This is a genomic window from Methylobacter sp. BlB1, from assembly GCF_015476545.1.
Classification (GTDB): Bacteria; Pseudomonadota; Gammaproteobacteria; order Methylococcales; family Methylomonadaceae; genus Methylobacter.
Genome location: NZ_JADMKV010000034.1, coordinates 1 through 46009 on the forward strand (window position 1 = coordinate 1; position 46009 = coordinate 46009).

At 52.8% G+C, this 46009-nt stretch carries 42 protein-coding genes; 22 read left to right on the plus strand and 20 right to left on the minus strand.

Annotation, left to right across the window (positions count from 1 at the left end):
• Positions 1–1338: 1338 nt before the first annotated feature.
• From IT781_RS13425 to gdhA, 3 genes are all read right to left on the minus strand, one after another.
• Positions 1339–2079 (minus strand): glycerophosphodiester phosphodiesterase family protein, encoded by a 741-nt coding sequence (locus IT781_RS13425; protein ID WP_194970676.1) that lies wholly within the window; start codon positions 2077–2079, stop codon positions 1339–1341.
• 151 nt (positions 2080–2230) lie between these two features.
• Positions 2231–3805: a hypothetical protein gene (locus tag IT781_RS13430; protein WP_194970677.1), complete on the minus strand. Its 1575-nt coding sequence runs from the start codon at positions 3803–3805 to the stop codon at positions 2231–2233.
• Between the two features lie 290 nt (positions 3806–4095).
• Positions 4096–5439 (minus strand): NADP-specific glutamate dehydrogenase, encoded by a 1344-nt coding sequence (gene gdhA / locus IT781_RS13435; protein ID WP_194970678.1) that lies wholly within the window; start codon positions 5437–5439, stop codon positions 4096–4098.
• 270 nt (positions 5440–5709) lie between these two features.
• Here gdhA and IT781_RS13440 point away from each other — a divergent pair, with 270 nt between their 5' ends.
• Positions 5710–5964 carry a DUF504 domain-containing protein gene (locus tag IT781_RS13440; protein ID WP_194970679.1) on the plus strand — a complete coding sequence of 85 codons (255 nt, stop codon included), beginning with the start codon at positions 5710–5712 and terminating at the stop codon, positions 5962–5964.
• Between the two features lie 534 nt (positions 5965–6498).
• Here the strand turns inward: IT781_RS13440 and IT781_RS13445 are convergent.
• Positions 6499–6945, minus strand: coding sequence for a PA2169 family four-helix-bundle protein (locus tag IT781_RS13445; protein WP_194970680.1), 447 nt, complete (start codon positions 6943–6945; stop codon positions 6499–6501).
• A 474-nt stretch (positions 6946–7419) separates the two neighbouring features.
• A complete protein-coding gene (locus tag IT781_RS13450; RefSeq protein ID WP_194970681.1) occupies positions 7420–7740 on the minus strand; it encodes a hypothetical protein in 321 nt (106 codons plus the stop codon).
• 435 nt (positions 7741–8175) lie between these two features.
• Between IT781_RS13450 and IT781_RS13455 the strand changes: the two genes are divergently transcribed.
• Positions 8176–8640, plus strand: a complete 465-nt coding sequence (locus tag IT781_RS13455) for a CreA family protein (RefSeq protein WP_194970682.1) — start codon at positions 8176–8178, stop codon at positions 8638–8640.
• Positions 8641–8648: 8 nt separating this feature from the next.
• Here the strand turns inward: IT781_RS13455 and IT781_RS13460 are convergent, their stop codons facing one another.
• Positions 8649–9023, minus strand: a complete 375-nt coding sequence (locus tag IT781_RS13460) for a hypothetical protein (RefSeq protein WP_194970715.1) — start codon at positions 9021–9023, stop codon at positions 8649–8651.
• A gap of 98 nt (positions 9024–9121) precedes the next feature.
• Here IT781_RS13460 and IT781_RS13465 point away from each other — a divergent pair, with 98 nt between their 5' ends.
• The 6 genes from IT781_RS13465 (at position 9122) to IT781_RS13490 (ending at position 15815) form a co-directional block, all read left to right on the plus strand.
• The gene (locus IT781_RS13465; RefSeq protein WP_194970683.1) at positions 9122–9334 is read left to right on the plus strand and encodes a hypothetical protein; all 213 of its coding nucleotides are present in this window, start codon (positions 9122–9124) and stop codon (positions 9332–9334) included.
• Between the two features lie 43 nt (positions 9335–9377).
• Positions 9378–9695 (plus strand): DUF1840 domain-containing protein, encoded by a 318-nt coding sequence (locus IT781_RS13470; RefSeq protein WP_194970684.1) that lies wholly within the window; start codon positions 9378–9380, stop codon positions 9693–9695.
• A 93-nt stretch (positions 9696–9788) separates the two neighbouring features.
• Complete coding sequence (locus IT781_RS13475; protein WP_194970685.1) at positions 9789–10418, plus strand: LemA family protein; 630 nt, start codon at positions 9789–9791, stop codon at positions 10416–10418.
• 9 nt (positions 10419–10427) lie between these two features.
• A complete protein-coding gene (locus tag IT781_RS13480; protein ID WP_194970686.1) occupies positions 10428–11315 on the plus strand; it encodes a YgcG family protein in 888 nt (295 codons plus the stop codon).
• Positions 11316–11322: 7 nt separating this feature from the next.
• Positions 11323–11820 (plus strand): TPM domain-containing protein, encoded by a 498-nt coding sequence (locus IT781_RS13485; RefSeq protein ID WP_194970687.1) that lies wholly within the window; start codon positions 11323–11325, stop codon positions 11818–11820.
• A 671-nt stretch (positions 11821–12491) separates the two neighbouring features.
• A complete protein-coding gene (locus tag IT781_RS13490) occupies positions 12492–15815 on the plus strand; it encodes an ATP-binding protein (RefSeq protein WP_194970688.1) in 3324 nt (1107 codons plus the stop codon).
• Between the two features lie 85 nt (positions 15816–15900).
• On the opposite strand, the gene IT781_RS13495 is transcribed toward IT781_RS13490, so the two are convergent.
• Entirely contained in the window at positions 15901–16107 is a 207-nt protein-coding gene (locus IT781_RS13495) for a cold-shock protein (protein WP_194970716.1), read from the minus strand.
• Positions 16108–16455: 348 nt separating this feature from the next.
• Between IT781_RS13495 and rpiA the strand changes: the two genes are divergently transcribed.
• From rpiA to IT781_RS13515, 4 genes are all read left to right on the plus strand, one after another.
• On the plus strand, positions 16456–17142 hold the full coding sequence (gene rpiA, locus IT781_RS13500; protein ID WP_194970689.1) for a ribose-5-phosphate isomerase RpiA: 687 nt from the start codon (positions 16456–16458) through the stop codon (positions 17140–17142).
• Between the two features lie 64 nt (positions 17143–17206).
• Positions 17207–17701 carry a peroxiredoxin gene (locus tag IT781_RS13505; RefSeq protein ID WP_194970690.1) on the plus strand — a complete coding sequence of 165 codons (495 nt, stop codon included), beginning with the start codon at positions 17207–17209 and terminating at the stop codon, positions 17699–17701.
• 119 nt (positions 17702–17820) lie between these two features.
• Positions 17821–19104 (plus strand): serine hydroxymethyltransferase, encoded by a 1284-nt coding sequence (gene glyA / locus IT781_RS13510; protein ID WP_194970691.1) that lies wholly within the window; start codon positions 17821–17823, stop codon positions 19102–19104.
• 27 nt (positions 19105–19131) lie between these two features.
• A complete protein-coding gene (locus IT781_RS13515) occupies positions 19132–19758 on the plus strand; it encodes an SGNH/GDSL hydrolase family protein (protein ID WP_194970692.1) in 627 nt (208 codons plus the stop codon).
• Positions 19759–19794: 36 nt separating this feature from the next.
• Here the strand turns inward: IT781_RS13515 and IT781_RS13520 are convergent, their stop codons facing one another.
• Positions 19795–20418: a hypothetical protein gene (locus tag IT781_RS13520; RefSeq protein WP_194970693.1), complete on the minus strand. Its 624-nt coding sequence runs from the start codon at positions 20416–20418 to the stop codon at positions 19795–19797.
• 178 nt (positions 20419–20596) lie between these two features.
• Between IT781_RS13520 and ppnN the strand changes: the two genes are divergently transcribed.
• The 4 genes from ppnN (at position 20597) to IT781_RS13540 (ending at position 25394) form a co-directional block, all read left to right on the plus strand.
• Positions 20597–21967 (plus strand): nucleotide 5'-monophosphate nucleosidase PpnN, encoded by a 1371-nt coding sequence (gene ppnN / locus IT781_RS13525; RefSeq protein ID WP_194970694.1) that lies wholly within the window; start codon positions 20597–20599, stop codon positions 21965–21967.
• 44 nt (positions 21968–22011) lie between these two features.
• The gene (locus IT781_RS13530) at positions 22012–24333 is read left to right on the plus strand and encodes a DNA topoisomerase 3 (protein ID WP_194970695.1); all 2322 of its coding nucleotides are present in this window, start codon (positions 22012–22014) and stop codon (positions 24331–24333) included.
• A gap of 50 nt (positions 24334–24383) precedes the next feature.
• Entirely contained in the window at positions 24384–24845 is a 462-nt protein-coding gene (locus tag IT781_RS13535) for a single-stranded DNA-binding protein (RefSeq protein WP_194970696.1), read from the plus strand.
• A gap of 93 nt (positions 24846–24938) precedes the next feature.
• A complete protein-coding gene (locus tag IT781_RS13540; RefSeq protein ID WP_194970697.1) occupies positions 24939–25394 on the plus strand; it encodes a hypothetical protein in 456 nt (151 codons plus the stop codon).
• 40 nt (positions 25395–25434) lie between these two features.
• Here the strand turns inward: IT781_RS13540 and IT781_RS13545 are convergent, their stop codons facing one another.
• The 10 genes from IT781_RS13545 to IT781_RS13590 form a co-directional block, all read right to left on the minus strand.
• Positions 25435–26145 (minus strand): type II secretion system protein, encoded by a 711-nt coding sequence (locus tag IT781_RS13545; RefSeq protein WP_194970698.1) that lies wholly within the window; start codon positions 26143–26145, stop codon positions 25435–25437.
• Between the two features lie 69 nt (positions 26146–26214).
• A complete protein-coding gene (locus IT781_RS13550; protein WP_194970699.1) occupies positions 26215–27705 on the minus strand; it encodes a prepilin-type N-terminal cleavage/methylation domain-containing protein in 1491 nt (496 codons plus the stop codon).
• A 38-nt stretch (positions 27706–27743) separates the two neighbouring features.
• Positions 27744–28913 (minus strand): outer membrane beta-barrel protein, encoded by a 1170-nt coding sequence (locus IT781_RS13555; protein ID WP_194970700.1) that lies wholly within the window; start codon positions 28911–28913, stop codon positions 27744–27746.
• An 18-nt stretch (positions 28914–28931) separates the two neighbouring features.
• A complete protein-coding gene (locus IT781_RS13560; RefSeq protein ID WP_194970701.1) occupies positions 28932–31316 on the minus strand; it encodes a DUF3438 family protein in 2385 nt (794 codons plus the stop codon).
• Positions 31317–31386: 70 nt separating this feature from the next.
• Positions 31387–31941 (minus strand): hypothetical protein, encoded by a 555-nt coding sequence (locus IT781_RS13565; RefSeq protein ID WP_194970702.1) that lies wholly within the window; start codon positions 31939–31941, stop codon positions 31387–31389.
• Complete coding sequence (locus tag IT781_RS13570) at positions 31938–33158, minus strand: type II secretion system F family protein (RefSeq protein ID WP_194970703.1); 1221 nt, start codon at positions 33156–33158, stop codon at positions 31938–31940. The genes IT781_RS13565 and IT781_RS13570 overlap by 4 nt, the downstream gene beginning before the upstream one ends.
• A 49-nt stretch (positions 33159–33207) precedes the next feature.
• The gene (locus IT781_RS13575; RefSeq protein WP_228779144.1) at positions 33208–35052 is read right to left on the minus strand and encodes a GspE/PulE family protein; all 1845 of its coding nucleotides are present in this window, start codon (positions 35050–35052) and stop codon (positions 33208–33210) included.
• Between the two features lie 133 nt (positions 35053–35185).
• Positions 35186–35884 carry a hypothetical protein gene (locus IT781_RS13580; protein ID WP_194970704.1) on the minus strand — a complete coding sequence of 233 codons (699 nt, stop codon included), beginning with the start codon at positions 35882–35884 and terminating at the stop codon, positions 35186–35188.
• 15 nt (positions 35885–35899) lie between these two features.
• Positions 35900–37288, minus strand: a complete 1389-nt coding sequence (locus IT781_RS13585; protein WP_194970705.1) for a hypothetical protein — start codon at positions 37286–37288, stop codon at positions 35900–35902.
• Positions 37289–37738: 450 nt separating this feature from the next.
• A complete protein-coding gene (locus tag IT781_RS13590) occupies positions 37739–38659 on the minus strand; it encodes a type II secretion system protein (RefSeq protein ID WP_194970706.1) in 921 nt (306 codons plus the stop codon).
• A gap of 780 nt (positions 38660–39439) precedes the next feature.
• Between IT781_RS13590 and IT781_RS13595 the strand changes: the two genes are divergently transcribed.
• The 3 genes from IT781_RS13595 to IT781_RS13605 all read left to right on the plus strand — a co-directional run bounded on the left by IT781_RS13595 (position 39440) and on the right by IT781_RS13605 (position 40844).
• Positions 39440–39835 (plus strand): hypothetical protein, encoded by a 396-nt coding sequence (locus IT781_RS13595; protein ID WP_194970707.1) that lies wholly within the window; start codon positions 39440–39442, stop codon positions 39833–39835.
• A gap of 70 nt (positions 39836–39905) precedes the next feature.
• On the plus strand, positions 39906–40397 hold the full coding sequence (locus IT781_RS13600; protein ID WP_194970708.1) for a macro domain-containing protein: 492 nt from the start codon (positions 39906–39908) through the stop codon (positions 40395–40397).
• Between the two features lie 57 nt (positions 40398–40454).
• A complete protein-coding gene (locus IT781_RS13605) occupies positions 40455–40844 on the plus strand; it encodes a VOC family protein (RefSeq protein WP_194970709.1) in 390 nt (129 codons plus the stop codon).
• Positions 40845–41065: 221 nt separating this feature from the next.
• On the opposite strand, the gene IT781_RS13610 is transcribed toward IT781_RS13605, so the two are convergent.
• Together IT781_RS13610 and IT781_RS13615 are read right to left on the minus strand one after the other, a co-directional pair.
• Complete coding sequence (locus IT781_RS13610; RefSeq protein WP_194970710.1) at positions 41066–41941, minus strand: ribose-phosphate diphosphokinase; 876 nt, start codon at positions 41939–41941, stop codon at positions 41066–41068.
• Between the two features lie 13 nt (positions 41942–41954).
• A complete protein-coding gene (locus tag IT781_RS13615; RefSeq protein WP_194970711.1) occupies positions 41955–43490 on the minus strand; it encodes a thymidine phosphorylase family protein in 1536 nt (511 codons plus the stop codon).
• Between the two features lie 148 nt (positions 43491–43638).
• Between IT781_RS13615 and IT781_RS13620 the strand changes: the two genes are divergently transcribed.
• Genes IT781_RS13620 through IT781_RS13630 form a run of 3 tightly spaced genes read left to right on the plus strand, consistent with a single transcriptional unit; the run spans position 43639 to position 45558 of the window.
• Positions 43639–44196 (plus strand): DNA-3-methyladenine glycosylase I, encoded by a 558-nt coding sequence (locus IT781_RS13620; RefSeq protein ID WP_194970712.1) that lies wholly within the window; start codon positions 43639–43641, stop codon positions 44194–44196.
• A 15-nt stretch (positions 44197–44211) separates the two neighbouring features.
• On the plus strand, positions 44212–45069 hold the full coding sequence (locus IT781_RS13625; RefSeq protein ID WP_228779145.1) for an ion transporter: 858 nt from the start codon (positions 44212–44214) through the stop codon (positions 45067–45069).
• Between the two features lie 48 nt (positions 45070–45117).
• Entirely contained in the window at positions 45118–45558 is a 441-nt protein-coding gene (locus tag IT781_RS13630; protein WP_194970714.1) for a VOC family protein, read from the plus strand.
• Positions 45559–46009 lie beyond the last annotated feature (451 nt).

Here is a 46009-nt window from a genome sequence, read left to right on the forward strand (position 1 = left end):
TCGAGTAGTTGTGCCGCTTCCTTAGTGCTAAGCCATGAATGTTCTATCATTTTTTTAGTTTTTAGAAGTTTTTAAGATTCCAAACAATGGTAAAAATTTTAGGGAAATGATGCTAAATTGCATATACGTTATATTACTTATTTCATTTATTTAATATTAAGAGTGAATTATTGTGCGGAATAGTAATAAAATTTATTGTGGAAATGTGATTGAGTTCACAGAATGAAAATTTAATGATTTAATTTTTGCTAATAAAAGCTTTTTTATTAATATTATCAAAGTATTGGCTAATTTGCGTGAAAAAATTGATTATTTAGCATGGTTTGTGCAAAGTTTAAATTGATCCATTTCCTACCTGATAAGTACAGGCGACTTTGTTTTCAAAATGTAGTTCAGAAAGTTGTAAAAGTAGAAAGAACTATAAATTTATAACAAGTTTAGGACAGTCTGATTAAAATACAATTAATGACGTATAACCATGTAATTATTGACTGACAAGGATCAATAAATTTGGCGTGGCTTAAAGCTTGAAAATATATACCTGAAAGCGTGTGAAAAGCTGCGCAAACTGAAATACAGATTAATCTCTATTTCCATTTTTACAATGAAAAACGACAATATCAGGAATTAACTAAAAAACATTGCAAGAAATCTATAAGTTTTTTTGTGAAAATCAGGATTATGATGAAGAAATATAGGAAGTTATGGATGAAATAGAGGCTAACCATTTGTGCTGCAAAGTCTTAATCCTAAAGACGCATATAAAAAGCAAATTACTCTGCTTTTTCCATTTATGAGAATAATCAGGAGAAATAGCCAAATAATTGCGGTCGCTTGCTGTTTGATAATGAGTGGAACGGCCACTTTGGACCACTAGTAATGAAAAACGACAATATAGTCAGATAGGATGAAGTGGTTTGTATCTTCGCTAGCTTAAAGATTAACATGTCATCAATCATGCCGGTCAAACGGGATGGCCGAACGCTGCTTTGGCAGAGGATTCATTTATTTTTTGGTTTCGATCAGTCTGTTTTGTATTTGCGGCTTATTCTGAATGTTAGTTTTCTGCGTCACTCCCTCTAACTATTCATTGTTCTGTTTGGACTTTCAGTCTGGCATGCCGGCATTATTGCCGTCTTGCAATTTATATGTGAAAAAGCACTGAATATTTACCAGCGAGTCGCGTCAAAATTGACTATAAACAATTAATTGATATGTCATTCTCCTCATCAATTATTTGCTTTTAATCCGGTAAAAATTGGCAGCCGAAAGTGAAAAATGTCGGACGCTGGTTCAAGCATTTATGGTCGGCAGTTTTTTGTAAATATCCGGCTTGACTCAATACGAAATCCAGTCCGGCCAATTAACTGTAGCGCCATCGCAACCCGCATCGATGGTCTTTTGTATCAGTGCCAGGACTTTCTTACGCCTCCCGTTTAGGCCCCAGGTTCTGATCTCGGGCACAACTGAATGGGCAAGATGGACAGCTGTTTCCTTAAGCAGGTCCGCGCGAGGACAGATTTGAAATAATTCAAGTGCTCTGGCTTTTGAAAGCGCCTCATCATCTATTTGCTGAACCAACCAGCCTAACCGTAAACAGGGAGCAATAGCTCTGATTTGTTTCAGGTGTTCGTATGAAAAACTTATAATGATGACGCGGTTGCTTAAATTAAATTCCTCGATAATACGGTAAACCTGATCGGGCAGTTTGCCGGATTTTCCTTTTAACTCTATATGATAGGTAATTTCGGAACTGTATTTCTTAAACAGGTCCTGGAGCCGTAATAGTTTTTCGCCATGAAACAAATAGGGCGAGAACCATGATCCCATATCCAGCTGCGACAGCTCCGGCCAGCTCATGGCTTCGACATGGCCTGAGTGGCCATAGCGCTCCAACGACAAGTCATGGCATATCACCACTTCACCATCTGATGACAGTTGAACGTCAAGCTCGACGTCTTTAACGCCCATCTCCATGGCCAATTTAAAAGCGGGCCATGTGTTTTCGGGCGTATAGGCAGATGCGCCACGGTGAGCAATGATTCTGAACGGGCGTTTAACGATGATAGGCAACTGCATGGGCTTTCCCCTTTTTTAATGTACGATGGGATAGAGGCTCATTAGTCCGTTGCACGGCTAGCGTGCGTTGTCAAAATGGCTTCCTGTCCATTTTGACAACGTTATAAGCTAGAGACAAATCTGCATGAAGCAGATTTGGGCGGCTTAAAATTTAGGCGCGGGGCTGGAATTTACTAAAAAGGCTTTTTAATTGCGTTGGGATTTTCTTGTTTTCCCCGCCAGTGCCGTTAGCCTGATTGTTCTGCTGCCTTGCGGCCAACTCGGCCAGCGTTTCCGGTTCAGCTTGTTTTGTCTGAGCAGGCTGTGGCGCCTCTGTGGCGGATTTCAGAGTTCCGAACAGGTTTTTGACTTTTCCGCTTACACTGTCGGCTCTTGCTTTAACGGCATCGGATGACTGATGTTCCCTGCTTGGAGATTCAGATTGAATATCGCTTCTGACATCTTCCATCAGGACAGGCTGGGGCTCCTCGGCGGATTTATTGGCCGGAGCTGTCTCGCCGGTCAATTTTTCATCCAGTTTGGCTATCTGCTGCATAGCGTTTCCAAACATATGCTTGAATTTGCCGGTCAGTTTGGGCGCCGTTTTATCTTCCAGAGGCTGTGGTGTCTGTCGGGCAGGCTCGGCCTGAACGGTTTCTGTCTGGACAGCTTCTATATTGCTTTCAACGAAAACTGGCTGGAGCTCTTCAGTTGCTTTATCGATTGCAGCAGGCTCGCTGTCGGTTCTCTCGTCCAGTTTTGCTGTTGTTTGCTTGGCGCCGCCAAATATGTGTTTGATTTTGCCGTTTACATCATTGATGTGATTTTCAGAGGGCGCCAAGGACAGTTGTTCGATCTCGACGGGTTCGGCAGGCGCTTCGGCCAAAGACTCTTTAAATTCAACCGGAGCAGATTGCTGTTCTTCAACAACAGGCGGTTCAATTGATTTGTCTTTTTGCAGTTGTGCAATCAGGACGTTTTGCGCAAATATTTTTTCTTCCAGCTGTAATTGCTGTGTTTTCGCATGTGCCCATTCGACTGCCAGTCGCTCTAACTCAGCAAGGCGCGCAAGATTGGCCTGCTGGTTCTGTGCGCTGTCTGAGATTTGCTGTTGCAGCGAGGCATTTTGTTCTCTCAGTCCGGCGAGCTGTTGGGTTTGTGCATCCACTTGGGCTTGCAACGTTTCCAGCAGCGTTTCTTTTTCGGTCAGTTTGGCTGTTTCTGTCTGATAAGCCTGTTGCAGCTCGGTTTTGGTTTGTTGCTCGGCACGCAAACGTTCGGTTAATTGCGCAATGACGGCGCTGTATTGTTGCAATAAGCCTTCCATCTCAAGCTCACCTTCGGTAGCTGAGGCTGGCCTGTCCAGATTAAAACTGATCGTTAAGGTCCGAAGGCCATCGGCTAACTTCACATTGTGTTCGGTAATGCGTTTTTCGAGATCCAATGCCCGTTGAGTTGCCTTATTGGCAACGGTCTCCGATTCTTCCATGCGTGCGGTGTTGGCGTTTAGTTCCTCTTGCAGTTTTTGCGCCTGCTGCTGGGCGGCATCAATGCTATTTTGGGCTTCCTTTGCTTTGGCACGATTTCTTCTGTTTATAAAGGCAATGCGGATGCTATAAAACAGGGCCGTCAGCAACCAGACAGATGCCGCCAAAGCCGCGGCGTATGCTGCATTGCCAAGGGTGAATTGGTACCATTGGAAAAGCAGGTCCTGAATAATGGGTAAATAGGCTTGCATAGCTTGCATAGGAATGATCCTTGATCAAGATAATTAAAATAAGCAGATGATAACCGTAAAAGATACCTTGTACGGAAAACAAATGCCAGCTTGATCTTAATGAATATTAAAAGAAAAAATGCGGCAAAGTCGTCGCTGTGATTTTGAGCAGAGCATTTTTAATTTCAGTACGGTTGAGTGCAAGCATCCGCCAACTTGCCTGACGTTAAACATAGCTTGTCGGATGCTTGCTTCAATGGCTTGGCCGCAACGGCAGATTGCCGTCACGGCCATGGCGCAAAGCTTGGCTCGCTTGAACCTTACAGGACGCCTTGTGCCAACATGGCATCGGCCACTTTCACAAAGCCGGCTACGTTGGCACCATCTACATAGCTGAAGCTGCCATCTTCGCGCTCGCCGTATTGAACGCAGGCCTGATGGATGCCCTGCATGATTTCCAGCAGGCGATGGTCGACTTCTTCGCGGGTCCACGACAGACGCATGGCGTTCTGGCTCATCTCCAGACCGGAAGTGGCTACACCGCCGGCGTTGCTTGCCTTGCCTGGAGCGTAGAGCACGTTGTTGGCTTCAAACATTTTAATCGCTTCGATGGTAGTGGGCATATTCGCGCCTTCCGCCACGCATTTAACGCCGTTTTTGACCAGTGTAGCAGCGTCCAGTGCATCCAGTTCGTTTTGAGTCGCGCAGGGCAGCGCCACATCAACGGGCACACTCCAAGGCTTGATGCCCTCGTGGAATTCGCTGCCCGTGCGTCTGGCGTAATCGCTGACACGGCCATAGAGATGATTTTTAACTTCCATCAGCTCGGCCAGCTTTTCAGGGGTGAAACCATCGTTGTCCACAATAGTGCCGCTGGAGTCAGACACAGTGACGACCTTGGCTCCCAGTTCCATCGCTTTTTCCACAGCGTATTGGGCTACGTTGCCGGAACCCGATACGCTGACGCGCAGTCCTTCAAAAGAGAGTCCTTTCCGCTTGAGCATCTCCTGAGCAAAATACACAGTGCCGTAGCCGGTTGCTTCAGGACGGATCAAGGAGCCGCCAAAGCTCAGCCCCTTGCCGGTGAGTACGCAGTCAGCCCGGTTGGTCAGTTTTTTCACCATGCCAGCCATAAATCCGACTTCGCGTCCGCCTACGCCGATGTCGCCTGCAGGCACATCGGTATCAGCGCCGACGTGGCGGAACAGTTCAGTTACGAACGCCTGGCAGAACCTCATGACTTCACCGGGGCTTTTGCCTTTAGGATCGAAGTCGGAACCGCCTTTGCCGCCGCCCATAGGCAGCGTGGTCAGCGCGTTTTTGAAAGTTTGCTCGAAAGCCAGGAATTTCAAAATCGACAGGTTGACCGAAGGGTGGAAACGCAACCCCCCTTTGTAGGGCCCAATAGCCATGCTGTGCTGAATGCGATAGCCGCGATTGACTTGTACGGCCCCATGGTCATCAACCCAGGCGACACGGAACATGACGATGCGCTCGGGTTCGACCAGGCGGTCCAGCAATCCATGCTCGGCGTATTTGGGGAAGCGTGAAATGTAGGGCCACAGGCTCTCCATTACTTCCGTTACGGCTTGCAGGAATTCAGGCTGGCCTGGGTTCTGGAGGGCCACATGGGCCAGAAATTCTTCACAGCTTTTGTATTTCATTGATTTCATTGCCTCGGTTTAATGGGCTTAAAAAAATGCCTCTTTATTATGTATAAAAAATATCGATTCTATACTATATCGATTCTACACTATTCGTTTTCAGAGACTAAAGTGTTAAGAGAAAACAGTAGAAATTTAAGGAGGCCGGCATGGCTAATTCATGGTGAATTTCGCTGTTGACCGGCAGTGCAGATTTCTTGTCGAGGCCGGGCACAAAACGGCCGGATGCCAGTCAAAGACTGACATAAAGAAAGCATTAATTTTTCAATCATGATGCCTATTCAAGATCTGCTCAACCGCATACGCTGGGACGAAGAGTTCGGCCGTGCGGACTTTCTGATCGGCTATTACGACCGCATAGAGTGTAACCTTATGTTGAAGGCGCTTGCCGACATCAAGTTTCCCAAAGACAGCCACAATGTTTTTGAATGGAATGACGGCGAAGGCATGGCCCATACCGTCCCGCTGCATCGTATCAAGGCAGTGTACCGAAACGGCGAACTGATTTGGCAGAGGACTCATTGATGCCATGTATGATTAGAAGTGTTTCATTTTGATAAGCCCAGGCACGAAGCCAACTAGAAAAGTTCATGATATCTTTCAAGCTGGTCACTGGACCTTTTGAGAGCAGTGGACTGGGAACATTGCGCTCGTATTGTTCGTCGGCATTTGCAGGATTGCGGCCTTTGCACGCGCCGTTGTTTACAGTTACGGCCCTCATCATGGCGAAGAAGACGTGTTGCGCGGCTGAACGGCTCAGGAACGGTTTTTTTTAGCGGCTGCAATCTGCGTGCGAGTTCTGCCAGAACTGGGATATCAGCCAGAAAGGAGCGGGTTGCGAAGTGATTGCCGAGGAGCTGGCGGCCATGCTACCGGGCTGGCGAGATTCCGGAACTATTCCTCCCCGTCAGCATGGCGGAGCATCAGGAAGCGCTTGCTATCGCCCAGCATCTCGGCCTGGACCGATTATGAGGGTGGCGGCAATGGCGACCGCTGAAAGCAGGCGTTTCAGGCGAAACGCCTGGCTATTAGAGACATGAAAAAGCTATTGATCAAGGCTCATCGCATCTGGCCTTGCAACATACTATGCACACGTTCCCTATTGGCTACGACCGCATGATGCTGCATTTCAACTATCTGGCGAACATCAGCAGGCAGATCTTCCTGCAAGGCTTTTTCGTACGCTTCCACGGCATATTGTTCACCGCGTTCGCATTCTTTCAGTATCGAGGCTTTATCGGCACCGGTTATTGCCGTTTTCAGGTTTACCCACATTCGATGAGCGGCACCCGAAAAACTGCCTTCGGTTTCCGGTTCGCCTCCTAGGCGGCGTACTTGGTCCTGTAGCATCTCGGCGCCTTTGGCGCACTGTTGCGACTTTTCAGTGAAAAAATTCAAGAGCTCAGGATCAGTGACGTCCTCAGCGCAATCCTGGAATTCCCGTTCGCCGTCCTTGGATACTTCGATCAGATCGTTGAGGACGGAAATTGTTTCTTCGTTAGTCATGGCGATACTCCTCAGAAATATTTCTCGATAGGGAGCGTTACCGTGTTTCAGGTTGAGAATATCCATCGATAACAGATAATTAGACTTAGTAGTCGTTTGGAAAGTTCATGCAAGCTAAGCTGACAGCGAAGAGCGCAACACCGGAGCCCCCATGTTATCTGAGGCAAGGCAATGAAATTTTGTGATCGATCATTCCAAACGTAAAGAACGGTTGAGCGGCGCAGTTTCCACTGGCTAGTAAAAAGTTGGGTTATTTCCAATTCTTTCAAGGCATTATGGAAATTTCATTCTCAATGCGAATTCTATAATTGTTTGCTGACGGGAGTGGGGGAGTTCCTGATACCTCATCCTATCGTACAGCACGCAAATAATGTTAGGAAAATATCTTTCAACCGAACAAAATAAAAACGCCCCATGCCTTTCTTTAAGCACGGGGCGTTCCGTCACATCTTAGTCTAAACGGAATGGTCTACATTATAAAGAGAGCGATACAGCTGTGCCGACAGTGGCAGACGCGCCTAATCGCAGATCTACATTCGGCAACAAGGCATCAACCGTTCCGACTACTGATCCAAGGACGCCGTCTACCACGGTAAGAGTGCTGCCCACTAGCGAATCCAAATCTAAACATAAGACACCGCCAGCTGAAACATTGTCCATCTGAGCATCGGTCAAAGCTACAGGCTCGGCAGATGCCAAACCGGATACAGTTAAAAGGACACCCGCTGCCAGTACTTTCATTAATTCGTTTTTCATAACAATAATTTCTACTTTAGTATTATTAATATAATCCATCCTCAACCTATCAGGATGGTGCTTATTTGCTATAGTGCTTTCTAACTATGTCCAAAAACACTTGGCAAATTCTTGAAGGGATCGCCGTAACTGAGGCTCCAGTGGATGCCGAAAGCGCCGTCGATCATTGATATATCTATGTTTGGATCTGATCATGTCCATTTTAGCTATGGCGCATCCAACTTCGCCATACTCTTAAGATTTGCTTAATTCCTGTTCTTTAACGTACTCTAGCATGTGCTTATTAAAATTTATGTTACAGACCTAACATTTTTGAGACGAAAAATGATCGGCGAGCCGCATCCGGATAGGTGGGTTAGTCTCCATGAAATTTTATTTCCGCAGTTCAGTTTTTTCCGGCTGCTTTTAATGCTACCCGCAATGAAATCCCGCTGTTACAATCGGAATATCGATAAGCCAACCGAAGGAGTTAACATGAAACAGAAATTTGCGTACTGTGCCTTGCTTTTCAGTTTTTGGATGCCCGCCGCATACTCTGAGGAAGTTGGTTGTGTAATGACGGCCTGGAAACTGATCGGCGCCAACCATAAAGTGTGCGTGCAAGCTTTTGATGATCCCAAAGTGCAGGGCGTCACTTGCCATATCAGTCAGGCCAAGACCGGCGGCCTCAAAGGCACGTTTGGCGTTGCCGAGGATCCGTCGCAGTTTTCGATTTCCTGTCAGCAGGTTGGGCCGATAGTGATCAATGGCAAGCTGCCGGAAGAGGAAACCGCCTTCAGCGAAAACACCTCGCTGCTTTTCAAAGAAACGCGTGTCTCTCGTCTGTTTGACGCTAAGCGCAATACGCTGATCTATCTCGCCATTAGCCGCAAGCTGATTGAAGGTGCCCCCGCCAGCAGCATCTCCACCGTGCCCATTAAGCCTTGGGGCAGCCAGTGACGGCACGGCTACAGCGTTCTTTCATCAATGGGCTTATTGTCATGTAATGCATACCAGCCCACGGCAATGCGATAGCCCAGCCACAGTAAAGCTACAATCAGTATAAGGCTGCCGCCCATAAACATCATGAGCCTGCTGATTGCAAACAGTGCTAAAGCGATCCAGAAGGTTTTTATTTGCCAGTTGAAATGGGACTCCAGCCATGTTCCCTGGGCGTCTTTCCGTTTCGCCAGATTAATAAAGGCGCCTACTATGAAAGGCAAGCCTGCCAATGCAAATGCCAATACCTGACACAAGTAAACAACAGCGGTTATCGTTTTTAACGTTTTCAGTTTTTCATCATTTTTCGATTTATTTTCTATATGTGAAGCACTGTCGGCCATGATCAACCTCCAAATCAAGTTAACTCAGTTGGTAACGGGTTTTCTAATGAAATTCCAACGCAGAACTAATAACAAATAACATAAAAGAGATGATTTTTATGTTGGCTAGCGTACTGAATATGTTAAAAGAAGAAGAATATATTGATCAGGGCTTGCGCAAGCCTGTGGGGGCGACTTCAGTCGCCTTGCATCTGAATGGGCGACTGCCAGCAGTAGGCGCTCTAGGCGAAGTCGTCTCCCCACAGATTTTAAAGCCGCTTGTTTCAACGGTTGAACAGGCAAACTGCGTAAGTCCTGCTGATAAAAATTGATACAAACTCAACGGGCTATGTCTCGCTCAAGCAGGAGCTGTCTATGCTGGTAAAATTTATGACTAAATCGCATGCGGATATCGTTCTGTTTGGCGATATAGCCCAGCGGTTGCTGAAAATGATGGGGCACAGCGGTACAGTGCCTAGTGCCATTCCGGCTGAGGAGGTTCCAGCGGCACTTGAGCGTTTGAAAAACGCCGTTGAAGCGTTTACGCCGGTGCCCGCCGAATTGCCTGAAACTATCCGGGAAGATGAATCGAAGGAGCCGATTGTCAGCCTTAAGCATAGGGCTTTGCCTTTAATTGAACTGTTCGCCGCTGCGGCACGGAATAACAATTATGTGATGTGGGAAAAAATGTAGCAGCCAGAAGCAGATGAGCTTTCATGTTACAATGAACTGAAAGACAAGTCGTACTGTAGCACAAGCAGAAAAACTTAAATTAAGGAGAATGCCATGCGCAAAAGTGTATTTTTGGTAGGGCTCATGCTGATGAGTCTGTCTTTAACCGGCTGCGGCTACAATACGCTTCAGGCCACGGACGAGCAAATCAAGGCAAGCTGGGGTGAAGTGCTGAACCAGTACAAGCGCAGAGCTGACTTGGTGCCGAATCTCGTTAATGTGGTAAAAGGCTATGCCGGCCATGAAAAAGAGGTGCTGACCCGCGTCACGGAATCCAGAGCCCGGGTCGGCTCAATCCAGGCGACTCCCGATTTGCTCAACGACGAGCAGGCCTTCGCCAGGTTTCAGGATGCTCAGGGCGAACTGTCTTCCGCATTGACCCGCCTGCTGGCGGTGGCCGAAAACTATCCGCAATTGAAAGCCGACAGCCTGTTCCGGGATTTGCAGGCGCAACTGGAAGGCACGGAGAACCGCATTGCCGTCGCGCGCAATCGCTATATTAAAGCGGTACAGGAATACAATGTAACCGTGCGTTCTTTTCCGACCAATCTGACGGCGATGATGTTCGGATACAAAACCAAGCCTTCGTTCGCGGTGGAAGATGAGCAAACGATAACCACGCCGCCCAAGGTCGACTTCAACGCGCCGCCTCCTGGAATGCCCTCTCCAGAAACCGGCCGCTGAACATAGGGCATGAAAGCGCTGACTCTGGCGGTGCGTTCAATTGCCGTAGCGCTCATTCTGCTGGCAGTAGGATTGGCTGTAGCCGATGTGCCCGTTCCTGCTCTGCAGGCTCGGGTCACGGATCTGACCGGCACATTATCTCCGGCCCAACAAAGCAAGCTTGAACAGGTGCTGACAGAGTTCGAGGCACGCAAGGGTAGCCAGATTGCCGTACTGATCATGCCGACAACACAGCCAGAGACCATTGAGCAATACGCCATGCGTGTGGCGGAAACGTGGAAGCTGGGCAGGGAAGGCGTCGATGACGGCGTGCTGTTGCTGGTCGCGAAGGAAGACCGGACGTTGCGTATTGAAGTCGGCTATGGACTGGAGGGCGTCATTCCCGATGCCGTGGCCAAGCGCGTGATGAGCGAGATCATCATCCCTTATTTTAAGCAGAATGATTACTTCGGCGGCATCGAAGCCGGCGTGAACCGCTTGATCCGCCTGATCGACGGCGAACCTTTGCCGCCGCCGGTCAGAAAAGACGTGTCCTGGTCCGGTTTCGAAGATTTTCTGCCGATCGTGTTTCTGGTGGTTTTAATCGGTGCCGGCCTGTTTCGTATGATTTTCGGCCGATTGCTGGGATCTTCTATCGTCGGCGGTCTGGTAGGGATTTTGTTCTGGCTCATCGCAGGTTCTTTTATGGTCGCATTGATCGCGGGGTTGTTCGCCTTTCTGTTTTCGCTGGGCGGCATGCGCAGCGGCGGTATTTGGCCAGGCGGCGGAGGTTATGGGGGAGGCTTCGGCGGCCGCGGCGGCGGATTCAGTGGCGGCGGTGGCGGCTTCGGCGGTGGCGGCGCATCAGGCCATTGGCGAATTGCTTTGGCCGTACCGACTATGACGGAAAGGAACTAAAAAGTTTATGAATCTTAAGCGCATCATCAGGCATCTGTGGACAGACCGCCGGACGGTTCGGCGTGCTTTTCCGTCCCGTTCCATGCAGGCTATCGAAACCGCGATCCGTCAAACGGAGGCCGGTCATCAAGGGCAGGTTCGTTTCGCTGTAGAGGCTTCGCTTGAGTGGGGAGCATTATTAAGAGACCAGACTGCGCGTGATCGGGCCATTGATGTCTTTTCTCAATTGCGGGTCTGGGATACGGCCCGGAACAACGGCGTGCTGATTTATCTGTTATTTGCAGACCATGATGTTGAAATTGTTGCGGATCGGGATATAGACAGTCGTGTAGGCAAGCAGGGATGGGAAACAATCTGCCAAGATATGGAGACGGCATTCAGGCAGCGGCAGTTTGAGGCAGGCGTCATCAGCGGTATCAGGGCTGTCAGCGAACATCTGGCCAGGCATTATCCGGAGCAGGGTGTTCAGATCAATGAGCTGCCCGATCAACCGGTTCAGATGTAAAAAACTGAAGATATATAATCAGGCTGGCAGTAATGCCAGGACTCACGCCGTTTCATTTGCCGCGGACGCTTTATACCAGATCCTCGGCTTACTGCCTGAAGCACTGGTGTGAAGATTAAAAGCCTTGCTCATACTAAGCAAAACAGTATAGAGTTTAATCCTGATAACTGATGTTACGAATTAGTTGAAGTTAGATCGATCTAATAAAGTGCCGCTAACGCGACGGTTGTGTTAATCGGGTTTCACGAAAAACCTCCCTGTTTTCTGCCTTGACAGGCGGCTAGGTCGTGCAAATCGGCCGACCTGCCGATTTGTCGCACCCGAGGGCGAGCTCTTTTCTTTGCGAGGCCTCGGCAACTGCTCCTGCGTCGCCTAAAGCGCCTACTGTTCCCTGGTTCCCACGGTCCTCCGTGGGAACCGATACCGAGCTTTGAGAGTAGTACGTCGTATCCAAGCTCGGTATGCGTCCCCACGCTCCTGCGTGGGAACGAGGAAAACTGCGGCGCTCGGCGCGGCAAACGGGATGAAACTGCCTTTGTGTAACATCAGCTGATAAATAAAAAGATTTCTTTCAAATTCTGAGCCATTAAGCGATGGGCCGAAACAGGTCCTTGGATAATACGGTGCCTGAGTCAATTTATTTAAAGCACGAAAGGTCTTTGTGGAACCGAATGGCATGGTTGCCGATTCCCCTCTTGCTTGTTGCGATATCTCTATTATGGGCGGTGGATTCGGGAATAGCGTATGAATTGCCTTATCTCCAGATTGGTCTGTCTTTCTGTCTTTCGACGCTGGTATCACTGCTCATTGTTTACCTGATTGGCCGCAGTTTCATGACCAATGGCATGCCGGGGCTGTTGCTGTTGGGTTGTGGTGCTTTATTCTGGGGGGCTGCCGGGTTTCTGGCTGGCATAGCCACACTGATAAGAGATGGCTACGAGCATATCGATCAGAACGCCCTGGTAACCATTCATAATATCTGTGCCTGGATATCGGCCTTATGCCATTTGGCGGGCGCGGCCTTTTCATTGAGATGGAGATTTGCCCTGGGCACATCGTACTTCTGGCTCGCGATGAGTTTTGCGATAGCCTTTGTCACTGTGGCGTTGGTTGTCTGGATGGTGCTCTCCAGCTGGACTCCGGTTTTTTTCATACAGGGCCAGGGCGGAACGCCGGTGCGGCAATTGGTATTGGGTTCGGCCATTGCCATGTTTGTTTTTACGGCTATCCTGCTGCGCGCGATGAACCATTCGCGCGCGTCCTGTTTTATAAATTGGTATTCCCTGGCGTTGCTGCTGCTTGCAGTCGGGCTATTCGGCGTTATGATCCAGTCCGTCCATGGCAGCCTGTTAGGCTGGGCAGGACGCGGCGCGCAATTTCTCGGCGGCGTCTATATGCTGGCTGCGGCTTTCATGTTGATACGCGAGTCGGGTAAGCATGAGATCCGGCTGGAGCGTCCGGCAAACAATAGTCTTTATCATTATGGCATTACCGTCGCGATAGCCGTTGCCGCCGCCATCGTGCGCCTGGTGTTCCTGCAAGAGCTGGAGATGCGCGTCGCCTTTGTGACGTTCTATCCGGCTGTGATAGCCGCTGCATCCTATGGCGGCATGCGGGCCGGTTTATTGGCTGTCGTGCTGTCGGCTCTTCTGGCGGATTATTTCTGGATTGGGCAGGAATGGCAATTTTCCATTGAAGAGCCAGGCGATTGGTTAGGCATTGCGGTCTTTGCCGTCACTGGCGTCATGCTCTCATGGATTACCGAGAGCATGCATCACACGCTGGCGCGAGTTGCCGTGGCCGAGACCGAAGCCCGATTTGTCGCTGAACGCAAGAGTAAAGAAGCCGAGCTTCAAAAGCTTAACCGCACACTCAGCGTGATTACACGCAGCAGTCAAGTGATGATGCGCGCCACCGATGAAATGGCGTACTTGAATGAGATATGCCGCATTATTGCCGAAGACTGCGAACACACAATGGTGTGGATAGGCTATGCGGAACACGATGAAAACAAGACTGTCCGGCCTGTCGCCCATGCCGGTTTCGAGAAAGATTATCTGGAAAGCCTGAATATCACCTGGATGGATAATGAGCGAGGGCGAGGTCCCACGGGCACGTGCATACGCACTGGAGAGCCCAGTATCTTTCGCAATCTGCAGGCCGATCCCAGCTTCAAACTATGGCGTGAAGAGGCGATAAAAATGGGATACGCTTCGTCGCTTACCTTTCCCTTGTTTGCCGATGCCGGCTATCAACTCGATTTTTTTCTTACGAAGGGATATGCCTCAGCGCTCGCCTTTCCGTTGTTTGCTCATAATGCGGTCGTCGGCGCCATTACCATCTATTCCATGGAGCCGGAACTCTTTTCGGAAGATGAAATTAAATTGCTGGCCGAGCTGGCGGATGATCTCAGCTTTGGCATCACGGCGCTCAGATTGCGTAAGGAGCATAAACAGGCCGAAAAGGCGCTGCAACGCAGTGAGAAGCAGTACCGCACGCTTTTCGAGACAATGACCGAAGGGCTCATGTTCGATGAAATTATTTACGATGAATCGGGTAATCCTTGCGATCTGCGTGTCCTGGAAGTCAATCCGGCGTTCGAGCATCAGACAGGCTTGAACGCCGGCGATATCGTTGGCCGTACGGTTCGAGAGCTGTTCCCGGACACAAGGCCGACATGGCATCAGGTTTTTGATAAAGTGGCTTTGACCGGTGAGCATACCCACTTTGAAATGTGGGCTAATTCCTTGGGAAGCTGCTTTGAAATCAGTGCTTTCCGGACCGAGCCGGGCCGAATCGGAGTCATCTTTTTCGACGTAACCGATCGCAAGCGTGCCGCCGAAGCATTGCAGGAAAATCATCGCCGCAAGGATGAGTTTCTTGCCATGCTCGCTCACGAGCTGCGCAATCCGCTGGCGCCTATCCGCAACGCCGTGCAGGTGCTGAGGAAAATCGATCATGCTAACCCTACAGCCGATTGGGGATATGATGTCATTGACCGGCAGGTGCAACACATGGCCAGGCTTCTGGATGATTTGCTCGATACGGCCCGCATCATGCAGGGTAAAATCATCCTGAAAAACCAGCGCATCAATCTGAGCGATGTCGTTGCCTGCGCTATTGAAAGCTGCCGGCCGCTCATTGAGTCCAAAGGGCACCGCCTCGCTCTCTCCCTGCCGGCGGAACCGCAATGGCTGGAAGGCGATGCCATGCGGTTAGAGCAGATCCTGATGAATCTGCTGAATAATGCGGCTAAATACATGCAGGAGGGCGGCGATATCAAGCTGAGTGTCGTGGCAGAGGCTAATTGGGCGCTGATCCGGGTTCAGGATACCGGCATCGGTATTGCATCGGAACTGTTGCCGCATGTGTTCGATATTTTCACGCAGGCAGATCGCTCACTTGCGCACTCCCAAGGCGGTTTGGGGCTGGGATTGAACCTGGTGCAGCGCCTGGCCGAACTGCATGGCGGTTCTGTCACGGCGGCCAGCGCAGGGCTTGATTTGGGCAGTGAATTTACAGTGCGGCTTCCGCTCCTGCCGGCCGGGCATGTGGCCGATGCTTTGACTGGCGATTCGACTCCTGCCGGTTCTCCCGAAGAAATCCCGCAACTTCGGATTCTGGTTGTCGATGATAATATCGATAGCGCTGAAAGCCTTGCCGTCCTGCTTCGCTTGTCAGGGCATGAGGTGGCGACCGTAGCATGCGGCACTGATGCGTTGACATACGCTGTCGACTTCCAACCTAAAGTCGTCATCCTCGATATTGGCCTGCCCGACATAGATGGTTATGAGGTTGCCCGGCGGTTGCGCGAAATGCCAGAGATGAGGCATGCGAAGTTGGTTGCCGTGACCGGTTATGGACAGGATGAGGATCGGAAGCATTCACGAATGGCCGGTTTTGACTACCACTTTCTTAAACCGGTGGATTTCGATGCTATCAGCGAAGTTTTGACGACAGTCTCCAGCAGTTCTGTACCGGAGCTACAGCCCTAATATGCGGACTAACGGATGGGTTGGGTTGTCAACTAAATGCGGACGGCGACACAATTGCTTGTGTCGCCGTCCGTTGAAGTGTGCTTTAGCCGATTACAGTTACGTCTTCAGCTTGCGGGCCTTTTTGACCTTGTGAGACGCTAAACTGTACTTTTTGTCCTTCGTCAAGCGATCTGAAACCGCCTGCGCTCAGGATATTTCTGAAATGTACGAAAACATCAGGGCCGGATTTCTGTTCGATAAAGCCGAAACCTTTCTCTGAGTTAAACCATTTAACGATGCCGGTAGTCATTGTAGACATAATAAGTCCTATAGATATATTGAATTAAAGCCTTAAATCAGGCCAGAAACAGCTGGTAAATTTGGAAATTACAAATGAAGTACAGGACGAGAAACTAAAGAAGAAACATCGAAATGGAAAACAAAGGGTAAATCATATTTTCTAGCTGACGCCCATTCTAGGCGTTATTTCAGCGGTGTCAAACTTTAATTTTGAAAGTGGCAGGTTTTTATCTCGAGCGTCGGAATGTCAATCGAGGGTTTTTCAGAATTGTAATTTTTTGAAAATACCAGTGGTCATCTCCCGGCCGGCGGATGTACTATTTATTTCAGACGGCTTGAGTCAGCCCAGGAGCACAGCATGAACGATAAAGAATTAGTCGCGCGGCATGCGGCCCAGCAGGTTAAGGATGGCATGATCGTCGGTCTTGGCACAGGCTCGACTGCCAATTATTTTATTGATGAGCTTGCGCGCCGCCGCGCTGAGGAAGGCTTGCAGGTGACTGCGGCGGCCAGTTCCGTCGTCAGTACGATCAGGGCTCAGGAACTCGGGCTGCCATTGGTGGCGCTGGAGCACCTGACCCGGCTCGATCTTTACGTCGATGGCGCCGATGAGGTGACCCCGGATATGACTCTGCTGAAAGGCCGCGGATACGACTTGGTCCGGGAAAAGCTGCTGGCCAGGGCCAGCGATATGTTTATCGTGCTGGTCGACCGAAGCAAGCAGGTGGGCCGCATCGGCGAACATTTCCCTATACCGGTCGAGGTCATGCCGTTCGCTTGGCAATTGGTCAAGAAGCGGCTCGAGTCATTGGGCGGACACGGCAATCTGCGCCAGAATGCGGCCAAAGACGGACTGGCCATAACTTCCTACGGCAGTCTGGTGCTCGATATGGTTTTCGATTCGAATTTTGATGCTCAGGAACTCGACATCGCCTTGAACGATACGCCGGGCGTCGTCGAGCACGGTATCTTTCGCGGGCTGGCCAGTGCCGTTTTTATTGCCGCGGAGGGAGAAATACAGGAATATTGGCCTACGCGGTGTTAGCGGTAAAGTGGGCTTTGGAATGCGATTTTTCAATGTAGATTTTTATAGAGATTAAGGAGGACTAATGATAGAGAGAGACCAAGAGGCGCCTTTTTTCAGAGCGATTAACCAGAATAATAAATTAGTGTATTTATCGGATTACTACGGCAAGAATGTCGTGCTGTATTTTTACCCGAAAGACGATACGCCCGGCTGCACGATAGAAGCCAATGACTTTACCTCGTTGGCCCAGGATTTTGCCGATCTGAATACCGTCGTGATAGGCGTCAGCAAAGACACCTGCGAGTGCCATAGAGCTTTTATAGACAAATATAACCTGAATGTGCCGTTGCTGGCCGATACCTCGGGCGAATTGTGCAACAAGTACGGCGTCTGGCAGGAAGTCGAAAAGGAAGGCGAAAAGAAAATGAAAATCGTGCGCTCGACTTTCATCATCAATCAGGACGGCAAGGTGGAAGAGGCCCTGTACAACGTCAATTCCGAAGGTCATGCGCAGGAAGTATTGGAGAAGGTGAAGCAGTTAGTTCCTAAAACCGAAAGCGGAGAAACTGCCGGCTGATACCCTTTATCAACCACTGAGGGCACAGAGATAAAAGTCGAAAAACATCTGTGCCCTTCGTGGTTATCTTTCCTTATCTCAAATACTTCCACATTTTTAATCGCTATTCCGTTCCAGCAATGACCAAACCCAAACAGGACTTTTTTTCAGCAGGACTACGCGAATCCGATCCCGAAATATGGCAGGCCATTGCCGGCGAACTAAACCGACAGCACGACCAGATCGAATTGATCGCCTCGGAGAATTTCGTCAGCCGCGCCGTATTGCAGGCGCAGGGCTCCATCCTGACCAACAAGACCGTCGAAGGCTATCCCGGCGGGCGCTACTACGGCGGCGCCGAATTCGCCGACCGCGTAGAACAGCTGGCGATCGACCGGGCCTGCCGCCTGTTCAACTGCCGCTACGCCAACGTGCAGCCCCATTCGGGCAGCAACGCCAATCAGGCGACTTTCCTGGCTCTGCTCGGCTACAGCGATACGATTTTGTCCATGGATGTGGCGGCGGGCGGCCATATCAGCCACGGTCATCCGGCGACCCAGACAGGGCGGCGTTACCGCATCGTCAGTTACGGCGTGAGCCGCGAGGATGAATGCATCGATTATGCGGAAGTGCGACGGCTCGCACAGGCGTACAGACCCAAACTGATCATTGCCGGCGGTTCGGCTTACAGCCGGATTATCGATTTTCCCCGGTTAAGGGCAATTGCCGATGAGGTCGGGGCTTATCTGCTGGTCGATATGGCGCATTTCGCCGGTCTGGTCGCGACCGGTTATTATCCTGATCCGTTTCCGTATGCCCACGTCGTGACGACGACCACCTACAAGAGCTTGCGCGGCGCGCGCGGCGGCATCATCCTGACCAATGACGAGACTATCGCCAAAAAAATAGCGGCTTCGGTCTTTCCCGGCGTACAGGGCTCGTTGCTGCTGCATGCGATTGCCGGCAAGGCCGTATGCCTGGGCGAAGCGCTGCAGCCTGAATTCAAGGCCTATAATGCTCAGGTGCTGGCCAATGCCAAAGCCTTGGCGGAAAGTCTGGCGAAGGCCGGATATCGCATCGTGTCCGGGCAGACCGATACCGGGCTCATGCTGGTCGATTTGACTGCCAAAGGACTTGACGGTGCCTGTGCCGTGGTTGCGCTGGAAAGAGCAGGGCTGACCTGCAACAAAAACCTGATTCCATTCGATCCGCTGCCGGCCGAGATTGCCTCGGGCATCCGCCTGTCGGCCAACGCCGGCACGACACGCGGTTTCGGCACCGCCGAGTTTGCACAAATCGCCGGCTGGATCGCCGAGGTATTGGATGGGCTGGCCAACAATGCTGGTAATGCGGCTGTGGAAGCCCATGTCCGCGAGCAGGTTTCTGCCTTGTGCCGGGCATTCCCGATCTATTCTGAAATTTAACTATTGCTGCTAAAAGGCTTTAAACGCATGAAGACGATACTCTGTTATGGCGACTCCAATACCTGGGGTTATATTCCGGGCACAGGCCAACGCTATGCCCCTGAAATACGCTGGCCCGGCATTCTCAGCCGCGAACTCGGCAACGATTACCGTGTTGTCGAGGAAGGCCTCAGCGGACGCTATACGGTCTGGGACGAACCGTTCCGGCCCGGCCGCAACGGCGCGGCGCTGCTGCTGCCGCTGCTGCAGTCGCACGCGCCGCTGGACCTCGTGATTCTGATGCTGGGCACAAATGACGTGCTGCATTTCAGGGACAACACGGCTTTCGATGCGGCGCGCGGCGCAGGCATACTGATCGACATCGTGCAAAAAAGCAGTTGCGGGCCGGATGATCTGCCGCCTGATGTGCTGTTGGTCAGCCCGCCCAGAATCACCCAGCTTTCCGCCGAGCTTGGCCTGAAGTGCCATGGTTTGCCTGAGCGGTCAGCAGAGTTCGAGCAACATTACGCTGCCGTCGCCAGCGCGGCCGGATGCTATTTCATTGATGCCGCCGATTATTGCGAGCCCAGCCCCGTCGACGGCGTGCATCTGGATGAAGCAGGGCATCTGGCGCTGGGCATGGCGATGGCTGCCAAGGTGCAGGCCTGCATTTAGCCAGGCCTGTTTGAAATAAAAGCTGAGTTAAGCCCGCTATTCGTAGCGGCCGTGCTGATGTGAGCGGCCATCCCCGCGATTCCCGTGTTGCTGGCGGTTGCCGTTCCAGCGCCCTTGCTGTTCGGCATGGCCCGGTCCTCTGGGTTCGCCTTGACGAGGTCCGCGATTTTCATGCTGCCAGCTATGGTTATCTCTTGCCCCTCCAAATTGCCCTGGATTAAAGCGGCCGCCTGCAGGCGCTGTGCGCTCAATACTGGGCCAGTGCCTCTGGTGATTATCATCCCGGAACCTTGGCTGCGCAGTATGCTCTGGTATTCTGCGATCTTCCCTATGGGCTCTATGGTCTTCATGCTGCCAATGAGGTTGTTCCCAGCGATGTGAGTCGGCGTGGGGTCTCTGATCGGGGTAATAATGCTCATGCGGCGCTCTGCCATATTCGGCTTGCCGGCGCGGCTGATAGACATCATGAAAATGATCACTGCCCGAACTGTAGTGTCTATGTCCATAATCCGGCATACTTCGGTAATAATCCCTTTCTATGACCGTATAGCCGCCGCCATAAGATACGCTATCGGGATAATAGGCGCCGGAATAATGGGCGCAGGCGCTCAGCAGCAGTATTGAACCGACAGCAAATATCTTTTTAATTAATGCGTTCATGTGTTATATCCTTGGATAGGCGGGTTTTGGCTGGAGCATAGGGCAAGAATGCTGAATGATAAATGAACTGCCGGGAAAACAGTGGCGCATAGAGCCGTTTTCTCCGATGAGTCGTACCGAACCTGAGAGTGCAGGCGGTAGGCAATTTAGACAATACAAATAGTTAAAGGAATATACAATGAAACATAAAGTAGTCGATGCATTAATTTCCCCCGAAGGTCGTCTCGATGTGCTGTCCAAGATTGAAGTCAGCAAACTGCTGGATACCAGCCAGGGCGGACTGTACCAGGTATTCCGCAACTGTTCGCTGGCGGTGCTGAACTGCGGCAGCGCCATGGATGACGGCAAGGAACTCCTGGAACGCTACTCGTCGTTCGATATTCACGTGATTCAGGAAGAGCGCGGCATCAAGCTGGAAGTGACAGGCGCGCCCGCGCATGCTTTTGTCGACGGCAAGATGATCAAAGGCATCAATGAACACCTGTTCGCCGTGCTGCGCGATATTATTTACGTCAGCGATGAGATCAACGACAATCCGAAATTCAATCTGCAGACCTCGGACGGCATTACCAACGCCGTTTTTCATATCATGCGCAACGCCAATATCCTGCGCCCGATGACCAATCCGAACCTGGTCGTGTGCTGGGGCGGGCACTCGATCAGCCGTATTGAATACGATTATTCCAAGCAGGTCGGGCATGAATTGGGCCTGCGCGGGCTGGATATCTGTACCGGCTGCGGGCCGGGTGCGATGAAAGGGCCGATGAAGGGCGCCGCCGTCGCTCACTCCAAGCAGCGCATCAAGAACGGCCAGTATCTGGGCATTTCGGAGCCGGGCATTATCGCGGCCGAATCCCCAAATCCGATCGTGAACGATCTTGTCATCATGCCGGATATTGAAAAACGGCTGGAAGCCTTCGTGCGTACCGGCCACGGCATTATCGTATTTCCCGGCGGTGCCGGCACGGCCGAGGAAATCCTGTACATCCTGGGCGTTCTGCTGCATCCCGATAATAAAGACATGCCGTTTCCGCTGATCTTCACCGGCCCCGACACCGCCATCGACTATTTCAATGAAATCGACCGTTTTATCGGCGGCACGCTAGGGCCTAAAGCGCAGCAGCGTTATCAGATTATTGTCGACAATCCCGTCCAGGTCGCGCGCGAAATGCATGAAGGCATCAAGCAGGTGCGCAGTTTCCGCAAGGAAAAAGGCGATGCCTACTATTTCAACTGGTCGTTGAAGGTCGATCCGGTATTCCAGCATCCGTTTATTCCCACGCATGAAAACATGCGAAACCTGGCCCTGCACAAGAATCAGGAAACGCATGTGCTGGCCGCCAACCTGCGCCGGACCTTCTCGGGCATCGTCGCCGGCAACGTAAAAGCCGACGGCATACGCACCATCGAGCAATACGGCCATTTCGAAATTCGCGGCGATGCCGGCATCATGAAGCTGATGGATTCCTTGTTGGCCTCATTTGTCGCGCAGCAACGCATGAAGCTGCCCGGCAAGGCCTATTCGCCTTGTTATCGCGTCATCAAATAAGGGGATTTGCTATAATGGGCAAGTATTAGCGTGCTCATTGTTCTATGAAAGTCATCTTAACGGAGAAGCCGTCAGTCGCCCGCGACATAGCCCGCTGCTTGAACATCCGCAACAAGCGCGACGGCTATTTCGAGGGCAACGGCTACCGGATCACCTGGGCCTTCGGGCATCTGGTCGAGTTGAAAGAACCGGACGACTATCACAAGGAATGGAAGCGCTGGTCTTTGGAAGCGCTGCCCATCATTCCCGAAAAATTCGGCCTGAAAGCGCGCGGCGATGCCTCGGCCAAAAAGCAGCTCAACACCATCAAGCATTTATTCAAAGAAGCCGATGAAATCATCTGCGCGACTGACGCGGGACGGGAAGGCGAGCTGATCTTCCGCTACATCCTGTCCTGGAGCCAATGCCTGAGCAAGCCGTTCAAGCGCCTGTGGATCAGCTCATTAACGGATGAAGCCATACGCAAAGGCTTTGCCCAATTACAGGACGGCAGGCTTTATGACAATCTCTATCGCGCCGCCAAATGCCGCAGCGAGTCGGACTGGATCGTCGGCCTGAACGCCACGCGGCTTTATACGCTGAAATTCGGCCAGAACTGCACGCTGTGGACCATAGGCCGCGTTCAGACGCCCGTGCTGGCGCTGATCGTACAGCGCGATGCGGAGATTGCCAACTTTATTCCCAAGGATTTCTGGGAATTGCAGACGCTGTACCGTAACACGGTTTTCCAGTACGCCGGCGGGCGCTTTGACCAGCAGGTCGATGCCGAGGCGCTGCTGCATCGCGTTGATGGGCACCCGTTTCAGATTACGGCCGTCAAGGGCAAGCAGGAGACGGTCAACCCGCCCTTGCTGTACGATCTGACCGATCTGCAGAAAGACATGAGCATGCGCTACGGCTTCACGGCCGATCGCACCCTGACCTGCGCCCAGCAATTGTACGAGAAGAAGCACATCACCTATCCGCGTACGGACAGCCGTTATTTGAGCACCGACATGAAAGCCGGCATGAAGCCGCTGCTGGAGAAACTGCGCGGGCCGTTCGGGCCGCAGATAGCGCCGCTCGACCTGGACAAACTGACGCTGAACGCGCGTTATTTCAATAATGCCAAGGTCACCGATCACCACGCCATCATCCCGACCACGACGCTGCCCGGCAACCTGTCCTACGATGAGGAAAAGCTTTACCAGGCCATCGCCATACGCTTTATCGCGGCTTTTTATCCGCCCTGCATCAAGCAGGTCACGACGGTTCAGGGCGAAACCAACCAGGTGCAATTCAAAACCACCGGCACGGTGATCGTGTCGCCGGGCTGGCAGGCGCTGTACAAAAACGACGAGAAAAAGGACAAAGAGCAAAAGATCCTGCCTGAATTCATGCAGGGCGAGACGGGCCCGCATCAGCCTTCGGTCAGCCAGGGCAAGACCACGCCGCCCAAGCCGTACACGGAAGCGGCCTTGTTGAGCATGATGGAATCGGCGGGCAAGACCTGTGACGATGAAACGCTTAAGGAAGCGCTCAAGGAAAAGGGGCTGGGAACGCCGGCAACAAGAGCCGCCATTATAGAAACGCTGATCAAGCGCGGCTACATCGAGCGCCAGAAGAAAAACCTGCTCAGCACCGAGTCGGGCCGCCATCTGATCGCCATTATTGCCGACGACAGGCTGAAGTCGGCGGCCATGACCGGTGAATGGGAATCCAAGCTCAAGAAAATAGAACAGCACGCCTATGACCCCGACCAATTCATGGCCGAAATCATCCAGTTCACCCAAAAGATCAAGGATGAATCGACTAGGCCGCTTTATGACGCCGGCAAACTGGGCGCGTGCCCGCTGTGCCATAAGCCGGTCATTGAAGGGCGTAAAGGCTATGGTTGCAGCGGCTGGAAGGAAGGCTGCCAATTCGTGCTTTGGAAGGAAGTCTATGGCGTGCCGGTTACGCACGAACTGGCCAGTCAGCTGCTGCAGAATGGCCGGACCCTGCAAGCCTATAAAGTCCATGTCGGCGATGAGGTCTTCAACGCCCAGCTGACTCTGAACGCGCAAGGCGAGGCAGGCTATATCAAAGCCGCCGACAAATCGGCACCCGTTGCCAAAGAAGCGATTGCCGCCTGTCCGTTATGCAGCGGCCAGATCATCGAAACGCCCAAAGCCTACAGTTGCAGTGAATGGCGCAACGGCTGCAAGGCCGTGATCTGGAAAACCATCGCGCACAAGAAAATCACGGCCGCGATGGCGAAAAAAATGATCGCTACCGGCCAGACGGGCGTGCTGAAAGGCTTTAAATCGGCTAAAGGCAGCGCCTTCGACGCCAATTTGAAGTTCGTCGACGGCAAGGTTCAAATGGACTTCAGCAAGCCCGCTTGAGGTCTCGATATAAGGTATAATAGCCGTTTGATCAATCACGAGAGATAAAGATGAGCAACGTACTCAGTTTTACAGGCACTGTCGGTCGTGACGCGGAAGTCAGGTATCTGCCATCAGGCCAGGCCGTGTTGAATGTCAGTGTCGCCAACAATATCGGCTTCGGCGACAAGCAGCAGACGCTATGGTTCACAGTGGTCTTGTGGGGCAAGCGCGCCGAAGGCCAATTGCAGAATTACCTGAAAAAAGGCCAGCAGGTGTTCGTTTCCGGCGAACTGACTCAGAGGGAATATCAGGCCAAAGACGGTTCCACCAGAACCAGCCTGGAAGTGAACGCCAATATTCTGGATCTGGTAGGCCCGCGTAACGCCGAGGGCGCTCGAAGCGAGCCGCAATCCCAGCAAAGAGGCAGACAAAACTATCAGTCATCGGGCGCGCGCGAGCCATCATATGCTCAGCAGGATAGCGGCCACGATAATTTCGATGCGCCTTATGATGACGATATTCCGTTCTAGGAGTTACCTGAGACTGGTTTTGTAAATAATTTAAATAAGCCCCTGATCAAAGGGGCTTTTTTGTATGAGATAAAATCTATCGGCAGGTACAGGATGGATAAAAAACAGAACGACTTCGAATCCAGCCGACCCGCAGTGGCGGCTAATGAATTGGGCTTGGTTTTGCAGCCGGGCGGCAGCAAAAAACTGGCCGAAATACGCCGCAAGGTCAAAACGAACTTGCCGCCCGTTGAGCCGGCTAATGTTGATCATGAAATACCGGCAGACTTAAAGCCCGAGATTGCCGCAGAGCTGAAGAAAGCCCGCAAGCTCGTCGATGAAAGAATCGCGGCGATTATGAGCCGTTTTCCTGCAGGCAAGCAGAATAAGATGTTCGGCTTCAGGTATGGTTCTGTTGATGTTATCAAGCGCATGGCTATGAATGCTGCGTTTAAACGGTTAGGCATGCCGGACAATCAGGTCAGGATGAGGCTGATTGCTGGGCTGGATTATTATGGCAAGGTTTCAGGGGCGGAGGAAACCAAGCCAAACTCTCCGACTGCTGAGTAAATTTATACGCTACAGAATGTAAGCTCTTCTTGGGCAGTTATTACTCATCGCAAGATTTGTTGTTGCCAGGATCGGGGATTTTCAGGAATAAAACGCGGTCATCGCTTCGGTTGGATGCGTCAGAGGATTGAATGGTTGTATCGATTGCAGCATCGCCAAATCCGAGACCGCTGCCAGGGCCTGCGGAAACCAGACGGGCATAATCGGGTTGCAGGGCGCCGCCAAAATAGGGAATCTGTAAAATGACAGGCCGGTGCCAGCCGTCAAAAACCTGCGAGCCGGTATCGGTCGTTATATTGACATGCACATAAGCAGTGGTTGCGGGGGCGGTTGGATCAAATACCGTTCCAAAGCTGTCATGGAGAGTACCATTAATGACACTGCCGGTTAATAAATACGGTCCGCGCCAGCCTGTGTCAGTTTTGGGATTGTATTCCGGCCAATCTGCGGCTGGATCAGCGCCGTTGCCGTCGCCGGCAACAAATAAATATTTCAAATTATAGTCGGTATCTCCTCGATCCGACGGATAGGATCCCAAGGTATCAGCATAATATCCAGGCCCCGCCGCACCGCCCATGATTGCCTGCTTGACGGCTTGTAGGGTTGCATCGGTTGCCTTACACATGGCCGCGCCGCCTGTGCCGCCGACATAAGGTACAACGAGACCAGCCAGAGCAATCAGCACCAACAATACTACCGTTATTTCTAATAGCGTCATGCCTGATTGCATTGCTTTGTGAAACCGTTTCATTATTTTGTTCTTATCTATTTGGTACGAATCTTAATTGAAATGCCAAAGAAATTTCTGCCTCGAACACTTTTACCAATTGAGTACTGGCAAATCGGCGCGCGGGTGAAAATCCACCTGAATCGGATTTTGGCGATCGGCGGGATAAAGAATATTTCCCGGGTTGCAATCCCCGTCGTATTCATAAATACCTATGGCATTTTTGCCTATGGGAATATCAGTTATTACGGTGCCACTTTGATCTTTAAAGTTTGAAAATCGTAACTCCTGATAATTACCATTTTCTTTAATAGTCACAGGGGCGCTTGAGACATATTTAAATGCTCCATTGGCGCGATAAAATATATTCATGCAAATGTTTTGTGTCCAATAGATTGAATAAGGGCCGGACAGCGGAATGGTATAAATAGTATCGCCAAACCAACTTTCTTGTTGATTTTCACAATCATTTTTTTGTGTAATTGTGCCATTCGAACAACTCCGCCAAACAAGAGGTGTTGCGCACTCTGTTTTCGTTGTTTTTAATTGATCGGAACATCCATATCCTTCTCCATACCAGATACCACCCGCTGACTCGCAAGCCGATCTAGTTGCACTGGCTCCAACGGAGCAGGTAGTCCATATTCCTGATGCTCCCGTGCAACTATCTTGATTGAAATAACCAGCATTACTACAGCCTCCGTACCAGATTCCTCCCGCTAGCTCGCAGGCTGATTTGGTTGAAATTGTAGGGTCAGAACACTTGGAAACAGTAGTATGTGGGTTATAAGGTTTAATTAGGCTAATACTTATCCCTCCCGCAATATCTACTTGCCAATCCTGGCTTTTCACTGCGGGCTGAGTTTCGAGTGCAGGATAATCGGCATCATAATCCACACCGCCGGAAACGTGATCCTTGCCGTAACTCTGAATTAGTAGGTCGTTGGTAGAAGTCGCGTAATACCATCCATAATTGTTGTCGCTAACTAGTGGTGTCCACACTGCGGTGTTTGCTTCGCAAGTGGTTTGGTTAGTATAAATGATATTGGAGCAGTAACCTTGCGCCGGACGTCCCCAACCATCGGTAAAAGCATCGCTATCAGCCGGATTGCCGGAGATATTCAAATATGGCCCGTTCCAGCCGCCATAAAACAAATGGGTCCATGAGCCGGAATTGGCAAGGCATTGGGTTTCGTTGGGAAAATTCAGGTTACAAAAGCCATAGCTTTTGCGCCTAAACCAAACAGCATCTGGGGTGTTTTCACAATCGGCTTTGGTAAGTTTTGTAGCATCTGAACAATAGCTGGAGAGTTGAATCAACTCCTTGATACTTCCCGGCAACCTCCCCATATCCGCCACAAACCCACTGATAGCCTGCTGGCCGTTGATAATCTGCCGGGGATTGCCGAGGATGGCTTCCCTGATGCGATCCAGTCGCTCCTGGGTCTGCTCGTAACGGACCTGAAAACTCAAGCCGTTGGTTTCGCGTATGGCGACGCTGGCCAGCAAAGTGATAAGCAGCAGCACAACCGTCATTTCGATCAATGTAAAGCCCTGAACCAGGGTAGAGGATGTTTTGTTCATAAGCCGATGAGTATCCGATTGTCAGTTGCTTGGCGATGTCAAAACCTGTAGGCCATGCCCAGATTGAAGCCGTAGGAATCCCAGTTCACGCCGTTGAACCGGGTTTCACCGGTTGAACCATCTGAAAAATAGGTTTTGCTGATGCCTTTGTTGTTGGCTTTCCATTTCTGATAGTCGGCAGACAGGCTGACCGTCCAGGCCGGATTGATGCGGTAGCGCCCGCCTGCCGAGGCTACAATACCGTCGCCTTCCGCTTCATCGGTGAAACTTTTGGGATGCTGAAAATCCTCGCGCAGGTTCCAGTTGCCGGTGCCTTCGAAATCAACCCAATGATATTCGACCGATCCCTGTAGGGAGAGGCGGTCGGTCAGGAACAGTTGTGTTCCCAGCCCGCCCCAGGGACCGAAAAAGGTCGCTTCGTAAGTGCTGTCCAGACCGCCGAAATGGCCCAGCGCCGGTATGACCTGGATGCCATTGGTGTCATTGAACTGCTGGGTATGGAAGGCGTAGCCGACTTTGGGCGTCAGGCGCAGACGGGGTGCAAAGCGCTTGCCGCCTATGTCGAGGTGATAGCCGAGCCCGCCTGATACTTCGATTGTCGCGCCATCGTCGCTGGCGCTGTAGGAGCGCGAGAATTCGCCCTGGCGATTATCCTGCTTGTAATCGGAATCCTGATTATGGCCATCGACAACCTGGCCGTAAGCGAACTTGCCTTCCGCATGCCAGTGATCGGCATAGGTAACGTCGATGCCGGTTTCGAACATGGCGCTTTCTACGTCCTTCCATTGCAGTTCGGATACAACATCAGGCGAGTCTGACGGAGCGGCGATAGTCCAGTCCAGATCATCCTGCCGGTAGCCGCCTTCAATATAATAATCAAACTGGAATTCCGGGCTGTCATTGTAATGCTCCGGTTCCTGATAGTTTTCGGCGACGGCCGGGCCATTGGCGGCAAGGCTGATGGTTTGACCCTGATGGGTCGTTGCGGGCCCGCCCGAAGGCGGTTCGGTAAAAATGACCATGTGCATCGGCCTGCCGCCGCTGCTGTTTTCGCGACTGTCTGTCAATGGCGGTTCACCGGCTGGCGCTTCAAAAACATGCATTTTCATGTCCGGCACGGCGCCTGAGGCGATGCCCGCTGCCTGCGCCGCTAAAGGACAGCAGACGAGTAATGAACCGATACGTGTTAAGCTGCATTTCTTGACCATGATGTTCCTTAGGTGTCCCTAACGAGCCGCAGGGGCCACAATTTCCTCGAACGGCTGGGAGGAAATCAGGTACAGATAGGTCGTCGCATGGCTCTGTTCGCTTTGCCCGGCCAGCGTTTCGTTTTCGATCGTGGAAGCCAGCCAGCGGCCTTTCAGGCGGCGATAATCGACCGTCACCCGGTCATCCGAGACATTGTGCAGTTCCACGGCCGTGACATAAATGCCGCCCTGGCGCCAGCCGGCAATCGGCAGCGCCTTGATTCTGGCATCGTAGGTCAGGTCGACCGGCTCGAACTCGCTCAGCCTGACAGGCGTGATCTTGGGATCGATCTTGCGCTGTTCGGGCGGCAGCCGGATGGCTTCCGACGCATAGCGGGTCAGGTCCACATAAATCTGCTGGGCAGGCGAGGGCGCCGGCGCCGCTGCTGATGGTGACGCAGCCCGGCGATTTTCCGGGAATTCCCTCGAATCGCCGCGGCCGCGGTATTTATCGAAGGCATCTTGCTTGCTGTACTCCTTGAAAGGCTGCTCCAGCACATAGCCTTTATGGCGCCGGTCCGGATTGGAATAGACGTCCAGTGTGCCGGCGTCCAGCGCATTCGGATGGATGCTGTTTTCCTCCAGGACTTCGTGGCTGACGCCGGCCGCTTCTGTCGGCGTTTCCATGATATGTGGCTTGATGATGATGACCAATTCGCGGCGCGTGCGCGATTGGCCGTCTTCCCGGAAAAAGAAGCCCAGGCCCGGAATGTCGCCGAGTATGGGCACTTTTTTCTCGCTGTTGCTGGCCGCTTCCTGGATCAGGCCGCCGACGGCGACCGCGGTCGAATCCTTGGCGACGATCGTGCCGCTGAACGTGCGTTCCTGCACCAGATCGATATTGGCATCCTGTAGGGTCTCACCGATTTGCACCGGAATCGTGCCTTTGGCGGCCGACAAGGTGGATTGCTCGACCAGTATCTGGATGCCGACCGTTCTGTCCGAATTGATATTCGGCGTCAGCAGCAGGGTGGTGCCGATGGCGCGCACGTCGGTCTCAGGGACCAGAATCGGCTGCTGCACGACGTTTGCCGTGCCGAGCCCGGCTCCGCTGGCCACGGTGGCCGATGCCGAATAACCGCTGATGATGGGCCTTTCCTCGCCGACAAACACGCGGCTGACTTCCTGGTTGGTCGTCATCAGCATGGGGGTGGCCAGCTCCGTGACGCGACCTTCTCTTTCCAGCAATTGCAGGCGGGCTTCGAAATTATTGCTGACCACTGTAGCCAGCAGTGACGGATCGAAAGCTGCGGATGCGGCTCTCAGGCCGGTATCGAAAATTTCCTGAGCTCCGACGGTATTGGAGGCGCCCAGTGTAGCTACATTGGCGTTATTGGTCTTGAGCTTGAAGTCGAACAGCGAGTCGTAGCCATCCGATAAATCGATGGACAGGACTTTAACCTCCATCAATAACATGGAACTTTCGGTGTCCAGTTTCTTGTATAACTGGCGGATTTCATTCATCGCATCCTGGTCGCGGGTGCGGACCAGCACTCGGTTCTGGTGCTTGATGACGCCGACATAAATCGGCGCCTGATGACGGATGGTCTGATCCAGCAGTCCGCTGCTCTGGGCTATATCGCCGGTGATTAAACCCTGTGTACCTTCTTTGGAATCGGCGAATTTGCGCAGGATATCGGTGCTGACCCGTAGTTGTTCTTCCAATTCAATTTCTCTGTTGCTGTTTTCCTGTCCTCTGGCAGAGACACCTACCTGGTTGCCCAACATGCCGACGCTGCCGGCATTGATACTGGTCGAGTTGCTGCCGCTTCCGCCGGTGTTGCCACCGCCGCCGCCTGAGCCGCCACGGGACGAGGTCAAGGTTGAGCGGCCGTCGATCATATTGAAGCGTTGAAAACGCTGGGACAGGTCCGTCATGATTTCTCTCTCGTTTTTTCCATAACTCAACGTGACGCGTTCCGAAAACAGGTTTTTGATGGTCTCGGCCAGATCCAGCGCATTTTTGGCGTTCTTCATCGTGAAGATTTCCGTTTCTTCCTTTTTGAATTCGACCTGTTCCAGCCGGTATTCCTTGACCGTGTAGATGCGCACGATGTTGGAGTTGACGTCGCGCTGATACCAGAGGTTGTAGGTTTTGGCGATGGCATCGATCACTTCCATGGACGTCACGCGGCGCAGGAACATCGTGACTTGTATCTCGGCGGCTTCCTTGGAAGCGATGATATTCAGGTCGGATTGCTCGGACAGAATGCGCAGGGCATCGCCGACAGTAATGTCGCGGAATTCGATCTGCTCGATGACCTGTCCGGGATCGGCGTGCGCATCCGTCAGCAAGGAAGGCTGCAGCAGCGATAAGGCCAGCACGGCGGCGGTAAAACGGGATTTTGAAGAAAACTTAGGCATAAATAATTAATTCTGGCGTAGCAGCATCGAGGATTCCGGCATCAGTTCATGCTCATGCTGTAAATCGTCATCAGCGTAAAATAATGGTTTCGTTGCTCGGGAAGATCCTTACCTGCACATGATCCTTTTGTATTTCCAATACCTGGATTTCGATCAGTTGATTTTTTTCAATAAAGGTAATTTTGTCGTTGACGCTCACCATCTCGGTCTTGCCGTTGACCCGCAGCATGGCGTGGTTCTTGCCTTTATGCATATTGCAGGCGCTGGCCGCCAGCGAGATGTCGGGCAGGTTAGGGGCGGCTGAAGCGTTAACCGCATTGCCCGCTGCAGGGGAGCGGCTGGTGACGTGTTTTAACGCATCCCTGAAGTTCTCGTTCAGGCGGGTCGGGTCCTGCAGCTCATCTTTTGATTGGTTTTTCTTGGCCTGCGCCTGTTGATCGGACGGCTCCTGCGATTTTCTCAGCCGTTGCTCGAACTGGCTGGTGATGACAGTCGGATCGGGCAGGGCGTCCGCCGTTTCCTGGACAGGTGCGGCTGCCGGAACTGCAGCGTCTTCTTGCCCGACAGACAGGGACGGGAAACACAACAGCCACAGCGCCGCCAGTTTAAGCGATGGCATCTTCATGAAGGGCTTCCTCCCGCGGCGGAAAACATGGCCACTAAAAAAGCGGCATAAACAAAGCCGACGAGGCCGCCGACAAAAATGGTCATGATCGGCGCAATCATGCCGGTCAAGGTGGCGATGGCCTGCTGCAGCAGTTCATCGTGGTATTCGGTCATTTCAAACAGAATTTCGTCGAGCATCCCCGAGTTTTCGCCGACGCGCGTCATTTGCAGTAATAAAGGCATATAGCCGGATTCGGTTTCCAGTGGATCGGCCAGCGATGAGCCTTGCAGTACGCGGCTGCGGGCAAAGGCGATGCGGCTGGCCATGTATTTGTTGACGTGCAGTTTTTCCATCGTCTCCAGCGCGTCGACCATGACCACGCCGCTGCGCAGCAACAAGCCCATGGCCCTGGAGAACAGCACCGTGCCGGACAGACGCAGGACATAGCCGAAGAGCGGCAGCTTCAGCGCCCATTTGTCTATCAGCCAGCGGCTGGTCGGCAAGTTATAAAGGACGATAAAAGCCACTATTGAGGCGATTGCGAAAACGGCCATGGTCAGGCCGTTGGCCAGCATCCAGTCGGAGGTGTCGATCAGGGCCTGCGTCACCGGCGGCATCGGTTTGCCCATGATCTGCAGCAGTTTTTTAATCTCGGGAATGATGCTGGTCAGCATGAAGATCACTAGGCCGATTGCAAATAGCATAGTGAAGACCGGATAGCGCAGAGCCGTGACGATCTGCTTTTTCAGTTTGCGGCTGGATTTGACTTCCTTGGCCGCCTCGTCCAGGACCGTGCCCAGATGGCCGGTCTGCTCGCCGACGTGGATCAGCTGGATCGTGAACTCACTGAAGGCTTTATGCTCAGCCAATGCGTCCTTGAACGAGCTGCCTTGCTGGATGCGCTTGGCCAGCCTTTCCCAGGTAGGGCGTGCGCCGGCCCGGCAAAACTTCTGAGTCAGGCTCAAGGCGTCGAGCAGGCTGATGCCGCTGCGCAGCATGACCGCGATCTGATGAAATTCATGTTCGATGTCGGATGAATTGAATGCGCGGTAAGCGAACGGGTTGAGGCTGAAGGATTTGACGGCGCCGCCGTCTTTTTTAAGCTCTTCGATTTTAAGCGGCAGCAGGCCCTGCTCGCGCAACGCCAGAATCGCCGACTCGCGGGTCGCGCTTTCGATGGTGTCAGTGCGTTGCTGGCCGCTGCGGTCGCGGGCGAGATAGGTAAATACAGGCATTAGCGGACCGCCGGATTGTTAAACAGGCATAAGTTTTCAATCATCGGCTTTACCATGACGAAGCGATCTGAACGACTTCGGAAACCGACGTGACGCCGGCGATCAATTTGGATACCGCATCGTCCAACAAACTTTTGATTCCCGTTGCGCGCATTTTCACTACCAGCTCGGCCTCGCCTTCGCCTTCGGCAACGGCGCGTGCCCAGTCCTCGCGCAGTTCCAGCAATTCGTAAAGCCCGATGCGGCCCGCATAGCCTTTGCCGCCGCAATAAATGCAGCCGGATGGATCGTGGATTATCCGGCCGGCCAGTTCGGGATGGCTGATCGATACGGCTTCCAGTTCCGTCATCGGCCTGGGTATGCGGCAGTATTTGCACAAGCGCCTGAGCAGACGCTGGGCCACGGCAAGCCGCAGGGCGGCCGCGACCAGATAGGGTTCGACGCCCATATCGGTCAGGCGCGTAACGGTTGCCGCAGCCGAGTTGGTGTGCAGCGTGCCCAGCACCATGTGACCCGTCAACGCCGCTTTGATGGCAATGTCGGCGGTTTCCTTGTCCCGGATCTCGCCGACCATGATCACGTCGGGGTCATGGCGAAGGACGCTACGCAGGGCTTTGGCGAAACTGACCTTGTCGGCGGCATCCACCTCGACCTGTGCGACGCCGCCGATTTCGTACTCGATCGGGTCCTCGATGGTGATGATGTTGACGTGCCGCTCTTCCAGCAGCATGCGGATGGCCGCGTACAGCGTTGTGGTTTTGCCGCTGCCGGTCGGTCCGGTCATGATCATCATGCCCTGGATGCGGCGCAGGAAGCCTTCGATCCTGTGCCTGTGATCTGGGTCGAAACCCAGATGCTCCAGCGTCAGCGAGTCGGTCTGCACGGCCAGAAGACGCATCGTGACGCGCTCGCCGTACTTGGTCGGCAAGGTTGCCACGCGCACGTCGATGCGCCGTCCGCCGGACACGAACTGATGCGAGAAGCGGCCGTCCTGGGGCTGGCGTTTTTCGGCGATATCCAGATAGGCCATGACTTTGAGGCGGCTGACCAGCTCGGTGTAAATGTTGGCATTGATATGGCTGTACTGCTCCAGCTGGCCGTCGACGCGAAAGCGGATGGTCGCCCCGTTAAAACCCGGATCGATATGGATATCGGAGGCCTGGCGCATGTAGGCGGCATAGAGCAGTTCGTCGCCGGTGCTGACGGCGCTGGAGCTGACTTCGGCGGTTTTGGGCAAGGCCTGAACCTGATGGCGGTTGTCGCCGTAGACCTGCTTGAGTTTTATGTCCAGCAAATCCGCATCGCCGGCCCATAGCCGGACGGGCATTTTCAGCAGCCGTTCCAGCAGGTTTGCCAGCGATGCGTTTTCAATATCCAGGCAGGCTACATGCATAACGCCGTTCAGTTCGATAAAGGGCAGGGCTTTCTGCCGCAGCGCAATATTGGCAGGCAGCTTTAGCGCGCAGGCGGGATCGATGCGCGCCAGGCCGATATCGAGCAGGTGCGTCTGAGGGTCCAGGCCGACGTGATCGATATATTCCACGGCCACCTGCAGCTTATCGCCTTCGGCCTGCACGCCACACACCCTGGCTTTGCGCGTAAAGCGCCGGTGTTGCGCCTCGATGCTGACCGTGAGAGTGCGACCCTCTTCGATCAGACCGGCGTGACCCGCAATAATCAGGCTGGCGCCGCTGTCGGAGGCTTCTTTGACATCGGCATGGCTTGCCGTGATGCCGTTTTCGGCAAACACGGCCGCGCGCCAGCCGCTGACAGGCTGGCGCTCTGCGCTTCTTTGTTCTGAAGCAGGCCTTTTAAGCTCTGATGGGTTTTGTCTCATGTATTTATAGTTATTATCATCGCGCAGAGAACTCAGGTGTTCTCTGCGTCTGTTCATTATTCAGTCAGGATTCGCGCCACCTGTGGGGGCGACTTCAGCCGCCCAGATCAAAAGGCGACTGCCAACAGTAGGCGCTTTAGGCAAAGTCGCCCCCACACAGGCGTTTATAAAAAACATATGCCCAATACGCTTACAGCCACAATTTCAACAGCCACTCCTGTTTTCCGTCGCCCTTGCCGTAGGCTTTCATCGTCAGCGATACCGGCAGCGCTTTAATGTCGCTGTCGGCCAATGTCGCCAGAGCCCGGTAGGTATCCAGATAGGTGCCGGCGAAACGGATATTTCTGATATTGATGGCAGCCGCTTTAGGGTTTTTCTCGTCAGGCTTTTTATCCTTGGGCGCTTTAGCTTTAGGATCTTTGGCTTTGGGATCGGCGGTTTCCTCCGGCGTTAAAAGATCCTTGAGCCAGTTCCGCGTGCTTTGAAGCGATTTAGGCAGATTTTTGTCGCTTGATTGGTCATTGGGAAGTTCATCAAGTATCTGCAAACGGTTGTCATCGAAGATAACGGTAATGCGGTCTATGGCGTCATTGGTCGAGCGTTCGGGCGATAAAAAACCGCTTTTGGCCGCCAGTGCCGCATGCAGGGTTTTGGATTCCTGTTCAAGCTTGGCGATCTCTTCCTCCAGCCGTCTTTTTTCCTGTTCCATGCCGGGCATCGCATCCGCGTTGATGCCTTTGCTGAACATTTCCATGTACTGTTGCTCGGCTTTTTTGGACTTTTCCGTGACAAAGCCGCTGATAATCGCAAAATAAACCACCAGCACGCCCAGCGCCGGCAGGATGCGTTTTAGCAATTGCTCTCGTTGTTGTTCAGGTGTCATAGTCATTCAGGCGCTGATCCGTTATTGTTTTTCCGGCTCATGATGAAACCCGTCGATGCCTTTATCGCGCAGGGCGATTTCAAATTCCCAGGGGCCGCCGTCTTCAAGCAGGTTCATGTTCTTTTTGGTCGGCGCCAGGATTTCCCAGCCCAGATCCGCCAGTTTCAGCTCCAGATAACCGGCCAGCTTGTTGGTCGAGACGGCGTCCAGACTGACGCCGCGGATTTTTATGTCATCGTTTTCGGCGACAACTTCCTCCAGCACCAGATTCTCGGGGCGGCCCGAGGCAACGGCGGCCAACAATCGCGAGGGGCGGTGCTGCAGCGCCTTGATCATTTGCGGCAACGTGTCCGAGTCGCCTTTGAGCTTGTCGAGCTTTGCTTTCAGCTTGTCGCGCTTTTCGCGATCGCCGGCTGAAGATTTGCGCAAGGCGGTCATCGAGGTTTCGACTTTCTTCAGCGCTTCGGCCTCCTGGGTGAAATGCTGGGCCTGATACAGATGCCAGCTCAAATGGCCGGCGCAGATCAGCACGGCTACGGAGCCGCCGGAAGCCATCAGTAAAAGATCCGTATTGAGCTTGGATTGATAGCGCAGCATCGGGGCCGGGGGCGGCGTTTTTCCGGCCAGCGAGACGGCCCATAAGGCCAGCCAGTCCGGCAGCCGTTCGGTATTGCCTAAATGCACCGTATAGGCGGTTTCAGGCAATAGTTCGATCATGTCGTTCAGCAGGGTTTCCGTGTGCGGAACCTCGCCCTGCTCATGCAGCCACTGTTCCAGTTGCGTGTGCCAATGACGGTAGTCAAGAGAGAACAGCTGCATGGAAAAACTGCTGTCGGGATGGCGCCGCAAGGCGACCAATTGCCTGGACCAGCATTCCAGTCTCAGCCAGTCCTCATGCTCCGGATTGGCCAAAGATTGCGGCATGGCAGCGGGATGCAGCAGGCCGCCCAGCTGGCTGCCGGCTTTTTTCAGGGCTTTGTGGACGTCCTCGAAATGCAGCTGGTTGATCTGGCTCACCCAGTATGTGCTCATTTCATCCTTGTTGCTGAGCAGGTGATAGGCCAGCTTTGCATCCAGCGCGGACTGGCCGGTCAGGCCTTCCAGCTCGAATTGCAGAGCCTGCAGCAGCGTGGCTTCGTCAACGCCTTCCACCTGCATGGAGGGAATGGTCAGCAAGGCGATCGGCAGACGCATGTACAACAGCCAGACCTTGCGGCCCAGCGGTCTGCTGCCGGCGGCGATCTGCGCGACACATTCAGGCAGTTTCGCCGTTGTCGGGCAACTGATGTCTGCCGTGCTCATATCGCCGATCAGCACGCCTGTCTTGTCGAAATCGACGCGAAAGGTTTTGGCCTCGGTGATGAACAGCAGGCTGTGAGCCGGGCGTTTTTTAAATAGGGGGAGTTTCATGGTTTAACTACAAATAAAACCTTAGGTTCGTTACAGCGTTAAAGAGGCGCAGCCAGCGGCCGAGCGTCTTAATGCCCATACCGCTGCATTCTTCTGAAAAACGCAGGGGTATGAGGTGGGTGAGGAGGCGTCCATGGCCTCTTCATCCGTCATCCGTGATAAACATCTCCTTGGGTATATCTTCCGTCATCCCTTGCGGAAAACCGCCGGGCGTCGGTTATTGGGGTGCCTATAGGCCCGGGGTAGTTGAATTGTTTCTGACTGATAGGATGGCCAATGCTGTTCTGTCCATCCTGTTAAGCCAAGTAGAGTGGGCACGAGAGGTCTATGTCCACTCTGCTTAGTTTGTGCATTTGCGGCGGATCGCTAACCGTCGATCCGCCTTAGGATTAAGGCCGGGCTGCCGGACAGCATGGCAACCCAACCTGCGCTACTTATCCGTTTTATGGATTAGTTAGCGGCTCTATTTTGCCAGCCTTGAGCCAGCAGTGTGTTTGCGCCAACCAGAGTTGTTGATTCAGTGTCTGGTACGTTAGCTACGACGCCCAAAAACTTCGCTGTCTCGGTAGTACCGGAGCAAGGCATGCCCATGGTTCCATTGCCAGAGTTAGCTTTATCCACTTGCAGGATAGCAATGAAGTGCGCATAAGCCTCTGCGGGTCCAGATTTGGCATCTTTAGGGAAGAACACAGGCGCGGCCGCCATCGTAGATTGAATCATTTCATTGTTATCGCCGATACCAACGCCAACGTAGTCATAACAACCGGAGTCATAGACCATTGGGTCGCGGCCTAATGCTTTCGCTAGATGCTCTTCAATAGTGGCGGCACCCGCTGCTGCAACTAAGGCATATCCCGTAGTACCGTCATAACCAGCTGTACCTCCCATCGGTACTGTAGCTGGTCCAGTAGGATCATTGAGGTAAATCATGGCTGTGCTGGTGCCAAACGTTTTATTTGCGATAGCAGGATCATTTGCCACCGCCATGCTGATTCCGGAAGCCGCCAGCGATTGTGCTTGAATAGAGTCAGCCGCAATGGTAGTTGCCGTGAACGTGGTAGGATTCGCCAAGCCGCAATAAATGCCCCATTGAGTTTGAGCACCGGTGCAAGACCCTGTTCCCGCATCAGCTGTAGCATTGGTTAATGTGTCCACATGTGGCGGTAGTCTGCCTTTTTCAGTTAAATAACGCGACATTGCGTTATTTAACTGCGTAATGTTATTGGAGTTGGTGCTGTCATGAGTGGTCTGCGTAAAGCTGCCGACATAGGGCACCAGCAAGCCTGCCAAACCGATCAGAATCAACAATACCACCGTCAATTCGATTAAAGTCATACCCGCCTGGCGAGTCATATTGTTATAATGCTTCATGAAGGGTTACTCCCTATTTTTATTAGTTAATGATTAAGTTTAAGTTGCCATTAACAAAGTTGTTGGCGGCAGAGCTCGACCCTCTGCCGCCAACCGGGGGTAACCTTTCCCCCACCCTCCTAAAATACCTTTAGTTCGCCATCCCGGCTCTGCCCATCCTGGAACGAATTAACTCGCATGGTCACAATGTATAAAGCAATAGCTGTGCCAGAGTTATAAGTTATTGATTTCAGCAAAAATAATATTTTTAATTGAAGGCTATTTTAAAAAAACCTTAAATGGTATTTTAAAAACTGTGTGAAATGCCGCACTACTGTGTGAAATGCCGCATTTTTTGTAAGTTATATGTAAGCCTAACCTAGATAGATTTGTAAGTAACTGTTTACAAAAGAGCATTATTTTTTGCTTGAAACATACCTTAAAAAAATTGTGTGAAATGCCGCATTTTTTGTAAGTTAGGGTGGCGCATGAGCTAATTCGCTACTATTAAAGCCGATACCCTCAAAATGTCCGGGCTATGCGCGGTTAGTGCGGTAGGCTGGGGTGGGGCTTTATCGGAAACCCGGCATAGGCGACTCCGAAATGCTGGGTTTACCAACCCAGCCTACCGCTGTCAAAAGCGGCGGTGCTCGGCGCGGCAAAAACAAGCTAATGCCCGCTATTGACATCCATTTATGACTTCGATCCCGCACTGAAATTGATCCGATAGAGGCAAACCGGCCGGGAAAGCGCTATGATAATCCAGCACGATTTGTTGAATTTAACCGACAGGACAATTACATGAACAAAAAAGTCTTACACTGCTTGATACTGCTGGCCTTGACGCCTGTTGTCGCCCATGCGGAGTACCCTAACATGAGCCAGGAGCAAATGCAGAACATGATGGCGCAGGCCCAGAAAATGCAGGCTTGTTTCAGTCAGGTCGATCCGGCGGCCATGCAAAAAATGGCTGAGCAGGGACAAGCTTTCCAGGCCGAGATTTCAGCTATGTGTAAAAGCGGCGATCGCGATGGCGCCCAAGAACGGGCCATGGCGTATGCGAAGGAAATGATGAACGATAAAGCTTTTCAGGTCATGAAAAAATGCGGCGAAGAGATGGCCCAGACCATGCCGCAAATGAATATGGTCAAGGATTACAGCGATGCCAAACAAGGCCATGTCTGCGACAACCACTAGGGCTTAAGGACGGCCTGCCATCCATCGCCTCCTGAAGCTGCACAACAATAAAAAACTGTGAGAGGGTATTATGATATATCAAGTCGAAGGTGACATTCTGTTGAGCAAGGCCTACGCCATCGCACACGGCGTAGGGCTCAATGATCCGATGGATAAAGGCCTGGCGCTGGCGCTGCATACCCGGCATCCGGCCATGCGCAGGGATTTCGAGCGCTGGTGCCATCAGCACAATACCAGGCCCGGCGAAGCGTGGCTGTGGGTCGGGCCCGATAACGCCCACATCGTCAACTTGATCACGCTGGAAAACGTGGATTCTCCCGAGCATCATTTCGGCAAGGCGACGCTCAGCAATCTGAAGCATGCGCTGGATGCCCTGGTGAAAATCATTGCAAAAGAAAAAATACCCTCGATTGCCTTGCCGCGGCTGGCGACAGGCACGGGCGATCTGGACTGGGATGACGTATGGCCGCTGATAGAAAACAGCCTGGGCGAACTTGATATTCCGGTGTATGTCTATACGACCTATCATGCCGGTCAGCACGCCCATGAACCGATAATTTAAACAGTGCCGGTAACTATTTATCCGCACATCCTTACTACCCTGGAAGAGAAGATCATCTTGCCTGAACCTATTCAATTAAAAATTCACCATGTCAGCATTCTTGTTGCCGATACGGCAAAAGCGCTGGCGTTTTACAGCGGCGTGCTGGGGCTGAAAACCTGCGAGCGCCCCCCGCTGCCGTTTCCGGGCGCCTGGTTGCAGCTCGGCACGCAGCAGCTTCATCTGATTGAACTGCCCAATCCCGATCAGGGCAGAATAGCGCCTCAACATGGCGGTCTGGATCGGCATACTGCTTTTCTGGTCAATGACTTCCAGGCCGCCAAGCGTATTCTGGAACAGCAGGGCATTCACTATACGTTGAGCAGATCTGGCCGCCCAGCCCTGTTCTGCCGCGACCCGGACGGCAATGCCGTGGAGCTGATTCAGGACCCGGATGTCGTGCAGTAGGGTACGCACCGCGTACCTTTTGAGAGGCTTCAAAAACTGAATAATGGTACGCGATGCGTACCCTACCGATCCCCATCGGACAGTCCCAAGCGGAACGGGGTTTGCAACCCCGTTCCTAACGTTTCCATGATGTCTGGGTTAAGTAGCTGCTCTTGATCTGCGTGAAACATTTCGGACGGGGCAGCATGCCCCATCCGGCTTGAGTGCGAATGAATTCGCACCTACACAATCGCTTTGACCGCATCGGCCAGCAGGGCGTCGAGGTTGATGCAGGACGTCGGATGATCGATGCTGTCCGTGCTCCAGATGGCTTTGATGCCGGCTTCGAGAATGTGGGCTTCGGCGTCGCTGCAGAACAGCGGGTGTGTGACGGCGACATAAATGTCGCCGGCGCCGGCCGCTTGCAGCAGACGAGCCGCCTTGGTCAGCGTTCTGCCGGTGCTGGCCATGTCGTCTACAATCACGACAGGCTTGTTGGCGTAGTCTTTTGCCGGCAAAGTCATTTCAACATGTTTGTCGCCCAGCCGCTCTTTGTGCGCGATCGCATAGTCAAAGCCGATTTGCTGCGCGATTCTTGCGACCCATTGTTCCGATTCGCTGTCCGGCCCCAGCAGTACGGCGTAATCGAGCTGTCTTGCCAGAAAGCAGCCGATTTCATCGGCTGCCGTCAGGCTGATCGCATTTTTGATCGGAATGGCCTGATCCAGTGACGCGATGCGGTGCAGGTGCGGGTCGACGGTCAGTACGTCATCGAACAGACCGGCCAGCATTTTACCGATGATGCGCTGGCTGACCGCTACGCCCGGTTGATTGGCGAAATCCTGGCGCATATAGCTTAAGTAAGGCGCAACCAGCGTCAGGCGTTTGACGCCCAGTTCGCGGGCCGTAGAGGCGCACAGCAGCAGTTCGATCAGTTTGTCGTTGGGCTGGTTGAGGCTGCGGCAGACGATAACGTGTTCCGGCAATGACGGCGGCAGCTGCACAAAGCTCTCGCTGTCGGGAAAGTGGTGTACCGTGACTTCGGCCAGTTCGGCATTCAGGCGGCTTGCCAGCCGTTGCGCCTGGCTCAGATAATCGGGGAAGGCAAGTATGATCATGGTGGATTCCGGATTAGAAGGCGATCAGCGAGGTAAGCGCCAGCTCGTCGCCGCCAATGGTGTAGCCGTTATTTTGCGCGGACAGATTCTTGGCGAAGGTGAAATCGGCCGGGAATTCGGCATGGATGCGGTACAAAACATCGCCTTTTTTCACCGGATTGCCCAGTTTTTTGAACAAGTCGACTCCCGCTCTTTTCAGCATGGGGGCTCCGGCAAGGCTCGCGATTTTAGCCATCTGGAAGTTGTCGATATTGGTGATGAAGCCGTCGCGGTCGGCATAGACTTCATGGCAGAGTTTTCCGGCATGCAGGTCGATCGGCTTGGGGCCTTGCGCCTGAATCAGCGCCTTCATCTTGGCCCAGGCCCGGCCGGATTCCAGGATGTCGCGGGCGATGGCGTAGCCCTGGCCGCCGCGCACGTCGGGATCGAATTCGATGATCCGGCCGGCCAGTTGCAGGGACTTTTGGCGCAGGTCGGTTGATGCATCGGGATCATTCTGCAATACCTGCATGATATCCCGGGCTTCCAGCACCGGGCCTATGCCGCGGCCGATCGGCTGGCGGCCGTCGGTGATCATGACTTCCAGATGGATGTCAAGACGGTCGCCGACGAACTCGAACAATTTGCGCAGGGCCAGGGCCTGGCGCATGTGCCGGACTTTGGCCGTGGGGCCGACGGGAATATCGATTAGCAGATGCGTGGAGCCGGCGGCAAGTTTTTTGGACAGGATCGAGGCCACCATTTGCCCTTGTGAATCGATGCCCAGCGGGCGTTCGACGGAAATCAGCATGTCATCGACCGGCGCCAGCCGGGCCGTTCCGCCCCAGGCCAGGCAGCCACGTTCCTTGCGCACGATTTCATGCATCTGGTCCGGCGACAGATTGACTTCGGCCAATACTTCCATAGTATCGGCCGTGCCGGCCGGCGAGGTGATGGCGCGGCTCGATGTCTTCGGAATCAGCATGCCGTGCGCGGCGACGATCGGCACGACCAGCATCGAGGTGCGGTTGCCGGGAATGCCGCCGATGCAGTGCTTGTCGGCGACCAGCGGCTCCTGCCAGTCGATGCGCTCGCCCGATTGCAGCATGGCTCGGGTCAGGTAGAACAGTTCGTCTCGGTCCAGGTTATTTTGCCCCGTGGCGACCAGGAAGGCGGCCATTTCCATTTTCGAATAGCGGGCTTCGGCGATATCGGTGGTGATGCCGATGAAGTCATCCTGGCTCAAGCGTTCGCCTTCAATCTTGCGGCGCACGGCATCCATGGATTTGGGGTGTTCGGCATGATCGACCGTCACGAGAGATTCTTCGGCGACGTTCAACTGTGTGAACGCCTGTTCGGACAAGCCCAGCTGGTCCGGCAGCACGATCGATGAATCATCGACGACATTGAGCACGGCAACCACTTTGGCGCCATTGGCGCTGACCAGGATTTTGGACAGCGCCTGGAACCCTTCAGCGCGATAGATACCGCATTCGCGATGCATATAAGCCACGTTTTCATGATAGGTATCGATAGCGATACGGCGTATTTTCAGGGTGTCGGTGCTCATGGGTAAACTGTTCAGTCGGACGATGGGGTCGATGATGCGATCTGGACCGGTCGTTGTCAACAAACGAATGCGCGGATTTGGGATTTGCACAGGCCCCGGTCAGGGCCTATCATGCGTTTTACTTTGCTTTTTAATTTTGGGGAACGGCATGGAAAAATGCGCATGGGCACTGGCAGGCCCCCTGGAAGAACAATACCATGATCTCGAATGGGGCGTTGCCGTGCATGATGATCGGCTGCTTTTTGAATTTCTGATACTGGAAGGCGCGCAGGCAGGCTTGAGCTGGGCCACGATTTTAAAAAAGCGCGCCGGTTATAAAAACGCTTTCGATGATTTTGATGTCGAAACAGTGGCCGGCTACGATGCCATAAAAATCGACGAACTATTGTCCAATCCGGACATTGTCAGGAACAAACTGAAGGTGCAGGCTGCAGTCAGCAATGCCCGGGCTTTTTTAAAGGTCCGGCAGGAATTCGGCACATTCAACGATTATATCTGGCAATTCGTTGACGGCCGGCCCGTGCGCAATGCCTGGAAAAGCGCGGCCGAAATTCCGGCGGCGACGCCGGCATCGGATCTCATGAGCAAGGACCTGAAGCGGCGCGGCTTTAAATTCATGGGCAGCACGATCTGTTATGCCTATATGCAGGCGGTAGGCATGGTCAATGATCATACGGTCGATTGTTTCAGATACGGGCAAGTCTAAGAATTCATGCGATTAATGAAAACATCAAAAACGACCTATCACTATTACAATGACGGCGAGGCGCTTTCGCCGTGGCGGGAATCGCTCAATGAGGTTATTTTCGGCTCCGAGACGCCTATGGGCAGGGCGTTCGACATCGGTTTGAGCATCAGCATCGTGCTCAGCGTGATCGTGATCATGCTCGACAGCGTCGAGGCTATTCAAAGCCGGTACGGGCAAGCCATTTATATTACTGAATGGCTATTTACCCTGCTGTTTACACTGGAGTACGGATTGCGCCTGATCAGCGTGCGCCGGCCCTGGCTGTATTTCACGAGCTTCTTTGGTCTGGTCGATCTGGTTTCGATACTGCCCAGCTATCTGATTCTGCTGTTTCCGGGTGCGCAGTCCATGCTTGCCATACGCATTTTACGGCTGCTTCGGGTTTTCAGGATTCTCAAGCTGTCGGCTTACATGAATGAAGCGCAAATCATGATGACGGCATTAAGTAAAAGCTCGCGAAAAATCATGGTTTTTCTTTATTCCGTATTTATGATCGTGGTTGTGCTCGGCTCATTGGTTTATGTCGCAGAAAGCAGGGAAGCCGGTTTTACCAGCATTCCTGTATCGGTCTACTGGGCTATCGTGACGCTGACGACGGTCGGTTATGGCGATATTTCGCCGCAAACGCCGCTGGGCCAGTTGCTCGCTTCTACGATCATGATCATGGGTTATGGCATTATTGCGGTGCCTACCGGCATCTATAGCGCCGAGTTGATCAGGACGTACACAGAAGGCAAAGTCAGGAATGACGCCTGTCCCGATTGCGGGCGGACTGGGCATGATTTCGATGCCGATTATTGCAAATACTGCGGCCATGCCCTGGAAGATTAGCCTGTCACGGCTTAAGTTGTTTAATTTATTTTGGAGGAGTCTATCGCTATGCGTTATCTGCACACCATGGTTCGGGTCAAAGACCTGGACGAATCGCTCGATTTCTATTGCAACAAGCTGGGGTTGGTCGAATCTCACCGGATAGACAATGACAGCGGCCGTTTCACCCTGGTCTATCTGCATGCCCCGCGCGACGCCGAATTGGCCGCCAAAACCCATGCGCCGCTAATTGAGCTGACTTATAACTGGGATACCGAAGACTATGCCGGCGGGCGCAATTTCGGCCATCTGGCGTTTGAAGTCGATAATATCTATGAAACTTGCCGGAAGCTGATGGATGCCGGCGTGCTGATCAACCGCCCGCCGCGCGACGGCCATATGGCATTCGTGCGCTCGCCCGACAATATTTCCATCGAACTGCTGCAAAAAGGCCATGTGCTTGCGCCTGAAGAGCCGTGGTTTTCCATGCAGAACACCGGCAGCTGGTAGTTAAAAATTCCCTGTATATTTAATCTTGTGGTCCGCGGTCGGCTTCAGGCCGCGGACGATCAGAAGTTCCCTGTGTCCGTTATTTCGGGAACAATACGATAAGGTGTGCTAGTTCGTAGGACGCTGCCGACGTAAGGCCTGTTCTGAGCGCGGTTGAAGGGAGGCGCATCTGTCGCGAGTGATGCGCTGGAGATTATGGATTGGAATGAGGTTCCATAGACCTCTGGGCGACACCGCCGGTACGTATTCCTTCCAACAACTGAGGTGGGTAAGAATGTTTGTCTTGGATATAACTGCTGTGCTACAGTTTGCGCACAAGCTGTGCGTCTGGCAGCAGTATTTTATAGCGCCAGCTCTGTTCAGCAGTTAGTGGCAACACCCGTCAGTGAGAAGGACTTCCATGGCCAATGATTTCACCAAAACCCCTTACGATTCCTGGCAGCAGCAACGC

Coding starts and splice junctions, on each gene's coding strand:
- IT781_RS13425 (WP_194970676.1), bottom strand. CDS start 2,079: ATGCAGTTGCCTATCATCGTTAAACGCCCGTTCAGAATCATTGCTCAC.
- IT781_RS13430 (WP_194970677.1), bottom strand. CDS start 3,805: ATGCAAGCTATGCAAGCCTATTTACCCATTATTCAGGACCTGCTTTTC.
- gdhA (WP_194970678.1), bottom strand. CDS start 5,439: ATGAAATACAAAAGCTGTGAAGAATTTCTGGCCCATGTGGCCCTCCAG.
- IT781_RS13440 (WP_194970679.1), top strand. CDS start 5,710: ATGATGCCTATTCAAGATCTGCTCAACCGCATACGCTGGGACGAAGAG.
- IT781_RS13445 (WP_194970680.1), bottom strand. CDS start 6,945: ATGACTAACGAAGAAACAATTTCCGTCCTCAACGATCTGATCGAAGTA.
- IT781_RS13450 (WP_194970681.1), bottom strand. CDS start 7,740: ATGGATTATATTAATAATACTAAAGTAGAAATTATTGTTATGAAAAAC.
- IT781_RS13455 (WP_194970682.1), top strand. CDS start 8,176: ATGAAACAGAAATTTGCGTACTGTGCCTTGCTTTTCAGTTTTTGGATG.
- IT781_RS13460 (WP_194970715.1), bottom strand. CDS start 9,023: ATGGCCGACAGTGCTTCACATATAGAAAATAAATCGAAAAATGATGAA.
- IT781_RS13465 (WP_194970683.1), top strand. CDS start 9,122: ATGTTGGCTAGCGTACTGAATATGTTAAAAGAAGAAGAATATATTGAT.
- IT781_RS13470 (WP_194970684.1), top strand. CDS start 9,378: ATGCTGGTAAAATTTATGACTAAATCGCATGCGGATATCGTTCTGTTT.
- IT781_RS13475 (WP_194970685.1), top strand. CDS start 9,789: ATGCGCAAAAGTGTATTTTTGGTAGGGCTCATGCTGATGAGTCTGTCT.
- IT781_RS13480 (WP_194970686.1), top strand. CDS start 10,428: ATGAAAGCGCTGACTCTGGCGGTGCGTTCAATTGCCGTAGCGCTCATT.
- IT781_RS13485 (WP_194970687.1), top strand. CDS start 11,323: ATGAATCTTAAGCGCATCATCAGGCATCTGTGGACAGACCGCCGGACG.
- IT781_RS13490 (WP_194970688.1), top strand. CDS start 12,492: ATGGCATGGTTGCCGATTCCCCTCTTGCTTGTTGCGATATCTCTATTA.
- IT781_RS13495 (WP_194970716.1), bottom strand. CDS start 16,107: ATGACTACCGGCATCGTTAAATGGTTTAACTCAGAGAAAGGTTTCGGC.
- rpiA (WP_194970689.1), top strand. CDS start 16,456: ATGAACGATAAAGAATTAGTCGCGCGGCATGCGGCCCAGCAGGTTAAG.
- IT781_RS13505 (WP_194970690.1), top strand. CDS start 17,207: ATGATAGAGAGAGACCAAGAGGCGCCTTTTTTCAGAGCGATTAACCAG.
- glyA (WP_194970691.1), top strand. CDS start 17,821: ATGACCAAACCCAAACAGGACTTTTTTTCAGCAGGACTACGCGAATCC.
- IT781_RS13515 (WP_194970692.1), top strand. CDS start 19,132: ATGAAGACGATACTCTGTTATGGCGACTCCAATACCTGGGGTTATATT.
- IT781_RS13520 (WP_194970693.1), bottom strand. CDS start 20,418: ATGAACGCATTAATTAAAAAGATATTTGCTGTCGGTTCAATACTGCTG.
- ppnN (WP_194970694.1), top strand. CDS start 20,597: ATGAAACATAAAGTAGTCGATGCATTAATTTCCCCCGAAGGTCGTCTC.
- IT781_RS13530 (WP_194970695.1), top strand. CDS start 22,012: ATGAAAGTCATCTTAACGGAGAAGCCGTCAGTCGCCCGCGACATAGCC.
- IT781_RS13535 (WP_194970696.1), top strand. CDS start 24,384: ATGAGCAACGTACTCAGTTTTACAGGCACTGTCGGTCGTGACGCGGAA.
- IT781_RS13540 (WP_194970697.1), top strand. CDS start 24,939: ATGGATAAAAAACAGAACGACTTCGAATCCAGCCGACCCGCAGTGGCG.
- IT781_RS13545 (WP_194970698.1), bottom strand. CDS start 26,145: ATGAAACGGTTTCACAAAGCAATGCAATCAGGCATGACGCTATTAGAA.
- IT781_RS13550 (WP_194970699.1), bottom strand. CDS start 27,705: ATGAACAAAACATCCTCTACCCTGGTTCAGGGCTTTACATTGATCGAA.
- IT781_RS13555 (WP_194970700.1), bottom strand. CDS start 28,913: ATGGTCAAGAAATGCAGCTTAACACGTATCGGTTCATTACTCGTCTGC.
- IT781_RS13560 (WP_194970701.1), bottom strand. CDS start 31,316: ATGCCTAAGTTTTCTTCAAAATCCCGTTTTACCGCCGCCGTGCTGGCC.
- IT781_RS13565 (WP_194970702.1), bottom strand. CDS start 31,941: ATGAAGATGCCATCGCTTAAACTGGCGGCGCTGTGGCTGTTGTGTTTC.
- IT781_RS13570 (WP_194970703.1), bottom strand. CDS start 33,158: ATGCCTGTATTTACCTATCTCGCCCGCGACCGCAGCGGCCAGCAACGC.
- IT781_RS13575 (WP_228779144.1), bottom strand. CDS start 35,052: ATGAACAGACGCAGAGAACACCTGAGTTCTCTGCGCGATGATAATAAC.
- IT781_RS13580 (WP_194970704.1), bottom strand. CDS start 35,884: ATGACTATGACACCTGAACAACAACGAGAGCAATTGCTAAAACGCATC.
- IT781_RS13585 (WP_194970705.1), bottom strand. CDS start 37,288: ATGAAACTCCCCCTATTTAAAAAACGCCCGGCTCACAGCCTGCTGTTC.
- IT781_RS13590 (WP_194970706.1), bottom strand. CDS start 38,659: ATGAAGCATTATAACAATATGACTCGCCAGGCGGGTATGACTTTAATC.
- IT781_RS13595 (WP_194970707.1), top strand. CDS start 39,440: ATGAACAAAAAAGTCTTACACTGCTTGATACTGCTGGCCTTGACGCCT.
- IT781_RS13600 (WP_194970708.1), top strand. CDS start 39,906: ATGATATATCAAGTCGAAGGTGACATTCTGTTGAGCAAGGCCTACGCC.
- IT781_RS13610 (WP_194970710.1), bottom strand. CDS start 41,941: ATGATCATACTTGCCTTCCCCGATTATCTGAGCCAGGCGCAACGGCTG.
- IT781_RS13615 (WP_194970711.1), bottom strand. CDS start 43,490: ATGAGCACCGACACCCTGAAAATACGCCGTATCGCTATCGATACCTAT.
- IT781_RS13620 (WP_194970712.1), top strand. CDS start 43,639: ATGGAAAAATGCGCATGGGCACTGGCAGGCCCCCTGGAAGAACAATAC.
- IT781_RS13625 (WP_228779145.1), top strand. CDS start 44,212: ATGAAAACATCAAAAACGACCTATCACTATTACAATGACGGCGAGGCG.
- IT781_RS13630 (WP_194970714.1), top strand. CDS start 45,118: ATGCGTTATCTGCACACCATGGTTCGGGTCAAAGACCTGGACGAATCG.